The organism is Aliivibrio logei, from assembly GCF_001691055.1.
In the GTDB taxonomy this organism is placed as follows: Bacteria; Pseudomonadota; Gammaproteobacteria; order Enterobacterales; family Vibrionaceae; genus Aliivibrio; species Aliivibrio salmonicida.
Genome location: NZ_MAJU01000012.1, coordinates 115,343 through 173,013, shown reverse-complemented (window position 1 = coordinate 173,013; position 57,671 = coordinate 115,343). Strand labels below are relative to the sequence as shown.

At 39.2% G+C, this 57,671-nt stretch carries 52 protein-coding genes and 1 pseudogene (2 of these 53 running past the window's edge); 19 read left to right on the top strand and 34 right to left on the bottom strand.

The window, feature by feature from the left end; genetic code table 11:
• From lpxA to rpsB, 13 genes are all read right to left on the bottom strand, one after another.
• On the bottom strand, positions 1-727 hold the 5' portion of the coding sequence (gene lpxA, locus A6E04_RS12820; RefSeq protein WP_012550903.1) for an acyl-ACP--UDP-N-acetylglucosamine O-acyltransferase. Its footprint begins 62 nt before the window's first position; the window shows 727 of its 789 coding nt (coding positions 1-727); it begins with the start codon at positions 725-727; its stop codon lies beyond the left edge, outside the window.
• A 2-nt stretch (positions 728-729) separates the two neighbouring features.
• Entirely contained in the window at positions 730-1,182 is a 453-nt protein-coding gene (fabZ, locus tag A6E04_RS12815) for a 3-hydroxyacyl-ACP dehydratase FabZ (RefSeq protein ID WP_026025362.1), read from the bottom strand.
• 127 nt (positions 1,183-1,309) lie between these two features.
• Positions 1,310-2,329, bottom strand: coding sequence for a UDP-3-O-(3-hydroxymyristoyl)glucosamine N-acyltransferase (gene lpxD, locus A6E04_RS12810; protein ID WP_065611587.1), 1,020 nt, complete (start codon positions 2,327-2,329; stop codon positions 1,310-1,312).
• Positions 2,330-2,337: 8 nt separating this feature from the next.
• The gene (locus A6E04_RS12805) at positions 2,338-2,853 is read right to left on the bottom strand and encodes an OmpH family outer membrane protein (protein ID WP_017021225.1); all 516 of its coding nucleotides are present in this window, start codon (positions 2,851-2,853) and stop codon (positions 2,338-2,340) included.
• A gap of 75 nt (positions 2,854-2,928) precedes the next feature.
• The gene (bamA, locus tag A6E04_RS12800; RefSeq protein WP_065611586.1) at positions 2,929-5,349 is read right to left on the bottom strand and encodes an outer membrane protein assembly factor BamA; all 2,421 of its coding nucleotides are present in this window, start codon (positions 5,347-5,349) and stop codon (positions 2,929-2,931) included.
• Between the two features lie 28 nt (positions 5,350-5,377).
• Positions 5,378-6,736: a sigma E protease regulator RseP gene (gene rseP, locus A6E04_RS12795; RefSeq protein ID WP_012550908.1), complete on the bottom strand. Its 1,359-nt coding sequence runs from the start codon at positions 6,734-6,736 to the stop codon at positions 5,378-5,380.
• Between the two features lie 2 nt (positions 6,737-6,738).
• Positions 6,739-7,941 (bottom strand): 1-deoxy-D-xylulose-5-phosphate reductoisomerase, encoded by a 1,203-nt coding sequence (ispC, locus tag A6E04_RS12790; RefSeq protein WP_012550909.1) that lies wholly within the window; start codon positions 7,939-7,941, stop codon positions 6,739-6,741.
• A 108-nt stretch (positions 7,942-8,049) separates the two neighbouring features.
• Positions 8,050-8,889 (bottom strand): phosphatidate cytidylyltransferase, encoded by an 840-nt coding sequence (locus tag A6E04_RS12785; protein WP_017021229.1) that lies wholly within the window; start codon positions 8,887-8,889, stop codon positions 8,050-8,052.
• Positions 8,890-8,892: 3 nt separating this feature from the next.
• Positions 8,893-9,654, bottom strand: a complete 762-nt coding sequence (locus tag A6E04_RS12780) for an undecaprenyl pyrophosphate synthase (RefSeq protein ID WP_026025364.1) — start codon at positions 9,652-9,654, stop codon at positions 8,893-8,895.
• Positions 9,655-9,789: 135 nt separating this feature from the next.
• Positions 9,790-10,347, bottom strand: a complete 558-nt coding sequence (gene frr, locus A6E04_RS12775) for a ribosome recycling factor (RefSeq protein WP_012550912.1) — start codon at positions 10,345-10,347, stop codon at positions 9,790-9,792.
• 34 nt (positions 10,348-10,381) lie between these two features.
• On the bottom strand, positions 10,382-11,113 hold the full coding sequence (gene pyrH / locus A6E04_RS12770) for a UMP kinase (RefSeq protein WP_012550913.1): 732 nt from the start codon (positions 11,111-11,113) through the stop codon (positions 10,382-10,384).
• A 170-nt stretch (positions 11,114-11,283) separates the two neighbouring features.
• On the bottom strand, positions 11,284-12,132 hold the full coding sequence (gene tsf / locus A6E04_RS12765; RefSeq protein WP_017021230.1) for a translation elongation factor Ts: 849 nt from the start codon (positions 12,130-12,132) through the stop codon (positions 11,284-11,286).
• A gap of 132 nt (positions 12,133-12,264) precedes the next feature.
• Entirely contained in the window at positions 12,265-12,996 is a 732-nt protein-coding gene (rpsB, locus tag A6E04_RS12760; RefSeq protein WP_012550915.1) for a 30S ribosomal protein S2, read from the bottom strand.
• A gap of 365 nt (positions 12,997-13,361) precedes the next feature.
• Here rpsB and map point away from each other — a divergent pair, with 365 nt between their 5' ends.
• The 3 genes from map (at position 13,362) to A6E04_RS12745 (ending at position 17,539) form a co-directional block, all read left to right on the top strand.
• Positions 13,362-14,189 carry a type I methionyl aminopeptidase gene (gene map / locus A6E04_RS12755; protein WP_065611585.1) on the top strand — a complete coding sequence of 276 codons (828 nt, stop codon included), beginning with the start codon at positions 13,362-13,364 and terminating at the stop codon, positions 14,187-14,189.
• Positions 14,190-14,413: 224 nt separating this feature from the next.
• Entirely contained in the window at positions 14,414-17,035 is a 2,622-nt protein-coding gene (gene glnD / locus A6E04_RS12750; RefSeq protein WP_026025365.1) for a bifunctional uridylyltransferase/uridylyl-removing protein GlnD, read from the top strand.
• 123 nt (positions 17,036-17,158) lie between these two features.
• Positions 17,159-17,539, top strand: coding sequence for a DUF3461 family protein (locus tag A6E04_RS12745; RefSeq protein WP_012550918.1), 381 nt, complete (start codon positions 17,159-17,161; stop codon positions 17,537-17,539).
• Between the two features lie 73 nt (positions 17,540-17,612).
• On the opposite strand, the gene secF is transcribed toward A6E04_RS12745, so the two are convergent.
• From secF to queA, 5 genes are all read right to left on the bottom strand, one after another.
• The gene (gene secF / locus A6E04_RS12740; protein WP_012550919.1) at positions 17,613-18,563 is read right to left on the bottom strand and encodes a protein translocase subunit SecF; all 951 of its coding nucleotides are present in this window, start codon (positions 18,561-18,563) and stop codon (positions 17,613-17,615) included.
• Positions 18,564-18,576: 13 nt separating this feature from the next.
• Positions 18,577-20,433: a protein translocase subunit SecD gene (gene secD, locus A6E04_RS12735; protein ID WP_083199013.1), complete on the bottom strand. Its 1,857-nt coding sequence runs from the start codon at positions 20,431-20,433 to the stop codon at positions 18,577-18,579.
• A 53-nt stretch (positions 20,434-20,486) separates the two neighbouring features.
• Positions 20,487-20,819, bottom strand: a complete 333-nt coding sequence (gene yajC / locus A6E04_RS12730; protein WP_012550921.1) for a preprotein translocase subunit YajC — start codon at positions 20,817-20,819, stop codon at positions 20,487-20,489.
• A gap of 93 nt (positions 20,820-20,912) precedes the next feature.
• Positions 20,913-22,040 (bottom strand): tRNA guanosine(34) transglycosylase Tgt, encoded by a 1,128-nt coding sequence (gene tgt / locus A6E04_RS12725; protein WP_026025367.1) that lies wholly within the window; start codon positions 22,038-22,040, stop codon positions 20,913-20,915.
• A 192-nt stretch (positions 22,041-22,232) separates the two neighbouring features.
• Entirely contained in the window at positions 22,233-23,285 is a 1,053-nt protein-coding gene (queA, locus tag A6E04_RS12720; RefSeq protein WP_065611583.1) for a tRNA preQ1(34) S-adenosylmethionine ribosyltransferase-isomerase QueA, read from the bottom strand.
• Positions 23,286-23,527: 242 nt separating this feature from the next.
• Here queA and A6E04_RS12715 point away from each other — a divergent pair, with 242 nt between their 5' ends.
• Complete coding sequence (locus A6E04_RS12715) at positions 23,528-23,971, top strand: CBS domain-containing protein (protein ID WP_017021236.1); 444 nt, start codon at positions 23,528-23,530, stop codon at positions 23,969-23,971.
• A 96-nt stretch (positions 23,972-24,067) separates the two neighbouring features.
• On the opposite strand, the gene aceA is transcribed toward A6E04_RS12715, so the two are convergent.
• The 3 genes from aceA to A6E04_RS12700 all read right to left on the bottom strand — a co-directional run bounded on the left by aceA (position 24,068) and on the right by A6E04_RS12700 (position 28,500).
• On the bottom strand, positions 24,068-25,396 hold the full coding sequence (gene aceA, locus A6E04_RS12710; RefSeq protein WP_012550925.1) for an isocitrate lyase: 1,329 nt from the start codon (positions 25,394-25,396) through the stop codon (positions 24,068-24,070).
• 14 nt (positions 25,397-25,410) lie between these two features.
• Positions 25,411-27,015, bottom strand: coding sequence for a malate synthase A (gene aceB / locus A6E04_RS12705; RefSeq protein ID WP_065611582.1), 1,605 nt, complete (start codon positions 27,013-27,015; stop codon positions 25,411-25,413).
• A 585-nt stretch (positions 27,016-27,600) separates the two neighbouring features.
• Positions 27,601-28,500 (bottom strand): hydrogen peroxide-inducible genes activator, encoded by a 900-nt coding sequence (locus tag A6E04_RS12700; RefSeq protein ID WP_065611581.1) that lies wholly within the window; start codon positions 28,498-28,500, stop codon positions 27,601-27,603.
• Positions 28,501-28,648: 148 nt separating this feature from the next.
• On the opposite strand from A6E04_RS12700, the gene A6E04_RS12695 reads away from it, so the two are divergent.
• Positions 28,649-29,257 carry a peroxiredoxin C gene (locus A6E04_RS12695; RefSeq protein ID WP_012550928.1) on the top strand — a complete coding sequence of 203 codons (609 nt, stop codon included), beginning with the start codon at positions 28,649-28,651 and terminating at the stop codon, positions 29,255-29,257.
• A gap of 266 nt (positions 29,258-29,523) precedes the next feature.
• Entirely contained in the window at positions 29,524-30,267 is a 744-nt protein-coding gene (locus A6E04_RS12690; RefSeq protein WP_065611580.1) for a copper homeostasis protein CutC, read from the top strand.
• A 66-nt stretch (positions 30,268-30,333) separates the two neighbouring features.
• Here A6E04_RS12690 and A6E04_RS12685 read toward each other — a convergent pair whose 3' ends face one another.
• Both A6E04_RS12685 and A6E04_RS12680 read right to left on the bottom strand, forming a co-directional pair.
• Positions 30,334-30,699: a NirD/YgiW/YdeI family stress tolerance protein gene (locus A6E04_RS12685; RefSeq protein ID WP_012550930.1), complete on the bottom strand. Its 366-nt coding sequence runs from the start codon at positions 30,697-30,699 to the stop codon at positions 30,334-30,336.
• A 44-nt stretch (positions 30,700-30,743) separates the two neighbouring features.
• Positions 30,744-31,385 carry an AcfA family outer membrane beta-barrel protein gene (locus A6E04_RS12680; protein WP_017021240.1) on the bottom strand — a complete coding sequence of 214 codons (642 nt, stop codon included), beginning with the start codon at positions 31,383-31,385 and terminating at the stop codon, positions 30,744-30,746.
• Positions 31,386-31,673: 288 nt separating this feature from the next.
• Here A6E04_RS12680 and A6E04_RS12675 point away from each other — a divergent pair, with 288 nt between their 5' ends.
• The 6 genes from A6E04_RS12675 to A6E04_RS12650 all read left to right on the top strand — a co-directional run bounded on the left by A6E04_RS12675 (position 31,674) and on the right by A6E04_RS12650 (position 37,960).
• The gene (locus A6E04_RS12675; RefSeq protein ID WP_065611579.1) at positions 31,674-32,600 is read left to right on the top strand and encodes a LysR family transcriptional regulator; all 927 of its coding nucleotides are present in this window, start codon (positions 31,674-31,676) and stop codon (positions 32,598-32,600) included.
• A gap of 187 nt (positions 32,601-32,787) precedes the next feature.
• A complete protein-coding gene (locus tag A6E04_RS12670) occupies positions 32,788-33,738 on the top strand; it encodes a YadA-like family protein (RefSeq protein WP_244886274.1) in 951 nt (316 codons plus the stop codon).
• A 197-nt stretch (positions 33,739-33,935) separates the two neighbouring features.
• Entirely contained in the window at positions 33,936-34,859 is a 924-nt protein-coding gene (locus A6E04_RS12665; RefSeq protein WP_065611577.1) for a LysR family transcriptional regulator, read from the top strand.
• A 187-nt stretch (positions 34,860-35,046) separates the two neighbouring features.
• Positions 35,047-36,429 carry a hypothetical protein gene (locus A6E04_RS21490; protein WP_244886273.1) on the top strand — a complete coding sequence of 461 codons (1,383 nt, stop codon included), beginning with the start codon at positions 35,047-35,049 and terminating at the stop codon, positions 36,427-36,429.
• An 81-nt stretch (positions 36,430-36,510) separates the two neighbouring features.
• Positions 36,511-37,146: a hypothetical protein gene (locus tag A6E04_RS12655; RefSeq protein ID WP_065611575.1), complete on the top strand. Its 636-nt coding sequence runs from the start codon at positions 36,511-36,513 to the stop codon at positions 37,144-37,146.
• A 319-nt stretch (positions 37,147-37,465) separates the two neighbouring features.
• On the top strand, positions 37,466-37,960 hold the full coding sequence (locus A6E04_RS12650; protein ID WP_017021246.1) for a hypothetical protein: 495 nt from the start codon (positions 37,466-37,468) through the stop codon (positions 37,958-37,960).
• An 88-nt stretch (positions 37,961-38,048) separates the two neighbouring features.
• On the opposite strand, the gene A6E04_RS12645 is transcribed toward A6E04_RS12650, so the two are convergent.
• The 8 genes from A6E04_RS12645 to phoB all read right to left on the bottom strand — a co-directional run bounded on the left by A6E04_RS12645 (position 38,049) and on the right by phoB (position 47,193).
• Positions 38,049-38,609 (bottom strand): VC2662 family protein, encoded by a 561-nt coding sequence (locus tag A6E04_RS12645; RefSeq protein WP_026025368.1) that lies wholly within the window; start codon positions 38,607-38,609, stop codon positions 38,049-38,051.
• Between the two features lie 167 nt (positions 38,610-38,776).
• Complete coding sequence (gene phoU / locus A6E04_RS12640; protein ID WP_017021247.1) at positions 38,777-39,475, bottom strand: phosphate signaling complex protein PhoU; 699 nt, start codon at positions 39,473-39,475, stop codon at positions 38,777-38,779.
• Positions 39,476-39,510: 35 nt separating this feature from the next.
• On the bottom strand, positions 39,511-40,329 hold the full coding sequence (gene pstB, locus A6E04_RS12635; RefSeq protein ID WP_012550936.1) for a phosphate ABC transporter ATP-binding protein PstB: 819 nt from the start codon (positions 40,327-40,329) through the stop codon (positions 39,511-39,513).
• 4 nt (positions 40,330-40,333) lie between these two features.
• Complete coding sequence (gene pstA / locus A6E04_RS12630) at positions 40,334-41,863, bottom strand: phosphate ABC transporter permease PstA (protein ID WP_017021248.1); 1,530 nt, start codon at positions 41,861-41,863, stop codon at positions 40,334-40,336.
• 10 nt (positions 41,864-41,873) lie between these two features.
• Entirely contained in the window at positions 41,874-44,081 is a 2,208-nt protein-coding gene (locus tag A6E04_RS12625; protein ID WP_065611574.1) for an ABC transporter permease subunit, read from the bottom strand.
• Between the two features lie 94 nt (positions 44,082-44,175).
• The gene (locus tag A6E04_RS12620) at positions 44,176-45,165 is read right to left on the bottom strand and encodes a PstS family phosphate ABC transporter substrate-binding protein (RefSeq protein WP_017021250.1); all 990 of its coding nucleotides are present in this window, start codon (positions 45,163-45,165) and stop codon (positions 44,176-44,178) included.
• 6 nt (positions 45,166-45,171) lie between these two features.
• Positions 45,172-46,470: a phosphate regulon sensor histidine kinase PhoR gene (gene phoR, locus A6E04_RS12615; protein WP_012550940.1), complete on the bottom strand. Its 1,299-nt coding sequence runs from the start codon at positions 46,468-46,470 to the stop codon at positions 45,172-45,174.
• A gap of 30 nt (positions 46,471-46,500) precedes the next feature.
• A complete protein-coding gene (phoB, locus tag A6E04_RS12610) occupies positions 46,501-47,193 on the bottom strand; it encodes a phosphate regulon transcriptional regulator PhoB (RefSeq protein WP_012550941.1) in 693 nt (230 codons plus the stop codon).
• Positions 47,194-47,406: 213 nt separating this feature from the next.
• Here phoB and rdgC point away from each other — a divergent pair, with 213 nt between their 5' ends.
• Positions 47,407-48,318 (top strand): recombination-associated protein RdgC, encoded by a 912-nt coding sequence (gene rdgC / locus A6E04_RS12605; protein WP_026025370.1) that lies wholly within the window; start codon positions 47,407-47,409, stop codon positions 48,316-48,318.
• A 72-nt stretch (positions 48,319-48,390) separates the two neighbouring features.
• Here rdgC and A6E04_RS12600 read toward each other — a convergent pair whose 3' ends face one another.
• Entirely contained in the window at positions 48,391-49,938 is a 1,548-nt protein-coding gene (locus tag A6E04_RS12600) for a sodium:solute symporter family transporter (protein ID WP_017021251.1), read from the bottom strand.
• A gap of 327 nt (positions 49,939-50,265) precedes the next feature.
• Between A6E04_RS12600 and A6E04_RS12595 the strand changes: the two genes are divergently transcribed.
• The 5 genes from A6E04_RS12595 (at position 50,266) to A6E04_RS12575 (ending at position 55,624) form a co-directional block, all read left to right on the top strand.
• A complete protein-coding gene (locus A6E04_RS12595) occupies positions 50,266-51,561 on the top strand; it encodes an MFS transporter (protein ID WP_065611573.1) in 1,296 nt (431 codons plus the stop codon).
• Positions 51,562-51,632: 71 nt separating this feature from the next.
• Entirely contained in the window at positions 51,633-52,649 is a 1,017-nt protein-coding gene (locus A6E04_RS12590) for a nuclear transport factor 2-like protein (RefSeq protein WP_065611572.1), read from the top strand.
• Between the two features lie 167 nt (positions 52,650-52,816).
• Positions 52,817-53,827 carry a LacI family DNA-binding transcriptional regulator gene (locus A6E04_RS12585; RefSeq protein ID WP_065611571.1) on the top strand — a complete coding sequence of 337 codons (1,011 nt, stop codon included), beginning with the start codon at positions 52,817-52,819 and terminating at the stop codon, positions 53,825-53,827.
• 150 nt (positions 53,828-53,977) lie between these two features.
• Positions 53,978-55,366, top strand: coding sequence for a prephenate-dependent tRNA uridine(34) hydroxylase TrhP (gene trhP, locus A6E04_RS12580; RefSeq protein ID WP_065611570.1), 1,389 nt, complete (start codon positions 53,978-53,980; stop codon positions 55,364-55,366).
• Positions 55,367-55,369: 3 nt separating this feature from the next.
• Positions 55,370-55,624 (top strand): YfhL family 4Fe-4S dicluster ferredoxin, encoded by a 255-nt coding sequence (locus A6E04_RS12575; protein ID WP_012550947.1) that lies wholly within the window; start codon positions 55,370-55,372, stop codon positions 55,622-55,624.
• Positions 55,625-55,709: 85 nt separating this feature from the next.
• Here A6E04_RS12575 and A6E04_RS12570 read toward each other — a convergent pair whose 3' ends face one another.
• Positions 55,710-56,771: a DUF3541 domain-containing protein gene (locus A6E04_RS12570; protein WP_065611606.1), complete on the bottom strand. Its 1,062-nt coding sequence runs from the start codon at positions 56,769-56,771 to the stop codon at positions 55,710-55,712.
• Positions 56,772-56,911: 140 nt separating this feature from the next.
• Here A6E04_RS12570 and A6E04_RS12565 point away from each other — a divergent pair.
• Positions 56,912-57,313 (top strand): annotated as a pseudogene (locus tag A6E04_RS12565) (carbohydrate porin); the annotation flags it as partial.
• A 69-nt stretch (positions 57,314-57,382) separates the two neighbouring features.
• Here A6E04_RS12565 and dnaJ read toward each other — a convergent pair.
• Positions 57,383-57,671, bottom strand: the 3' portion of a protein-coding gene (gene dnaJ / locus A6E04_RS12560) for a molecular chaperone DnaJ (RefSeq protein WP_012550949.1). 854 nt of this gene lie beyond the right edge of the window; only the last 289 of its 1,143 coding nucleotides appear in the window; its start codon lies beyond the right edge, outside the window; it ends in the stop codon at positions 57,383-57,385.

The following is a 57,671-nucleotide window of genomic DNA, read 5'->3' as shown; positions in this document are numbered from 1 at the left end:
ATGCTTCAATTTCTGTCTTTATCTCTTCTTTTGCTTCTTCTAACGTATTACCGTTACGGTAAAGCGCTTTATAAGCACGGCGAATAGCATGAATTTCAGGCTTTTCAAAACCACGGCGCTTTAGCCCTTCGATATTAATACCAAAAGGTTTACAGTGATTTCCTTGTGCCATAACAAAAGGAGGAACGTCTTGAACAACAACCGATGCACCGCCAATAAAGCTATGAGCTCCAACCGTACAGAACTGATGCACTGGAGATAATGCAGAAACAATCGCATAATCTTCAATAGTGACATGGCCAGCTAACGTTGCATTGTTACCCATGATGATGTTACTGCCAACAATACAATCGTGCGCGATATGTACATTCACACAAAGTAAATTGTCATTACCTACGGTTGTTACACCGCGATCTTGAACCGTACCGCGATGGATCTGAACACTTTCACGGATAAAGTTACGATCACCAACAACGACTTTTGTTGCTTCACCGCCATATTTTTTATCTTGGCTTTCTTCACCAATAATCGCGAATGAAAAAATACGGTTATCTTTGCCGATTATCGTGTCACCTTTGATGACAACATGCGACATTACTTCTGTACCTTCTCCAATAGTTACATTACCTGAAATATAACTAAATGGGCCAACAGATACATTAGCTTCAATAGTCACGTCACCTTCAATAACTGCGGATGGGTGAATTTGAGCCGTTTCATGAATCATAATTAAAACTCTCGTCTCGCACATTTAAGTTCAGCAGAACATACGACAGCGCCATCAACTTTTGCGACACCATTAAATAGAGCAATACCACGACGATCTTTAATGAATTCAACTTCAAGAACAAGCTGATCACCTGGCACTACTGGCTTACGGAATTTTGCTTTATCAATACTAGCAAAATAATACAATTCATTTTCAGCAGGAGCACCAAACGATTTAAACGCTAACAAACCCGTTGCTTGAGCCATAGCTTCAAGAATAAGAACACCGGGAAATATAGGCATTTGAGGGAAGTGACCCGTAAACTGAGGCTCATTAACTGACACGTTTTTAATCGCATGCAAGTACTTTTCTTCTTCAAAGTCGATTACGCGGTCAATTAATAAAAATGGGTAACGGTGAGGCAATAGTGCCTGAATCTCTGTAATCGTTAGTGTTTTATTTTCACGAGTCAAAATAGTATTCCTGTAAAACAATATCATATCTGAGTAATAGTGTAGCTCAAATAGAGTAATAATAGATAGACAAAGGCCTGCAAAATGCAGACCAATACTTATTAATTAGAATGTTGAAAAACTGAGCTTAATCAACCAGTTTTTTTTCTACCGCTTTCAAACGCTTATTCATATCATCAATTTTATGAACTCGTGTCGCGGTTTTACGCCATTCTTTATTCGGCTGAAGTGGAATACCAGATGAGTACATTCCCTTCTCAGAGATGCCTCTCATTACCATTCCCATGCCAGTAATCGTTACGCCATCTGTGATTTCAATGTGACCGTTAATAACCGAACCGCCACCGATGATGCAATGTTTACCAATTTTCGTGCTGCCGGCAACAATAGTACCACCAGCCATCGCTGAACCAGATCCGATTTGTACGTTATGAGCGATTTGAATGTGATTATCAATAATTACATTATTTTCAATAATCGTATTATCAATCGCACCACGGTCAATTGCTGCATTTGCACCAATTTCCACATTATCACCAATAATAACAGTGCCTAATTGTGGGATCTTAACCCAAGTGCCACGATCGTTTGCATAACCAAAACCATCAGAACCAATAACAGTGCCAGCTTGTACTAAACAGGATTTTCCGATTTCAACTCGATGATAGATTGAAACATTAGCCCAAAGCTTGGTATTTTCACCTATCTTTGCTTCTTGTCCAATAAAACAACCAGAACCAATAATCGCTCCATCTGCAATCACCGCTTTTGACTCAATGACCGCATTGTGACCAATAGCGACCCCTTTACCAATAATTGCATCAGCTGCAATATAAGCTGAAGGGGCGATATCCGTAGCTGGCGCAGGCGTTGTATCCAATGCCTGTGCAGCTAGAGCAAAGCCTAAATATGGGTCTCGCATTATTAATGCATTCGATTGGCAAAATTCAACATCTGCTTCTTTTACTATTACTGCAGATGCTTGGCACTCAGCTAACTGCTTACGATATTTTGCATTCGAAAGAAACGTAATGTCTCCTTCTCTTGCTTTATTCATCGAAGCAATCGAATGTACAATAACATCACCGTTACCATGAACGGTTGCACCTAATTTTTCTGCCAATTTAGCAAGCGTAATACGAGTCATATTCAACCTTATTTAATTGCTTTGATTACTTTTTCTGATAGGTTGTCTTCAGGTTGTGCCCAAAGTAGAGTTGCTGCATCAACAACCATATCGTAGCCTTCTTTGTTTGCTACTTTTTCAACTGTTTGTTGAACTTGCATGATTAGTTTCTGACGCTCTTCGCCTTGACGACGACGATTATCTTCATCTAATGCTTGAGCCTTCAGTTTATAATCTGATTGCAAAGACGCAATTTCACGCTCAAGTTTTGTTTTACCTGAATTACCAAGTAGCTCACCATCACGTTTAATCGTTTCTACTTTATCTTTGATTTTTGACTCTAAGCCACGAAGCTCATCGATACGATCTTTAAATTCGGCACGAAGCTTTTCTGAAATAGCTTCACGTTGTGGCATTTGCTGAACAATTTGAGCCATGTTTACATAACCAATTTTCGTTGCTGCTTCTGCTGCATTAGCGAAAAAAGAACCACTTAACAAAACGGTGCCTAAAGCGGCTGCTTTTACCAACTTATTCAAAATCATACCCTTATTTAATTATTGTAGTATCTACTATAGATAACATTTACATTAACACTTTTCTATTAGAGCATTCAATGCTTAGAAAGTTCGCCCGATGGTAAAACTGAAGAATTCTTCATCATCACCTTCATAAATCTTCACTGGTTTCGCAACTGAGAATACTAACGGCCCCATTGGTGACATCCATTGTAGTGCTGCACCATAAGATGAACGGAAATTCGTTGGGTCAGAGTAATCATAATAATACTGAGCGCCGTCCATACCCGGTTTTGGATCTTTATAATCAAATTCCGTATCCCACACACTTGCCATATCAAAGAAAACACTGGTACGTATTTGACCTTGAGCTTCTTCACTTGCAAATGGGGTTGGTACAATTAGCTCAATACTTGCTAATGCGGTTGCATTACCACCAACAGAATCATCTGTTGCTTTATAATTAGGGTTATTCCCTACTGAGTTTTCATTATAAACCGCTTTTGGTCCTGCTGAGTTTGAGCCAAAACCACGCAACGTTGTAAAACCACCTGCGTAAAAGTTCTCATAGAATGGATACAGGTTATCGTTACCGTCGGTCTGTCCATAACCATTACCATAGCCAACTTTACCACGCATTAATAAAGCGAACTCGTGCTTCTTAGTTAATGGGAAATATTGACGAGCTTCATATTGTGCTTTAAAGAACTGAGAATCTGAGTTTGGTGTTGTTATTTTATAAGAAGCACGTTGGTAGTTACCTGCTGTAGGGAAATACCCTTTGTTCAAGTTATTACGCGTCCACGATAACGTTACATCAAAATCACTAACAATCAGTGTTTGATCGGCTTCATCATAAGCTTCACCAACCGAATTCAAGTATTGTTCAATCTGCATATACATTTCAAGATTAGAGATCTTGTTATGCGTATAACCAACACCAATTTCAAAGTAGTTTAATTCATCAAATGGGAAACCCCACGTTAAATTACCACCGTAACTTTGGTTGGTATAATCGACGATACCAGCATCAGAAGCTTCAAATTCATTATAGAAAATCTTACCACCAAGACTGACACCATCTAGGTTCCAGTAAGGGTCACGATAATCTAAACTGATGTTCTTTTGATAATCGTTCATCATGGCATTGATACCAACACGGTTACCAGAACCAATGAAGTTATCTTGCTGCAGACCAACTTGGAAGCTTACGCCTGATTCAGTACCATAACCAACACCAAAGTTAACACTTCCTGAGTTCGCTTCTTTAACTGAATAAATTAAATCAACTTGATCATCAGAGCCAGGAACACGTACGGTTTGAACATCGACAGTTTCAAAGAAACCTAGACGGTTCAAACGTGCTTTACCCGTTTCAATAGATTTAGAGTTTAACCAACTGCTTTCCATCTGGCGCATTTCACGTCGTAATACTTCATCTTTTGTTGATGTGTTACCAACAAATTTAATATCACGCACATATATGCGATTACCAGCTTCAACATTTATAGCCAAAGATACGGTCTGATTCTCATCATCAAATTCAGGTATAGTTCGAACTTTAGGGTATGCATAACCCGCTTCACCCAGAATACGCTTTACACTTTCTTCTAAGCGCGTAACTGCTGAGCCGTTATAAACATCACCATCCTCAAAAGTAACCAGTTTTTCAAACTCTTCTTTTTTACCAATAAGGTCGCCTTGGAACTTAACGCCATTGACAGTATAAGCTTCACCTTCTTTTACGGTTAAAGCGATATACACACCTTTTTTATCAGGAGAGATTGAGACTTGTGTTGAGTCTACTTGGAATTTTAAGTAACCACGATCAAGGTAATATGAACGTAACGCTTCAATATCACCCGCTAAAACCTGCTTCTGATACTTTTCATCCGCTAAAAAGTTCCACCAAGCAACATCAACATTTAGATTAAAACGGCTTAATAGCTGCTCATCAGTAAATACTTTATTTCCAATAAAGTTAATTTGTTGAATTTTAGCGGAAACACCTTCAGTAAACACAAATTTTAAATCAGCACGATTTCGAGGTAATGGAGTAACAATGGCGTGCACTGTTGCATTGTATTTACCAACACTATAGTAGAAGTCTTCTAAGCCTTTCTCTATGTTACTTAATGTTGTTCTATCTAAAGCCTCACCTACTCGAACAGAAGACGCTTCTAAATTTTGTTGTAATTGCTCTTCTTTAATTGCTTTATTTCCAGAAAAGGAAATATTAGCAATCGTCGGACGCTCAGTTACTCGAATGAGTAACGTGCTCCCATCACGAAATACTTTTACATCTTCAAAGTTACCCGAGGCAAATAGAGCTTTAATTACCTGAGATACATCTTGTTGGCTCATACTATCGCCAACACGGACTGGTGTTTTTAAAAGCGCAGCACCTAATGCTACACGCTGCAATCCCTCAAAGCGTATATCATCAATTACAAATGTTTCTGCGCTTTGTGCTGCTACACTGCTAAAAAGCAATGTAGCAATCAACAATTTTTTCATCGCCATAATACGTCTAATTATTCCTTGCTACTGCTTAAAGGCGCATAAAGTCGTTAAATAATGCAACAGCCATTAAAGACATAATAAGTGCTGTTCCTACTTTATAACCGATTTCTTGAACTCTTTCTGGTACGGGTTTACGTGTAATTCCCTCGATAGCAAAAAACAGTAAATGACCGCCATCCAATACCGGAAGAGGTAATAAATTGATAATACCTAAATTTACGCTAATTAAGGCTAAAAATCCTAAAAATGAAACAATACCATAATCCGCGGTGGCCCCTGCTCCTTTTGCTATAGAAATAGGACCACTTAGGTTATTTAAAGCGACATCACCCGTGAATAACTTCTTAGTCATGGTCAATGTTAAATCTATAATATTGCCAGTTTTTATCATTGCTTTTTCTAACGCAACAATTGGACCATATTGTTTTTCATAACGATATCCTTCAGGCCACCCTTTAAACTCAGGTGAAACACCGGCAAAACCGATTAATTTACCTTCCGAATCCTCGCGGCTATCTGGTGTTAACGTCAATGTCGTATCAATGCCATCACGAATAACAACAATTGACATTGGCGCACTAGGATTGCCTTGAATTTCATCCACCATTTGCTGCCATTTGGATAATTCTTTACCGTTCACTGAAGAAAGAATATCCCCAATTAACATTCCAGAACGACTCGCGGCACTATTATCACTAACATTAGCTATCGTTAATGTTACTTCTGGTCGGTAAGGTCTAAAACCCAACGTTAGCATTGGTGAATCTTTTTCAGGATCGAATTTCCATGACGATAGATCCAAACGCTTAGTTACATCAACACCAATATTATCGCTGTCACTATAAGTTACCGTCATTGATTCATCACCAATATGAGAAACAATCGCCATATTAACCGATTCCCAATCCGAGGTTTTGATTCCTGAAATGGCTTTTAGTTCCACTCCTGATTCAATTCCTGCTTGAGAAAATATAGAGTTGTTTTCAACAGAACCAACTACTGGCTTTAATGCAGTCACCCCGATCATGAAAGCTAACCAACAAGCAAAAACGGCAAAAATAAAGTTAGCAATAGGACCCGCAGCAACAATTGCACTTCGTTGCCATAACGGACGATTATTAAATGCGTGTTTTTTTAATTCTTCAGGGACGTCATCGACTCGCTCATCCAGCATCTTCACATATCCACCTAAAGGGATCATTGAAATGCTGTATTCTGTACCGTCTTTGCCTTTTCTACTCCAAATAGATTTACCAAATCCAATAGAGAATTTTTCAACAATAACGCCACAGCGGCGAGCTACCCAGAAATGGCCATACTCATGCACGGCAACCAAAATACCGAGAGCAATGATAAACGATGCTAAATTCCAAAGTAGTTCTGACATAGTTAAACCTTTTTAAGAGCCTCATCGGCATAATTACGCGCCATTCTATCTAGGTCGATCAGGCTTTCCAAGCTATCTAGCTCAAGGTTTTGGAAGTTTGCACATACTTTGTTCAAAACCTGCTCATTAATTCGAGTGATATCCGTAAAACCAATTTCATTGTTTAAAAATGCAGCAACCGACTGTTCATTTGCCGCATTTAATCCCGTTGTCGCATGCTGACCTGAGTAACACGCATCAATAGCTAATTTCAAGCAAGGGTAACGAGAGTAATCTGGCTCTAAAAAGGAAAGCTCTCCAATTTTAGTGAAATCAAGAGGTTCAACACCTGAACTAATACGCTCAGGGTAAGACATTGTACACGCTATTGGTGTTCTCATGTCTGGCAGTCCCATTTGAGCTAATACAGAACCGTCTTTATATTGGACCATAGAATGAATAACAGATTGAGGATGAATAATTACTTTTAGTTGCTCTTTTGTTGTGTTGAATAACCAACGAGCTTCAATGTACTCTAATCCTTTATTCATCATCGTTGCTGAATCAACGGATATTTTAGGCCCCATAGACCAATTAGGATGAGCAATTGCCATTTCTGGTGTCACTGACACTAATTCTGAAATATCAGTATATCGAAATGGGCCACCAGAACCGGTTAATAAAATAGAACTCACGCCATGGGCATCTAAATCACAACGCCCTAATTTTCTTTGAATTGATTCTGGTAAACATTGAAATATAGCATTGTGTTCACTATCAACAGGGAGTAATTCGGCCCCATATTTTTCAACAGCATCAATAAATAATTGACCCGACATCACCAACGCTTCTTTATTCGCTAATAGAATACGTTTACCCGCTTTAACAGCAGACATCGTAGGTAGCAAGCCAGCAGCACCGACAATAGCAGCCATAACAGTATCAACTTCATCAAGTTGAGCAATATGGCATAGACCTTCTTCTCCAGAAAAAACGTCTGTTCTTATCGAGTTTGATTTTAGTTGACGTTGAAGAGCTAAAGCAGAGATTGGATCGGCCATCGCCGCATATTTAGGTTGCCACTCACAACATAGTTCAAACATCTTTTGTACATTTGAACCCGCCCCGAGAGCAACGATTTCAAATTGATGTGAATTTTGTTTTGCGACTGAAAGTGTACTACTACCAATAGAGCCTGTAGCCCCAAGAACGGTTAACTTGCGCATAATGAAGTGACCATGATGAAAGTAAGAAAGAAAAGCGGCAGATCATACTATCTGCCGCATTAAACCTATCATTTTTTATGTCGCTCTACGTAAAGAGCTGAAGAATGACTAAAAGAGATATAAAAATGCGAATACAGGAAAGGCAGCCGTTAAACTATCAATACGGTCTAAAATACCACCGTGCCCAGGAATGATAGTTCCACTATCTTTAATACCAGATGCTCGTTTAAACATACTTTCAACGAGATCACCAAGTACTGAAATAATGATGGTAGCAATAAAAATACCTAACATCGCAGCGGTACTATCAAATTTGATCTCAAAAGCGCTTGCCGCTCCCCAACCAATAATAATTGCTGTGATGATCCCGCCAATTAAACCTTCGATCGTTTTATTTGGACTAACTGCAGGCGACATTTTTCGTTTACCAAATGTTTTTCCAGCAAAATAAGCGCCACTATCGGCTGCCCATACAAGCAGGCAAACTAACAGCACGAGTTTTGCCCCATAATAACTATCAAACGCATAGTTATCAGCACGAAGTAATAAAATACTCCATAAGAATGGGATCATCGTTAGCCAACCAAAAAGATGTTTTAAAAGTAGATTGTTTTGCCACATTTTTTTACTGCTAGGAAAGGTAAGCACTAAGCCTGAAGCGATCAACCACCAAATCGAACCAACTAAGAGCATCATATAATGACTATCCGATGGGATTGCTAACTCAAGCGTTGAAGTAGGGAGAAATACCAATGAAGCCGCTAATGCAGCAATTGAAGGAATAATAGCTATATAACGAGATTTTGACTCAGTAAATTGAGTCCACTCCCAAAAACCAATCAGTGTAATGGCCGTAATCGCGATTAAAAAACCTTGCATTGGCAGCATGAAAATACCGGCAATAACTAGAGGAGCTAAAATAAGGGCTGTAATTATACGCTGTTTCAAACTTTATCGATCCTTTTCGTTCATAAGAGCTTGGATTTGCTCACCGGTACAACCAAATCGTCTTTCTCGACTAACAAACCAAGCAACTGCATTCGCTAAGCTTTGTTCATTAAAATCAGGCCAATATTGGTCAGTGAAGTAAAACTCAGCATAAGCCATCTGCCATAACATAAAGTTACTGATCCGGCATTCGCCACTGGTTCTTATCATCAAATCCACATCAGGCAAATCTGACATCGTCAGTTTCGAAGCGATCAATGCTTCGTTAATATTATCTGCCTGTAAATTACCTTGCTCAACTTGATAAGCAAGACGCTGCACTGCTTGGGTAATATCCCATTTCCCACCATAATTAGCCGCAATATTTAACACTAAACCTGAATTTTCAAGTGTTAATGCTTCTGCTTCTAAAATCTTCTTTTGAAGACGAGAGCTAAATTGAGAGGTATTACCTATAACACGCAACTGAATATTATTTTTATGAAGACGTTTTACTTCACGGGAAAGTACCGTGATAAACAACTCCATGAGAACACTTACTTCTTCTTCTGGACGACGCCAATTCTCACTGCTAAAAGCAAACAGAGTAATGGCATTAATCCCTAACTTACTGGCCGCTGATATGGTTTTTCTTACCGCATCAACCCCAGCCTTATGACCAAATACACGAGGTTTACCCTGAGCTTTTGCCCAGCGCCCATTACCATCCATAATTACCGCAATGTGTTTTGGCAATATATCTAATGATAAGGCTTCTGTGTGAATGTGATTGGTCATATAACTCCCTTAAAAATAAAAGCGCTGATGTCTGCACATAGCGCTTCTTACAGTGTTCATCGCCGTCATCATACCACTAAAAATAGATAAAAATCAGCCTGAACTATGAGTAATAAAAGTAAATTATACTTCCATTAACTCTTTTTCTTTAACAGCAAGTACATCATCAATATTTTTAACAGCAATGTCTGTTAGTTTTTGAATCTCGTCTTGTGTTCTACGATCATCATCTTCCGAGATTTCTTTATCTTTAAGAAGCGCTTTAATATCACCGTTTGCATCACGACGAATATTACGAACGGCAACACGACCATTTTCAGCTTCACCACGTACAATCTTAACAAGACTTTTACGACGTTCTTCAGTTAATGGTGGAAGTGGTACACGAATTACCGTACCCGCAGACATAGGGTTTAAACCCAGATCAGACATCATGATCGCTTTTTCAACAAGACCAGCAAGTTCTTTGTCAAAAACAGTAATCGCAAGAGTACGAGAATCTTCAGCAATGATGTTAGCTACTTGGTTGATTGGTGTTCTTGCACCATAATACTCAACACTAAGACCAGATAGAAGGCTTGGGTGAGCACGACCTGTACGAATTTTTAACAGGTTATTTTTCAGTGCTTCTACGCTTTTTTCCATACGCTCTTGAGCGTCTTTTTTAATTTCGTTAATCACAACTTCACCTTAAATGTTATTTTATTACAGACAATTATTCAGCACTGCTGATTAAAGTACCTTCTGCCTCACCCATTACTACACGACGTAATGCACCAGGTTTGTTCATATTGAACACACGAATTGGCATTTTGTGGTCACGAGCAAGAGTAAACGCTGCTAAGTCCATAACTTTTAATTCTTTTTCAAGAACTGTGTTGTAATCAAGTTTATCATATAATTCTGCATCAGGGTTAGATACTGGGTCAGCAGTGTATACGCCATCAACTTTGGTTGCTTTTAATACAACATCAGCTTCGATTTCAATACCACGTAAACACGCAGCTGAATCTGTCGTAAAGAATGGGTTGCCTGTGCCAGCAGAGAAAATCACTACACGGCCTTGACGAAGTTGAGCAATAGCGTCAGCCCAGTTGTAATCGTCACACACACCTTTTAGAGGAATCGCAGACATAACACGAGCATTAACATAAGCACGATGAAGCGCATCACGCATAGCAAGGCCATTCATTACCGTTGCTAGCATACCCATGTGGTCACCAACAACACGATTCATGCCTGCTTCAGCCAGACCGGCTCCGCGGAAAAGATTACCGCCACCAATAACAACACCAACTTGAACACCAAGTTCAATCAGTTCTTTTACTTCCTGAGCCATACGCTCAAGAGTTGCAGGGTCAATACCAAAACCCTCTTCGCCTTGAAGTGCTTCACCACTAAGTTTTAATAGAATACGCTGATATACTGGTTTCGGGTTCGTCGTCATGGTTCTTACCTTTTCACTAAGAGTTGTCGAAATAACTGTAACCTTTTGATATTAAATAAAAAACAACAAAAAGTTACAACTATCATTTACCTATTGATTAAATCTTTATGTCGCATTCACAAAAAGACCGCAGCAAAGCCACGGTCTCTTTTTTCAACAATACGTAAGGATTAACCTTTTTGTACTGCTGCTACTTCGTCAGCAAAGCTCATTTCAGCCGCTTTCTCGATACCTTCACCAACTTCTAAACGTACGAAGTTAGATACTGATGCGCCTTTTTCTTTAAGAATGTCAGCAACAGTTTTCTTAGGTTCCATGATGAAAGCTTGACCTGTTAGAGAAACTTCGCCTGTGAATTTCTTCATACGGCCGATAACCATTTTCTCTGCGATTTCTTGAGGCTTGCCTTCGTTCATAGCGATTTCTACTTGAACTGCTTTTTCTTTTTCTACAACTTCAGCTGGTACGTCAGATGGGTTAACGTATTCAGGCTTAGAAGCAGCAACGTGCATAGCGATGTGCTTAAGTGTTTCAGCATCGCCTTCACCAGCAATAACAACACCGATTTTCTCGCCATGACGGTAAGAAGCTAGTGCAACGCCTTCAACTAGTTGAACACGACGGATGCTGATGTTTTCGCCAATTTTAGTAACTAGAGCGATACGAGCATCTTCAAATTTAGCTTGAAGAGCAACGATGTCGTTTAGACGTTCTGCTAGAGCAACTTCTGCAACTTCGTTAGCAAATGCTAGGAAACCAGAATCTTTAGCTACGAAATCAGTTTGACAGTTAACTTCAAGAAGAACGGCTACGCCAGCTTCTTCTTTAATGATGATTGTGCCTTCAGCAGCAATGTTGCCTGCTTTTTTAGCCGCTTTTGCTGCGCCAGATTTACGCATATTTTCAATTGCTAATTCGATGTCGCCTTCAGCTTCAACAAGTGCTTTTTTACACTCCATCATGCCAGCAGCAGTACGTTCACGAAGTTCTTTAACTAGAGCAGCAGTTACAGTTGCCATTCTCAATTCCTCAATATAAATAGATTTAAAGTTAAAAATCAGGGGCCAAATTGGGCCCCTGCTAACTATTTTTAGTTTACTACGAAACTAAAAGACTCACTAGGAGCAAATAATAATTCGACGAGTCGAAAATTACTCAGCTTCTACGAAACCGTCTTTTTCAGCTACAGCAGCTGCAACGTCTTGGTTACGACCAGACTTTACAGAATCAGCAGCAGCGTTCAGGTAAAGTTGGATAGCGCGGATTGCGTCATCGTTACCTGGGATAATGTAGTCAACGCCATCTGGGTTTGAGTTAGTATCAACAACAGCAAATACTGGGATACCTAGGTTGTTTGCTTCTTTAACTGCAATGTGCTCGTGATCAGCATCGATAACAAATAACGCGTCTGGAAGACCGTTCATGTTTTTGATACCACCTAGAGATTTCTCTAGTTTTTCCATGCTACGCGTACGCATTAGCGCTTCTTTCTTAGTGATTTGCTCGAAAGTACCATCTTGAGCTTGCACTTCGTATTCTTTTAAACGCTTGATAGATTGGCGAACAGTTTTAAAGTTAGTAAGCATGCCGCCTAACCAACGGTTGTTCACGTAGTACTGGTCACTGTTGATTGCAGCTTCTTTAACAGCTTCAGATGCAGCGCGCTTAGTACCAACAAAAAGAACTTTACCTTTTTTGTTACCGATTTTAGCAAGTTCTGCTAAAGCTTCGTTGAACATTGGTACAGTTTTTTCTAAGTTGATGATATGAACTTTATTACGAGCACCAAAGATGAATGGCTTCATTTTTGGGTTCCAGTAACGAGTTTGGTGACCGAAGTGAACACCAGCTTTAAGCATATCGCGCATTGATACAGTTGCCATTTGAGAATTCCTCTGTTAGTGGGGTTAAGCCTCCACATATCCCGCTAATAATCCGACCCTAACTAATTGATTAAATAATCAAAAAATTGAGCACCCCAGACTGCGTGACGATATGTGTGTGATTTAAGATAAAAGTATGTGGATTTGGTAAGCCATTGCATCAAACAATAGTTAACCAATCCGGCGCGCTTTATATCATAAAAACGTTGTTAAAATCTACTACTTTCAATAAATTCATTCATAACCAGACAAAAATTAGGTATTACTTTTCATCCCACTCATGTTGAAAGATAAACACAGCCTAGGTAAACTAAGAACAATTATCGTTTAAACTAGAACGATTTATTCTAGATAGAGAAAAGCTCATGTCAGTAAATATTAAAAACGCAGAAGAAATTGAAAAAATGCGCGTTGCCGGCCGATTAGCCGCCGAAGTACTTGAAATGATTGAACCCTTTATAAAGGTTGGGGTTACAACAGAAGAACTTGATCAAATTTGCCATAAGCACATTACTGAAGTCCAAGGCGCAATACCGGCACCTTTAAACTATCATGGTTTTCCTAAGTCTATCTGTACTTCAATTAATCACATTGTTTGTCACGGTATTCCAGCGACGAAAGACGAAGTCTATAACGGTTTCGTAAAACCAGCGATTTTAAAAAATGGCGATATTATTAACCTTGATATTACCGTGATCAAAGATGGCTACCATGGCGATACTTCAAAAATGTTCCTAGTTGGCGATGTAAGTCCAATGGACAAGCGTTTATGTTTAATCGCACAAGAAAGCTTGTATATCGCAATGAAAAAAGTAAAACCTGGTATTAAATTAGGTGAAATTGGTACTGCGATTCAAAAATACATTAAGGGCGCAACACCTAAATGTTCAATTGTTCGTGATTATTGCGGCCATGGCATTGGTTCTCAATTCCACGAAGAACCACAAGTGGTTCATTACAAAAACAATGACCGTACTATGCTAAAAGCTGGCATGACGTTTACGATTGAACCAATGATTAATGCTGGTAAATTTGGTTGTCTTCAAGACGATAACGATGGTTGGACGGTGTATACTGGTGACGGTAAAAACACAGCACAATGGGAACACACAATATTAGTAACCGAAACGGGTTGTGAGGTGCTTACTCTTCGTGCGGAAGAAACGATTCCTCGTCATATGAACAACAAATAATCATTAAATAAACAGAAGGCCTCGGTCTTCTGTTTTCATACCAAGCTCATTAATAATGATGTTTTATTTATTATACTTAAGAATTCGTCAGAAATTGTGATAGCGGTTTTTTCTAATTTACATCGACTCTCGTAATAGAAAAACCAACATAATAATTAAGACTCGACATCTAAGTATAAATAAGTCAGTAATTAATGCGATTGTCAATATCAGCAGGGATTGCTATGAATCACATCTCTCCTCTTTTATTTAATAACGAAGACATCTCCCTCATTGAGTTAAAACAACAATTACGTTTTTTCTCAGATTATCAAATTCATAAATTTCATCAACATACTCCAGTGTCAGAATTAGTACTCCAACGAGCTCAATATTTTGATCAATTACTTACTCGTCTCTGGCTATTTTTTGAATTCGATTCCCAGCCAGAAATATCACTCATTGCTGTTGGCGGTTATGGGCGTAATGAACTCCACCCTCTTTCTGATATTGATATTTTAATTTTAACAAACACTCATATTGATGAGACGTTTCAGCGTAAAGTCAGTAATTTCGTCACCTTACTTTGGGATTTAAAACTTGAAGTAGGACACAGCGTTCGTAATTTAGCGGAATGCATTGCCATCGGAAAAGACGATTTAACTGTCGCAACAAATTTACAAGAAGCCCGCTATATTTGTGGGGATGAAGAATACGCACATAAACTTAAATTAAATATTCATTCTGATAGCTTTTGGCCGAGCGAATCTTTTTATCAAGCAAAAATAAATGAACAAAAAAGACGTCACTCTCGCTATCACGATACAACCTACAACCTAGAGCCCGATATCAAATCAAGCCCTGGTGGACTGCGTGATATTCATACTTTAAGTTGGATCGCTCGACGTCATTTTGGAGCCACCTCACTACTAGAAATGAGCCAAGCTGGCTTTCTAACGGATGCTGAGTATAGAGAATTAGTTGAATGCCAAGAGTTCTTATGGCGAATTCGATTTGCGCTTCATATCGAGTTAAAACGCTACGACAATCGCCTCACATTTGGACATCAGCCTCAAGTTGCTGAACATTTAGGATTTCTAGGTGAGGGAAATCGCGGTGTAGAGCGAATGATGAAAGAATTTTATCGAACACTACGCCGTGTCGCTGAACTCAATAGCATGCTGTTGAAGATTTTTGATCAAGCAATTATCAATCAAGGCGAGCAAGAGAAAGCCATTATTATTAATGATGATTTTCAACGTCGTGGTCGTTTAATCGAAGCAAGAAAACCCGCCTTATTTCAAGCAAGACCCGATACCATCTTAGATATGTTTTTACTCATAGCAAATGACTCTACGATTGAAGGGGTTTCACCACCAACAATGCGTCAATTGCGCACTGCTCGCCGTCGACTAAATCGCTTTTTATGTGAAATCCCCGAAGCAAGAAATAAGTTTATGACACTAACTCAACACCCTAACGCGCTTCATAATGCCTTTAGTGTCATGCATCGATTAGGCGTACTTTCTGCTTACTTGCCGCAATGGAGCCAGATTGTAGGTCAAATGCAGTTTGACCTTTTTCATGCTTATACCGTTGACGAACACAGCATTCGATTATTAAAACACATCAATAAATTTTCAGATCCTGAAAATAGAGAAAAGCACCCTATTTGTTGTGAGGTTTACCCTAAGATCAATAAAAAAGAGTTATTACTTATTGCTGCAATTTTCCATGATATAGCGAAAGGCCGCGGTGGTGATCACTCTAAATTAGGAGCCGTTGATGCTTATGATTTTTGTATTGAACATGGTTTATCAAAGCCAGAAGCCAATCTTGTCTCTTGGTTAGTAAAAAGCCACTTACTCATGTCAGTAACGGCACAACGAAGAGATATTTATGATCCTGATGTCATTACTGAGTTCGCACAACAAGTTCGTGATGAAGAACGACTCGATTATTTAGTCTGCTTAACCGTTGCTGACATTTGTGCAACAAACCCTGACTTATGGAATGGCTGGAAACGATCTCTCATTGCCGATTTATACAATGCCACCCAACGAGCACTACGTCGTGGTTTAGAGAACCCACCCGACCTTCGAGATCGTATACGTCATAATCAACACCTTGCCTCAGCACAATTACGAAGTGATGGATTTAATCAGGGCGAGATAGATCGCCTATGGCGTCGCTTTAAAGCCGATTATTTTTTAAGACATACTCAACAACAAATTGCTTGGCATACTAGTAATCTTTTGCAGCATAACGACATAGAAAAATCACTCATTCTGATTAGTAAAAATGCGACAAGAGGCGGGACTGAAATTTTCGTGTACAGTAAAGATCAAGCTCACCTTTTTGCTACCGTCGCCGCTGAGCTCGATCGACGAAGTATTACGATTTATGATGCTCAAATCATGTCGAGTAAAGATGGGTACGCGCTTGATACTTTTATTGTACTTGACCAAAATGATGACCCGATTGATGAAGAGCGACAACAGCTATTAATTGATCAACTTTATGCCGTAGAGCTCGAAACTCAAGATACGCATATAAGAACTCGCCGTCCACCACGTCAATTGCAACATTTTACCGTAAAAACTCGCATGGAGTTCCTTCCAACAAAAACAGGGAAACGAACGTTAATGGAGTTTGTCGCCTTAGATACTCCGGGGTTACTCGCCACTGTCGGGGCCACTTTTGCACGCTTAGGAGTCAACCTCCATGCAGCAAAAATAACGACCATTGGCGAAAGAGCAGAAGATTTATTTATTCTCACCTCTGAAACGGGTGGACGACTTGACGATGAAAAACAAGCGGAACTAAAAATAGCGCTAATCAAAAATGTAGATGAATTGATTAATTAATATTTTTCTGTGGGATACCTTCAACTAAACGGATCTATCCCACAAGTTTACTGAACACTGTTTGTCATCTCTTCTATCTTAGATAAAGATTGAAGCGACAACATAATAATAATGGAGTAAACCATGTATCCACATTTAGTTAGTCTTGGAATTTCAGAACCTGAAAAAATTGAACGCTATTCTTTGCGCCAAGAAGCGCACAAGGACGTCTTAAAGATTTATTTTTCAAAGCAAAAAGGGGAATTATTCGCAAAAAGCGTAAAGTTTAAATACCCTCGCCAAGTGAAAAATGTCTTAGTCGATGGCGGTAGTCACCGTTATAAAGAAACGACTGAAATTAATCGTAATCTTATCCTCATTATTGATGAGTTAAATAAAATTACACGTCCAGAAAAAACAACACCGGCGGATGTGAAGAAAAAAATCCTTAATGATCTTCGTCATTTAGAAAAAGTCGTTGCGAGTAAGATTGAAGAAATAGAAAGAGATCTCGATAAACTGTAAAACTCATTTATACAAATAAAAAAATGGACCAATTACGGTCCATTTTTTATGATCAGAATATTAAAATTACCGATTAAGGCATTTCTTCAAATTCTTCCTCACCTTCTTTATCGATAGGTGTTGGCATTAGATGTTCACGTGTAATACCTAATTTAAGAGCCAATGCAGAAGCTACGTAGATAGAAGAATACGTACCAACCGTAATACCTAATAGCAATGCCAGAGCAAAACCATGGATCATTGCTCCGCCTTGAACAAACAATGCGATAACCACAAACAAAGTCGTTGCTGATGTAATCAACGTACGGCTTAAAGTTTGAGTAATGGAGTCATTCATTATCTCTTCAGGAGCACCTTTACGCATTTTTAAGAAGTTTTCACGGATCCGATCAAATACAACAATGGTATCATTCAAGGAATACCCCACTACCGTTAGTAATGCTGCGATAATCGTTAAATCGACTTCAATTTGTAAGAACGAAAAAATACCTAATGTGATAATTATATCGTGGGCCAATGCTAATACCGCACCCGCAGCTAAACGCCACTGGAAACGAATCGACACATAAGCCAAGATGCATAACAAAGACACAAGGATAGCTAAACCACCCGACTCTGCTAATTCTCCGCCTACATTTGGGCCTACAAACTCAATACGACGCATCTCAACTTGATCGCCCGTACCTTCTTTAATCGCACTAATGATTTGATTACCTAATTGCTCTCCTTTCATGCCTTCTCGAGGTTGAAGACGAACAATTACATCACGTGCTGTACCAAAGTTTTGTACCGTCGCATCACCAAAGCCTTTTGCTTGTAGTGCGCCACGAATATCTTCTAATTGAGCTGGTTGCTCAAAGCCGACTTCAATTAACGTTCCGCCCGTAAAATCTAGTCCCCAATTCAACCACTTTGTTGATAACGTAGCAATTGACGCTACAATCATCAACATAGAGAAGAAAAAGGCAGGCTTGGACCAACGCATAAAGTCGATCGTTTTCTCTGCTTTCATTATTTGAAACATGACAAATATTCCCTTAGATCGACAGTTTGTCTACGCGCTTACCGCCGTAAACTAAGTTAATAATACAACGAGTACCGACGATAGCTGTAAACATTGAAGTCAAAATACCAATTGATAGCGTTACTGCAAAACCTTTGATCGCACCAGTACCTACAGCAAATAAGATAATCGCTGTAATTAATGTCGTGATGTTTGCATCAGCAATGGTACTGAATGCGTTTGCATAACCTTGATGAATCGCTTGCTGCGGATTACGCCCATCTCTTAACTCTTCACGAATACGTTCAAAGATAAGTACGTTTGCATCCACGGCCATACCAACGGTTAATACAATGCCGGCAATACCAGGAAGCGTCATTGTCGCTCCAGGGATCATCGACATAACACCAATGATAAGTACCAAGTTAGCGGCAAGCGCTAAGTTAGCAACCAAACCAAAGCCACGATAATAAATTAGAGTAAATAGCATTACGGCTACCATACCCCAGATACACGCTTGAACACCCATATCAATATTCTGTTGACCCATTGATGGACCAATCGTGCGCTCTTCAACAATCGAAATTGGCGCAATTAGTGCACCAGCACGAAGGAGAAGTGCTAAGTTATGAGCTTCTGCTTGAGAATCAATACCCGTAATACGGAAACTGCGACCAAGAGCTGATTGAATCGTTGCTTGGTTAATCACTTCTTCTGTCTTAGCAAGAATAACGCGACCTTCAGGCGTACGACGACCGCTGTCTTTATACTCTGTAAACACGGTTGCCATTAGCTTACCGATATTTTTACGAGAGAACGCCGTCATCTTACTGCCACCTTCACTGTCTAGTGAGATGTTAACTTGAGGACGACCATATTCATCAGCACTTGAACTTGCATCTGTAATGCTCGCTCCACCAAGAATAATACGTTTCTTAAGAACAACAGGACGACCATTTCGATCTTCTTTTATTTCGCTTCCCGCCGGTGCTCGGCCATTAGCTGCAGCCGACAAATCCGCTTTGTCATCCACTTCACGGAATTCAAGTGTCGCCGTTGCACCTAAAATTTCTTTTGCACGAGCAGTGTCTTGAACACCCGGTAACTCAACAACAATTCGGCTTGCACCTTGACGTTGAACTAATGGTTCAGCAACACCAAGTTCATTCACACGATTACGGATAATCGTGATGTTTTGCTCAACCGCATAATTACGGATCTCTTGTAAACGCTGATCAGTAAAGCTTGCTATTAATTTAAATTGGCCATTTGATTCAGAATCAACAAACGTCATATCACGATGCGCATCGGATAATACTTTTTTGGCTTCTTCTAGTTGATCCGCGTCACGAAGAACAACTTCAACACTTTCTTTACCTGAACTGCGAATAGCACGATAACGGATCTTAGCTTCGCGTAAATCGGTTCGGAAAGATTCTTCTTGCTGACCAACAAGTTTGCTCATTGCGGCATCCATATCCACTTCCATTAAGAAGTGAACACCACCACGTAAGTCTAAGCCTAGCTTCATTGGTGCAGCACCAATGGACGTTAACCAATTAGGCGTTAGTGCAGCAAGATTTAACGCCACTACGTAATCTTTACCTAATGACTGGCTAATAATATCTCTGGCACTGATCTGAGAGTCAGTGTCTTTGAAGCGAACAAGAACACTGCCATTTTCGAATGCAATAGACTTATAAGCGATGTTATTGTTTTTTAAATTTTCAGCAACGACATCCAGCGTAGAGGTTTGAACCTCAGCACCACGACTACCCGTGATTTGAACGGCTGGATCTTCACCATAAAGGTTTGGAAGCGCATACAGAGCGGCGATAAGTAGTACAGAAACTACCATCAAATACTTCCATAAAGGGAAACGGTTTAACACAGCGATGTCCTTAACGAAAAATACCCTCTAACCGAAGTTAGAGGGTACAGTTTTTATAGTGATTTCAGAGTGCCCTTTGGCAGAACCGCTGAAACAAAATCTTTCTTAATGGTTACTTCATTATTTGCGTTAAGCTCAATAACAATGTAATCATTTTCGTCAGATGCTTTCGTAATTTTACCTACTAGGCCACCTGCGGTAAGGACTTCATCACCTTTGCCCATAGAAGACATTAGGTTTTTGTGTTCTTTTTGACGTTTCGCTTGTGGGCGATAAATCATAAAGTAGAAGATAACAGCAAACATACCAAGCATGATAAACATTTGCATGCCACCGCCTTGCGCTCCTGCTTCACCAGCTGCATGAGCTTGAGAGAAAAAATTCATTTAATAACGTCCTCGTATCTAGTTTCTAATTTCCGGTTTCTAAAATGTGACCATACACATATCCCTATGGATATATGGGTGATTACTCTGCTTTTAAAGGTCTTTTAATGGTGGAACTTCACGGTCACGGCGTGCATAGAACTCTTCTACAAACTGCTCGAAACGATCTTCTTCCAAGGCCTTACGGATGCTCGCCATAATACGTTGGTAATAACGTAAGTTATGAATCGTATTTAAACGTGCACCTAAAATTTCATTACAGCGATCTAAATGATGTAAATAAGATTTACTGTAGTTCTGACAAGTATAACAATCACATTCAGGATCCAGTGGTGTTGTATCTACTTTATGTTTCGCATTACGAATCTTAACGATACCGCCAGTCACAAATAAGTGACCATTACGAGCATTACGCGTTGGCATAACACAGTCAAACATATCAATACCGCGACGGACGCCTTCAACCAAATCTTCTGGTTTACCAACACCCATTAGGTATCGTGGCTTATCTTCAGGTAGTTGTGGGCACGTATGCTCTAAAATGCGGTGCATGTCTTCTTTTGGCTCGCCTACTGCTAGACCACCAACAGCATAACCATCAAAACCAATTTTCGTTAGTGCTTCAACAGAAACATCACGTAAATCTTCGTATACACCACCTTGAACGATACCAAATAATGCATTCGGGTTTTCTTGGCGATCAAACTCATTACGGCTGCGATCAGCCCAACGAATTGAACGTTCCATTGAAATACGAGCTTCATCGTGCGTTGCTGGGTATGGCGTACATTCATCAAAAATCATGACAACGTCAGAACCAAGATCATATTGGATTTGCATTGATTTCTCTGCATCCATGAAGATCTTATCACCGTTTACAGGGCTACGGAAATGCACGCCCTCTTCAGTGATTTTACGTGTTTTACCAAGGCTAAATACTTGAAAACCACCTGAATCGGTTAAAATAGGACCTTTCCAATTCATGAAATCATGCAAGTCACCATGCAATTTCATGATTTCTTGACCAGGACGCAACCATAAATGGAATGTGTTACCTAGTAAGATTTCTGCACCTGTGTCTTTTACTTCTTCAGGAGTCATACCTTTAACAGTACCGTAAGTACCAACAGGCATAAACGCAGGAGTTTCAACCGTACCACGGTCGAATTGCAGTTGGCCACGACGTGCGCGGCCTTGTTTTTTGATCAGTTCGTATTTCACGAAACCTCCAATAAGCCAGAGAAACAATCTGACGACTTGTTTATTTTGCATTTATTAAGACATTTAATAAATGCACCTCTAGCTACTCTTTTCACTGAAAGGAGTAGTCTAGCTGAAAACGTCCTGTTTTCCTTATTTCACTGGCTCCGTGAGTGAAGTTTGAATTAAGAATGAGCACTAACTCACTTTTTACTACGACGTCTTCTTCGTAATAAACATCGCATCACCGTAACTAAAGAAACGATATTGATGATTTACGGCTTGATCGTACGCTTTCATTGTATTGTCATATCCTGCAAAAGCACTGACCAACATGATTAATGTAGATTCTGGCAGGTGAAAGTTTGTCACCAATGCGTCAACGACTTGAAATTCATACCCTGGATAGATAAATATTTCAGTATCATCAAAAAATGGCGCTAACTCCGTCCCTTGCTTTAAGGCGTGTTGTGCAGCACTTTCTAAAGAACGAACCGATGTCGTCCCAACAGAAATAACGCGACCTCCACGAGCCTTCGTGGCTTTAATTGCATCAACGACTTCTTGAGATACTTCGGCATATTCAGAATGCATATGGTGGTCTAAAATATTATCAACCCGTACTGGTTGAAAGGTTCCAGCGCCAACATGAAGGGTGACGTAAGCAAATTCTCCCCCTTTTGCTTTCATCTTTTCTAAAATGTCTGTATCAAAGTGTAAACCAGCCGTTGGAGCAGCGACCGCTCCCGGTTTTTCATTGTAAACCGTTTGATAACGTTCTTTATCCGCATCTTCATCAGGACGATCAATATAAGGGGGTAATGGCATATGGCCAATTTCATCCAAAATATCCAATACTTTCTTTTCTGAAGTAAAACGAATTTCAAATAATGTATCGTGACGTGCAACCATCTCTGCTTCGTATTCTTGGTTCTCACCTAACCACAGTTGATTTCCTGGTTTTGGTGATTTTGAACAACGAACATGAGCCAACACAGAATGATCATCAAGAACGCGCTCAACTAACACTTCCAGTTTACCGCCAGAGGCTTTAACACCAAACATACGAGCAGGAATAACGCGAGTATTATTAAATACAACAAGATCACCATGCTGTACTAAATCAAGCACATCAGTAAACTGACCATCATGCAATTCACCACTATTACCGTTTAAATGTAATAGGCGACTTGCGGTACGCTCTGGTTGAGGATAACGCGCAATAAGTTCATCAGGTAATTCAAAATGGAAATCGGATACTTGCATGGTTTACTTCTTCATCAAAAATGGCAGACAGAGTAGTATATTCACGCGAAGAGCAATAGCAAGAGGTGAAGGTATATACCTCTCATTTTTTCCTAAAATATGCACTTTAGAGAAGGAAGTTGACCTTAAACAGAGAAAGTTTAATCACAATATAAAACTCTTCAAATCCTAGGCTAGCTCTCACTTTTTTATTTCTCCTGCTTCTATATTTACTATAGGCACGTAAATAACAGGAGCACGCTATGTTTACCGTTAACGATATGATGACAACACATCCTCATACCCTGCTTCGTTCAAATTCATTAGAAGATGCTAAAACACTAATGGATGAACATTGTATTAGGCACATACCGATTATAGAAACAGATCACTCATTGATTGGATTAGTCACACAACGAGACTTATTGGCAGCTCAAGAGTCTTGCCTAGAAAAACCAACATTTGAAGAAATATCAACGTTAGATATCCCATTAAACTCAATCATGCATAAAAATGTCATGAGTATTTCTCCTCATGGGGGATTAAAAGCAGCCGCAGTATTCATGCAAAAACACAAAGTAGGTTGCCTGCCAGTGGTTGAACATGGCAAATTGGTGGGCATAATCACAGATTCTGATTTTGTTACGATTGCGATTAATTTATTGGAATTACAAGAAGAAGTGGATCCGATGGAAATTGATGAATAAAAAAGATAAGGGAGACTCCATTCTCCCTCAAACGTGGTAATACGCTTATCTCTTATTATGTATACCGCAAAAAATGTTATGGGGTTCTATCTAGGTTTAGGCATTCGTTTTAAACTGCTCTTCTTCCGTTGAGCCCGTTAATGCGGTCACTGATGAATTACCGCCTTGAATCGTGTTTGTCATCTTATCAAAGTACCCTGTACCTACTTCTTGCTGATGCGCGACAAACGTATAGCCCTTAGACGCAGATTCAAATTCTTTACGCTGAACCATTTCAACATAATGACGCATGCCTTCACCCTGAGCATAAGAATGCGCTAATTCAAACATGTTAAACCACATGCTATGAATGCCAGCTAGTGTAATAAATTGGTATTTGTACCCCATATCAGCCAGTTCTTGTTGGAACTTCGCAATCGTTTCTGAATCGAGATTTTTCTCCCAGTTAAACGATGGCGAACAGTTATACGCTAATAATTGGTCTGGATATTCTGCATGAATCGCTTCAGCAAATTTACGCGCTTCTTCTAAGCATGGCGTTGCGGTTTCACACCACACTAAATCAGCATAAGGAGAATAAGCAAGACCACGAGAAATTGCCTGGTCAATCCCTGCCGTTACTTTATAGAACCCTTCAGCAGTACGTTCACCTTCAATAAACTCTTGATCATAAGCATCGCAATCTGAGGTTAACAAATCCGCAGCATTGGCATCGGTTCTTGCGATAACTAACGTTGTTGTACCTGCAACATCAGCCGCCAATCGAGCCGCCACTAATTTTTGAACCGCCTCTTGAGTCGGAACCAATACTTTGCCCCCCATATGACCACATTTTTTCACCGATGCTAACTGATCTTCAAAGTGAACGCCTGCCGCACCAGATTCAATCATATTACGCATCAATTCATAGCCATTTAGAATGCCTCCAAAACCCGCTTCTGCATCGGCAACAATGGGAAGGAAATAATCAATGCCTTCTTCTGGTGTTGTGCCTGTTGACCACTGAATTTGATCCGCTCGACGAAAAGAATTATTAATACGCTTAACTACCGAAGGTACTGAATCTACTGGATACAACGATTGATCAGGGTACATCGTTGATGCCGTATTATTATCTGCTGCCACCTGCCAACCAGAAAGATAAATCGCTTCAATCCCAGCTTTCGCTTGTTGGACCGCTTGTCCACCAGTTAACGCACCGAGGCAATTCACATACCCTTTTTTAGACGACCCATTAACGAGATCCCACAGCTTATCCGCTCCTTTTTGAGCAATCGTATTCTCTGGTGCAAAAGATCCACGAAGGTTAATTACTTCTTCCGCTGTGTATGGACGAGTTACCCCATTCCAACGAGGATTTTCAGCCCAATCTTTTTTTAACGCATCAATTTGCTGTTGGCGAGTTTGCGGTTTAAATGTAGTCATAATAGTTCCCTCTTTTATAAATAGTCATAGCCAGTGAGTGTTAAAAAGTCCGTTAGTTGATCGCTGGTGGTTAATTGCTCCATCAGTTTTGCTGCTTGAGTAAATTGTCCTGAATCAAAACGTTCAGTTCCCAACTCCTCTTCTATTATTTTCATTTCTTCTAATAACATGGTTCTAAACAGATCCGCGGTCACTGTGTCACCGTTATCTAGTGTCTTTCCATGTTGTATCCATTGCCAAATAGACGTTCGTGATATTTCTGCCGTTGCGGCATCTTCCATTAATCCATAAATAGGGACGCATCCATTACCCGTTATCCACGCTTCAATGTATTGAACTGCGACTCGAATATTATGACGCATTCCCTCTTCTGTTCTTTCGCCTTCACACGGTGCTAATAGTTCTTCTGCCGTAATTGGCGTATCAGTATCTCGGCTAATGTCTAATTGGTTAGAGCGTTCACCCAATACCTTGTCAAATTCAGCTCTTGCGGTATCAGCCAGTCCCGGATGAGCAACCCAACTTCCGTCGTGTCCATTATTTGCTTCTAATGATTTATCCGTTTGAATTTTATTTAAAACCCAATCATTTTTTACCGGATCTTTTGATGGAATAAAGGCGGCCATTCCTCCCATCGCAAATGCGGCTCTTCGGTGACAGGTTCTGATCAGTAATCGTGAATAAGCATTTAAAAACGGTTTTTCCATTGTCACCGCTTGGCGATCGGGCAATACACGGTCGGGATGATTTTTAAGTGTTTTAATGTAGCTAAAAATGTAATCCCATCGACCACAGTTCAATCCAACAATATGCTCTTTAAGGCTATATAAGATTTCATCCATCTCAAACACAGCAGGCAATGTTTCAATCAATACTGTTGCTTTTATTGTGCCTTGTTTTAATCCGAATTCTCGCTCCGCAAAACTAAACACATCACTCCACCACGCAGCTTCTTGGTAAGCTTGTAATTTAGGCAAATAAAAGTAAGGACCACTGCCTTTCTTTAATGACGTTTGATAGTTGTGATAAAAATAGAGAGCAAAATCAAATAAAGCACCGGGAATAGGTACACCATTAAACAGCACATGTTTTTCAGGAAGATGTAGACCACGAACGCGACAAATCAATACCGCAGGATCTTGTTTTAGTTGGTACACCTTCCCCGTTTCTGGGTTGGTGTACTGAATTGTGCCGTTCATTGCATCTCTCAGGTTTATCTGTCCATCCAGCACGGCCTCCCAAGAAGGAGCTAATGAATCTTCAAAATCGGCCATGAATACTTTTACATTCGCATTCAATGCATTGATCACCATTTTTCTATCTGTCGGCCCAGTAATTTCAACTCTTCGGTCTTGAAGGTCAGTGGGTATCCCTTGAATCGTCCATTCAGATTCTCGAATAGAGCGCGTTTCTTGTAAAAAATCGGGCAATTGGCCTGCATCAATTTGTCTCTGACGATCCTGACGAGTATTAAGTAATTCTGGAATGCGGTGAGCAAACTTATCGACAACATGAGTAAGGAAACGTATTGCGCCAGACGTTAATATTTCTTCTCTTTGTAAGCTATCAGGAGCAATTATTGAGAGTGATTGTTCAGTGGTTGTCATGGTATCTGTCATAGCTTACGCCTCCGGCAAAATTACATTTGTAACTAAAAAACTACCTTTTAGTTTTTATGTCTCATCCTATTAAACTGTTTTTCCGCGAACTCCTATTACATTCCTTAAAGATAGATTCAATTACAACCCCTACCAAAGGCTAATAAACACTTAAAAAATCAGCAATATGTCGCTAAACCTCAGTAAGTTGAGTTATGAGTAAATGCTCTATAGAGGCAATTGTCAAAAATTAATTTTAACAATCAATCAACATTGAAAGACATTAAAGATCCAGTAAAAACGTAATAAAATTACACAAATTAAACCTGTAAAATTGAACATGTAAAATTCACACTTTTAATTACACAAATAAAACAGAGGGATAGACATAAAAAAACAAAAGAGCGACTCTTATTTAAGGGTAGGTAAAAAGAATCTGACGATATACAACAAGAAAGGGAAAGATAGACAGGTCGGATCTGTTTACGGTTAAATATACAGAAATGAGAATTCGATCACTAAAACCTCACAGTATTCAAAAGTAGAAAGGCGCTTATTTAAATGAATAAATAAACGCCTCTTGATATCAAAGTTTTGAATTAAAGATTATAAAATACCTTTAACAACCTCTGCTAGTTGATGGAAGGTTTGTAAGCGAGAAGAGCTTGGACGCCATACTAATCCAATGTCTCTAGAGGCTTCTTGACCGGGTGGTTCAACAACAACCAAGTTTTGATTATCAAGTAATCCGTGTTTGATCGCCATTTGAGGAATAAAGGTTGTCCCTAATCCATTCGCCACCATTTGCACTAACGTATGCAGACTCGTTGCAGTAAAAGGGTTGATTTTTTCTTTGCTGGTTAATTTACATGCCGAAACCGCATGCTCTGTTAAACAATGCTCTTTCTCTAATAAGAAAACAAACTCATCAGGTAATTCATCATAACGAATAGGTGTAGAAATAGAATTCACTTGATCTTTACTGATCACCATTTTGAATGGATCAGAACCAACCACCAAACTTTCCATGCCTGAAATATCAACCGGTAACGCTAAGATAAGAACGTCTAATTGTCCCTGTTTTAATGCGGCCAATAAATTTGTTGTTGTATCTTCTCTTAATAGCAAAGTCAGTTGTGGATAGCTCTTATTCACTTCTTGTACTAAATCACACAATAAGAAAGGCGCAATCGTCGGAATACAACCAACACGAAGCTGTCCTTGCATTGCATCACCCTGACATAGAGAGCCAAGTTCGATTAAATCTTGTCCTTTAGCTAAAAGTTCGCGGCCTTGATCCACAACCTTTTCACCAATTGGAGTAAATATTAATGTTTTTTTATCACGCTCATATAATGGGCAACCAATCAACTCTTCAAGGTTCTGTATCCCTTTACTTAATGTTGATTGACTCACAAAACATTTTTCTGCCGCCTCACCAAAATGGCGAGTTTCATGCAGAGTAATAAAGTAGTGTAACTGTTTTAATGAAGGCCACTTAGTCATCGCTTTTCTCGATTACATCAATCTATTTAATTCGCTTTTTTCAATCATACCTTTTGTACTATAGTTTGTCCTGTTGAAACAATTTATTGTATTGAAAAACAAAGCCAAACACGAAGTTTGGAAAATCTAACTTTTAGGAGATTCAAAAATGGTACTAGTAGGTCGTCAAGCACCAGACTTTACTGCTGCAGCTGTTCTAGGTAACGGCGAGATCGTTGATAGCTTCAACTTCAAAGAATTCACTAAAGGTAAGAAAGCGGTAGTATTTTTCTACCCACTAGACTTCACTTTCGTTTGTCCTTCAGAGCTAATCGCTTTTGACAACCGTCTAGCTGATTTCCAAGCTAAAGGCGCGGAAGTAATTGGTATCTCAATTGATTCACAATTCTCTCACAACGCATGGCGTAACACGGCTATCGAAGATGGCGGTATTGGTCAAGTTAAGTACCCACTAGTTGCTGACGTTAAGCACGAAATCTGTAAAGCATACGACGTTGAGCATCCAGAAGCTGGTGTTGCTTTCCGTGGTTCTTTCCTAATCGATGCTGATGGCCTTGTTCGTCATCAAGTAGTTAACGATCTTCCACTAGGTCGTAACATCGACGAAATGCTACGTATGGTAGACGCGCTAAACTTCCACGAGAAGAATGGTGAAGTTTGTCCAGCACAATGGGAAGAAGGCAAAGCAGGTATGGACGCATCTCCAAAAGGCGTTGCAGCATTCCTATCTGAACACGCTGACGACCTAAGCAAGTAATTGCTAAAATAGAGTATTTTAAATAAAGTACTCGAATGCACCTACGCTCAACGGTGCATGTGGCTAGAATATTAAAAGCGTATAAACGCAGTAGCCTAAAATCAGAAAGTTTGCCTAATACTAAAAGCCCTGAAGTTATCTTCAGGGCTTTTTCTTTATTTGAACAAATCTCTTAATCTGCTCATCAATTTTGACGTATTCTTCACACATCTAAAGTCGACTTTCCCTTACACTAAAAAATTCTCTATTATTTTGACTAAACTCTCATGCCTATCCAAATTGAAGTCTGTATCGACAACTTAGAATCTCTGCATAATGCGATAAATGGTGGTGCCGATAGAATTGAGCTTTGCTCTTCCCTTGCTCTGGGTGGTTTAACACCAAGCTTTGGTTTTATGAAAAAAGCAGCAGCGATCTCTTCTGTTCCGGTTTATGCCATGATCCGTCCTCGTCAAGGCGATTTTCTCTATGATAATGACGATATCTCCGCCATGATTGAAGACATTCATGCTGCTAAACTAGCTGGTTTACAGGGCGTTGTATTTGGGGTGCTAAAAGCAAACGGTGATATCGACATGCCGTTGTCCACTCGATTGATGAAAATAGCGAATGATAATGACTTAGGTGTGACTTTCCACCGTGCTGTAGATCAATGTTCCAATTATAAAAAAGCGATTGAGAACATTGCTGAGTTAGGTTGCGAGAGAATACTCACGTCAGGATTAGCGGCGAATGCTTATGATGGTATGACAGTATTAAATGATATGGTAAAAATGGCTAATGGCCGCTTTAAAATACTTGCAGGAGCTGGTGTCACCGCAGAAAATGCCAAAGAGATCATTGAAAAAACAGGCGTTACTGAAGTTCATTTATCAGGTAAATCAACACGCCCAAGTAAAATGAAGTTGATGCTAGACGGCGTAAAAATGGGGGCCGGTGATTTAGATGATTTTATTGTCCCTATTACTGACTCTAAAAAAATCGATGCGGTAAGACAAAACATCAAATAAATACATTATAAAATAAAAAGGCCAGAGAATTATCTCTGGCCTTTTTCATCGAAAACAATCAGCTCATTATTTTGCTAGTTGAACCGTATTTACATCAACGGCTGTATGTTTCCATTCTTTATCAACTTCACCTTGAATCACTAATTTTGTTTCAGGCGTTGCTTCAATGCCATTCCAATCACGATGATCAATCTCAACAATCATCTCACCTGTTGCATCTTTAAATTGATACTCTTCGTCACCTAATGAAGCAACAATATAGCCAATTAACGTCACTGGTGTATCGTCTTTTGCTTCTTTAGCAACTTGAACCGTATTTACTGTAACCGTACTTGGCCCAGTGAAACCACCTTTAACCACTTGAGTGTTTTGAGCGGCAAACGCACTTGATGATGCCAATACTAATGCACTTACTAATATAATTTTTTTCATTTTATTTATTTCCAATTTGATTAATGAATTTCTATGACTACATATTAGAAGTAGTAAGCTGAACTCAACATGAATGAAGATGAATTCGCAATATTATCTACTTGGTAGCTTGCTGATGCGCCCAATGCTAGGTTTGGGATCACCATGTATTCAATGCCAACACTAGCGATACCACCAAGAACCGTGTCTTTTTGTGATTCACCACCTGAACGATTTTTTGTACTTTCAATATCATCATTCGTAATTAATTCAAACTCATCTTGTGATGAAGAATTATATTTGTATTGAGTATAAGTTAAACCTAACCCCGTTTTTAATTGCAATTTATCGTTAAAATTATAGAAATACACAGGTTTTACGGTTAATTGAGTAGCATCTAAATCGGCATCCCACTCACGCTCTTGAGAAAATCCGGCTTGCTCACTTGGATTAATCATTTTACTTTGAGAGTCATCACTTTCAAATTTCTTATAACCCAGTTCAAGACCAAAATCATTAATTCGATAGCCAATAAATCCACCAAAAGTATCACTTGAATCATCAGGTGATAAAGAAACAGAATCCGCAGAATAAGTAGTCGAATAATTATGATCAATTGACGTAACACCGTATTCTAAACCAACGTACGTTGCTGCAATTGTAGTTGTCGACGTCGCCGCCATCAGTAAAAATACATACTTTTTCATTATAAATTCAATCCTATCGTTATGGGGTTAAGCTTGGTCTTAATTCTCAATATGAATACTATAAAGAAGAGATCGTGAAGAAAGTGTGAAGATTCTCTCTATTCAATTTGTATCAATTCATTAAGAATTATTAGACTCGCTCTATAGGTTTTTAAATAGCTGTAATAATTTACAGTATCTAAAAAATACATACTTTTTCATCATAAATTCAATACAATAAGAAGAGTTAACGAAGGATGCGTGAAGAGTTATTTAATAACTCAATTTATTGATAGGAAATAAGTAGATATGGCAAAAGATCTCTTTGCAACGTTAGATTTAAACTTACTAAGAACTTTTTTAATTCTCTCTCAAGAATTGAATATGCGAAAAGCTTCTGAGCGTTTATTTGTGTCTCAACCCGCAATCAGCCAAGCATTACAAAAGCTGCGTAATCATTTTGATGACGAGCTCTTTGTGAAAGTTCATCATGGCCTAAAAGCTACGCCATTTTCTGAAGAGTTAGCGGAAAGTATTCACCCGTATCTTGATGGATTATCATCGGTCTTAAATACCTCAAAAAACTTTCAGCCAAGCGAGTTACAACAGACATTAAAAATAGCACTGGCTCCTCAAGTATTGACCTGCCTATCTGGTGCTTTATTTCACGAAATAAGAGAAAACGCGCCTAATGTCGACTTACAATTATTTAATTGGTCAGCATCAACCTTCAGCGATCTAACCAAAGGAAAGCTAGATATAGCGATTAATTATGAGTATGACCACGTTCCAAAAGAGCTCATTTCAAGTAACTTAATGACTATTAAAGGCTGTGTGATTGTTAGAACCGATCACCCAATAAAAAAACAAATAGCAACCCCTTATGACTTTGAAGGATATGAACTTGCCTCTTTAATTATTCCAGGTTGGAACGATAATAAAAGTCTCGCAGGTAAAGTCTTAGAAAATTTAAATATCAAACATAAAATTGGTTTTCGCTCAGAGTTACCAATGGCATTAATTGATGTTGTTCAACATACTAATATGTATTTTCCTTCAACGTCGTTGTTTCCTACTCACCAGTACTTAGGCTTAAGGCGCATTGATCTTGCTCTTGGTGACGTGCCTCTGAATTATCCTATCTATAGCTATTACCATCAAAGGCACAAGAAAAACCCTCTGCACTCATGGCTAAATCAACTCATTACTGATTTATTATCTGATGCTCACCACTAAATGCTTATAAATAAAGGGCAAAACAAACCAAATAATAAGCAGTACTTATTATAGATATAATAACTGGTGATTAGAAAGTAATCACCATTCTCAATATTATTCATTCCATCAAACGGAAACAGATTTATCGGTAAGCAAGGACGCTCATTACTAAATCTAATTTATGATTAATATTGAGAGTTATAAAATGAAAAAAACTATTTTAGCACTATCCCTAACTGCCATCTTTTCTTCTTCTGTTATGGCAGAAACCATTCAGAACCCAGCGGAACTTCCAGGAATTGACAACTCTATTCCATCTGTACCAGAACGACCAAGTCCTGATTTTGGAAGCACTCCCGACTGGGGACTAGGTCCAACTCAACCACCGATGGTAACAGAACCTGAATGGCAAGTTCCTTCTAATCCAGTTGAGCGACCTCAACCTGACTCACCAGTGGAACGTCCGCAACCAACAGATCCTGATTTTGGTCAAGCGATTCCAACTCAACCACCAGTCGATAATACACCAAACCGTCCAACACCTGATTATGGAGATACTCCTCATTGGGGAATCGGACCAGATAAGCCAGTTGATCGTCCGGAGCCTGTAGACCCAGATTTTGGTCAATCCGTACCAGAGCAACCACCGGTTGATAATACTCCAGATAGACCAAATCCAGGAGTACCGACACAACCTCCAGTTGATAATTCACCAGAGCGACCACAACCACAAGAACCAACACAGCCACCAGTAGATGACAATTCACCTGAACGTCCAACTCCAGATTACGGCGATACACCTGATTGGGGAATTCCACACACAACTGACGGTGAACGCATTACCACACTAGAAAATGACTTTAAAACGATGGCAGAAGAAAACAACCGTCGCTTCAATGAGCAAGATGAAAAAATCGATGGTGTTCGTGCAGGCTTACATGCGGTCGCCAATGCGCGTCCATTTGTAACTAGTGGTGAGTTTGCAATCGGTGCTGGTGTCGGTTTCTCTGGCTCTAAAGAGGCATTAGCGCTAGGTGGTGCTTATGGTATCAATGAGCAATTAAGTGTTTCTGGTACTTTCCATTATGAATCATCAGGTAGCTACTCATCATCGGATGTTGCTGGCGGCGTTGGTGTTCAATACAGCTTTAAATAAATAACTCTCGCCCCACCAAGGATTGGTAGGGCACTTTATTCTATCTATAATTTGACCTTATTTTTAACTACACAATATTCTGTCTTTGACATGTTATCTTATGATAGCCCTTGCCTCTGTCTCTCATCCAGAGGCTTTTTTTCTTTACCCATATCGATTTCTTTGTTCAAATAATAAAAAATCAAAGGATTGATCGTATGGCTAAAGACTTATTCTCCAACTTAGATTTAAACCTCTTAAGAACTTTCATCGTTCTACATCAAGAAAGAAATATGCGTAAAGCCTCTGAACGCTTATTTGTATCTCAACCAGCAATCAGTAAAGCATTACAACGCCTACGAGATCATTTAAATGATGAATTATTCGTAAAAACCCATCATGGCCTTCGTGCTACTGAATATGCAAATCAATTGGCTGAAAGCATATCACCAATACTTGATGACCTTTCTTCTACGTTAAACGAAAGTAATGAGTTTAACCCTCAAGAACTTGAAGGAGTTATCAAACTAGCACTATCTCCTTTTCTTTTAAGCACAATAGCCAATAAATTATTTCAAGCGATCAGATCTGAAGCGCCTAATGTTCAAGTACAGCTATTAAACTGGTCTAAATCAACAATGACCGACATCATCAATGATGAAGTTCAATTAGGCCTTAATTATGAAATAGGCCATGCGCCAAAAGAGTTAATTCAAAAACCAATTGCTCAAGATCGCTTTACTGGCTATGTCCGAAAAGATCACCCCTATAAAGGCAGTAGTATTGAAGTAAAAGATGGCGTTCATTTTGAATTAGCAACCGTCATTGCTGTTGATTGGAATTCCCATCAATCTTTAGCTGAAAAAATACTAAAGATTAAAGGCTTAGAAGCAAATATTGGTTTTAGATCAGAATTACCATCAGCCGTTATTGATGTCGTTAATAACTCAGACATGATGTTTCCAGCTTCTAAATTCTTAGATATCGAGCATAATAATCAGCTACGAAGCCTTAAAATACTATTTGATAATCAATATATTAACCCAAAAGTTTGTGTTTATTATCACCACAAAAATAGAAATAACGCGACCATGTTATGGCTAAAAAAAATCCTTCAATCATTACTCATTGATAACCTGTAGTTATTACGACTATTCTTATCTCTCATTAATAACTCAGCGTTAAAGCCTCTATTCTTTTAAGGGATTAGAGGCTTTTTTGTGCATTTCATATACTTCTCTCATCGGCTAGGAACGCCACAAACAAGCACTGATGCTTTCCATAATTATGGCGATTACGCCAACCATTACATTAAGAGAGAACACCAATATGAAACTTAAATTAATTGCATCATTAGTTGCTGCATCATTCCTAGCAGGCTGTTCATCTTCTGGTTCTTCTGATTCAGGTTCTACAGCTCCTCAAGATGGTATAGCTTCAGTTCAATATTTTGAAGGTGAAAATGCTCAAGCAGCATTAGTAACGGGTGATGAAGGAACTTACCAAACAGCTATAATTAAAGGCAAAGAAACAGACACTCTTATTCGTATTAATGGTCAGATATTTACAACAGATGGCGATAGCGTAAAAGACGTAAATAGCGTCACTGTTGGTCATATTCAGAAGGAAGGCGATTCAATTATCTTTCATGGTAACCATGGCGCAGAAGTAAATTTAAATGTTGTAAATGGCAGATTAATTGTAACCGATGTTCAGCACCCAATAGATCCTAACTACGGAATTATACCTACACCAGATCACCCAATTGAAATAGATCCTGAAGCCGATAATGGCCGCAGTGTGGATAAAATTGCAGATAATGCTTGGGTTGTAACTACTCATGGAGAAATTGACGGCTACATAACTATTGAGAATGGTACAGTCTACCTTCGTGATAGCGATAGAAATGAAATCACAAATTGGAAACCAATTGACCCAGGTTTTGGCGCGCTCCCAACACCTGAAAATCCAATCGAACGTCCTTCCCCTCAGAACCCAATACAACTAGATCCTGAAGCTGATAATGGTCGCAGTGTGGATAAAATTGCAGGTAATGCATGGGCAATAACCACTCATGGTGAGGTTGATGGATATATTACCATTGAAAACGGTACAGTCTACCTTCGAGATAGTGACAGAAATGAAGTTAAAAACTGGAAACCAATTGACCCAAGCTTTGGAGTTATCCCTACTCCAGAAAGCCCAATTGAACGCCCTTCACCTCAAAATCCAATAGAGCTGGGTCCTGAAGCGGATAATGGACGAAGCGTTGATAAAATTGCAGACAATGCGTGGGTGATAACTACCCATGATGAGATTGATGGCTATATCACGATTGAAAATGGCACCGTTTACCTTCGTGATAGCGATAGAAATGAGATCACAAATTGGAAACCAATTGATCCTAATTTTGGAACCAAACCAACACCTGAAAAACCAATAGAAATTGATATTGAAGCTGATAACGGACGTAGTGTAGATAAAATTGCAGATAATGCGTGGGCAATAACAACTCACGGTGAAGTTGATGGTTACATCACTATTGAAAGTAGCACTATCTACCTGCGTGACAGTGATCGAAATGAGATTAAAAGCTGGAAACCGCAGTTACCAAAAGATTTAAACGACATTAAACAAAAAGCTAAATCTCTATCACAAGAACAGCGTCAACAAATTAAACAAGCAATCAAGGATAGAACTGCACGTTCGTAAATACATTAACGTTCAATAGATAAAGCAAGGAGTCGCTATTTTGGTGACTCCTTTTTTATTTTTACTACTGAGTACTTAATTATGCGCCTTTCGCTTTTATTGTTATCTCTAATTACTTCTTTATCTGTTTCTGCGAAATACCACGAGCCAGATTTAAGCGTTCAACTGTCTCAAAATAATGATAAATGGGTAGGAAGCGTTACTGCAAACCTTCAAGCTACAGAAGAAATTAGCTTCACAGCAGATATTGATTCAACTGGGTATTTAGAAATTGGTTCCGGCTATGGTGTCATGCTTGGCCAATTTTATACCGAAGCATTTGTAAGTTACGGACGAGCAGATTTTATTGATATTTATAATGTTGGATTGTTTACCGGAACAGCATTAACTCAAGACATTATGATTTTTGCTAACACCTCTCATGAGTGGCGCGAATCTATTTTTTCTGATTGGTTAGACACAGATAGAGAATGGAAAAATACACTTGGGGCTAGCTACACAATTAATCAATGGAGTAACTTTAGTTATTCGTTTACTCATGACCGAGAATTAACGGGATCAAAAAGCCATTACAACAGCCAAGATATCACTCTTACCTTAAAGCCAAAATGGGTAGAGCCTTATGTTAAATACACCTTTGGTGAATCTAGAGTGAGCCCAAGTGATAGAACAAGAACCGAAAACAGTTATGAAATCGGATTTAACTTGCGCTTTTAATCTTTGGAGGAATTATGACTTTTTTAATTATGCTTTCGCTTCCTCTAATCGTTTTGTTTATATCCATAAAATCAATGATACAAGATAAGTAATTACCCTTTGGTAACTCTCTCCCCTGCATAAGTAAGTTGGTGCAGGGGCTTTTTATTTTTTATGATTTACTCCCCCTCCTTCTTCATTAATAAGTTTTGGTTATGAGCAAGATAAACACTCGTGATTAGTGATGCATACAATTATTTCTTATTATAGCTCTATCAAAACAATTAAAGATAAAACAAAGCACGGATGCTTTTTAAAAAATTATGAGAGAGTATCCAAGATGAAAAAAACACACCGAGTCCTTGCTATCGCAACTTTATTCAGTGCAAATACATTTGCTAATAACATCCATATATCACCAGAAATTAAGATTGGTCCTTATGGTGGTTTTGGTATTCAAGCAGGTGTGACTGATGCACTTGGTTTCGATGCTGCCTATGTAAGTTATGGTCGCACGGTTTATAGCAGTTCAATGTATGACGAAGCCATAGATTCATATCGTTTTGGTGTTCAACAGATGTTTGGTTCAGCAAAAATACACGGTGTGCAATTTGAAGTCGGAGTTGCTAACTATGATGGTAAAAAAACCAAAAGTGGAGATACAACAAAAGAAAGTACATTAGGTTCAAGCCTTGGCGCGGCTTATGTTTTCCAAGCAACTGAGCAAGTAGGCTTAAGAGCTGGTATTGATCTTAACTATTTCCCAATGAGTGATACTTATATTCCTTATGATTTATCGACTAACTTTAATATTGGTATGACATTTACTTTTTAATACCAACCACATATTAATTAAACAGATACAAAAATGGCGCTGCTTTGTAATAAAGCAGCGCCATTTTTATTTAATTTTTTAAATCAACTTACATCGCAAAGTTTACGAATGGAAAGCAAGGTAGGAAACCGTTTTCCGCACAGTTGATAAGACCGATCTGAACACCTTTAATGTCAGATGTCATATTAAATAAACCAACTTGAACATGTGAATCATTTGAAAGGTTTGCAACACCAACATCAACCATTGTGTAACCTTCTGAGTAGTTTACTGCAGAAAGGTTAGCACCAGTCACATCGTTCGTAATGTTAACAAAACCTAGGTTAGCACCAACATCTTCGCCTTTATGCCAATTGAATAAGCCAAAAGATGCCCCAGTCATGTTGCCATTAACTTTGTTTGCACCAATAAACAGAGGGAAGTTTACACCAGTTAAATTATCACTTTCAGACATACCTAATGCGAAATCGACACCAGTTACATCACCCGTTTTGCCATGTAAAGCGGCAAGGCGAACACCTTTAACTTCACTTGCTGCAGGGGCATTAAAGCCATTTAATGATGAGAACATCACAGGCGTACTATCAGCCATTACTGCTGATGACATTAACGATAATGCAGCACACGTACCAACTAAAACTTTATTCATAATATTTCCCTTCATTATTTTAGGATTACTAAGATCTATTTATTCGATTTATATGTATCATGCATCGCATAAAGTTTATGCAATAGTTCATAATATACTCTGTTCGAATGATAAATAAAGGTTCTCATTCAAAATATCTATTGGATTATTATATTTAAGTCAATCACTTAATTTATAACATCATCAATATTTTGATTGCCGATATGACGAACATCTTTACCTTTTACAAAGTAAATAATGTATTCACAAATATTCTGACAACGATCGCCAACTCGTTCAATTGCTCTTGCAGCCCACATCACTTTCATGACACTTGGAATCGAACTTGGGTCTTCCATCATATATTTAATTAATTGACGTATTACGGCTTCATATTCTTCATCAATTTTATCATCAAACTTGTACGCTTCTGTTGCGGCTTTTACATCCATACGAGCATATGCATCAAGTACCGAGTGCATCATTTTGACTGATTGTCGACCAAGAGCTTCGAGTGATACTAATAATGAATGCTGTTTATTCGTAAAATTTTCTAATGAGACTTTGGCTATTTGAGAGGCCACATCGCCAATACGCTCAAGATCAGTGATGGTTTTAATAATTGCCATGACCAAACGCAAGTCACTCGCGGTAGGTTGGCGCTTAGCTATAATTCTAGTACAAGCTTCATCAATCGCCACTTCCATGGCATTCACTTTGTGATCTTCATGCATTACCCGCTTTGCCAGCTCGGCATCGTGATTATGCAACGCTTCAAGTGCGTAGATAAGCTGTTGCTCTACCATTCCCCCCATGGTTAATACATGGGTTCTAATGGCTTCAAGCTCGGTGTTAAATTGGCCTGAAATATGTCGACCAAGTTGCATGGAATGTCCTTATTAAGGTAAGTAAATCGAAACGTTTAGCCGTAACGACCTGTAATGTAATCTTCAGTTTGTTTGTGTTTTGGAGAGGTGAAAATTGTATTCGCATTACCATATTCAACCAATTTACCTTGGTTAATAAAAGCGGTGTGATCACTAACTCTAGCCGCTTGTTGCATGTTATGCGTTACAATAACTACCGTATATTTACTTTTCAATTCGTAAATAAGCTCTTCAATCGTCAAAGTTGAAATAGGATCCAATGCTGACGTTGGTTCATCTAATAACAAAACTTCAGGTTCAATAGCAATCGCTCTGGCAATAACTAAACGCTGTTGTTGACCACCGGATAATCCAAATGCATTCTCATGCAAACGATGTTTTACTTCGTCCCATAATGCAGCAGCTTTTAAGGCTTCTTCTACCGCTTCATCTAATACTCGCGCTTCTTTAATCCCTTGTAAACGTAAACCATAAACTACGTTCTCATAAATAGACTTAGGAAACGGATTTGGCCGTTGAAACACCATTCCAACACGACGACGTAACGATGGGATGTCAGTATTTGGTTGATAAATATCATCACCAAACAATTTAATTGAGCCACTAATCTTACAATTATCGACTAAATCATTCATTCGATTAATGCAGCGTAACAGAGTTGATTTACCACAACCTGATGGACCAATAAATGCCGTTACTTGGCCTTTTGGTATACGCATATCAATATTTGAAAGCGCCGATGCTTTGTCGTAAGACAAACTCAGATTATTGATCTCTATCGCTGTACTTTCATCAGCTAAATCATTGACATCCATTGATGATAAAAAAGACAGATCTGGTGATAATGAATACATATAACTACAACTCCAACGTTCTGTATTTTTCTCGTAAATTATTACGAATCGCGATAGCGGTTAAGTTCAAACCAATAATCACAGTCACTAATAAAAAGGCCGTGGCATACACAATTGGTCGAGCAGCTTCTACATTTGGGCTTTGAAAACCAACGTCATAAATATGATAGCCAAGGTGCATGAATTTTCGGTCTAAATGCAAATAAGGCGCAACGCTATCAATCGGCAATGATGGTGCAAGCTTTACCACCCCGACCAACATTAATGGGGCAACCTCTCCTGCTGCTCTTGCTACTGCTAGAATTAATCCCGTCATTATCGCAGGACTGGCCATCGGTAACACAATTTTCCATAAGGTTTCAAATTGAGTTGCCCCAAGCGCTAACGAACCATGACGAACTGAATTAGGGATACGACTTAAGCCCTCTTCTGTAGCAACAATAACAACGGGCAAGGTGAGAATCGCCAACGTAAGAGCTGACCATAATAGACCAGGAGTACCAAACGTTGGTGTAGGTAATTGGTTTGAATAAAATAATTGGTCAATCGTTCCACCAACAACATAAACAAAAAATCCCAACCCAAAAACACCATAAACAATAGAAGGAACACCGGCTAAATTGATAACGGCAATCCGAACTAATCGAGTTAATATATTTGGCTTTGCATACTCATGTAAATAAATAGCGGCGATCACCCCTAATGGCATCACGATAATTGACATCAATAGCACCAGCAAAATGGTACCAAAAATGGCAGGAAATACACCGCCTTCAGAATTCGCTTCACGTGGAGGCTCAGATAAAAAGTCATATAATGTATTTACCCAATGAGAAAGCTGTTCACTTAAGGTCATTGCGTTTGGGTACCAAATATTAACGACATTATCGCTGCTTAATAAATAAGATTTATTTTGGCTGTCTTTTAACACTAAATAACTTTGAGTTAGCTGATTTGAAATCGACGTTAGCTCTTCCGTTAACGTTTTCTCTTTTTGTGTAAATTCATTATTCGACAAATTTAACGCAGGAAGATCGTCCAATAATTTATATAACTTGTGTTGTTCTTGCTCTAATAAATCTATTTTTGCTTTTTCACTTTTCACCCAAGATTCGACTTGTTGGCGAGTCAGTTCTAAACCACTTGAGGCCTTAATTATTGTCCCAAAAAACTTACCGTGCTGAACTCTATCGACCACTACTAAGTCTTTTGGTTTGCTCACCGATGCTATTTGGTCTCTGTCTAAGCTAATAAAGTCAAAGCCATTGACGTCTCTGTTGCCGACTTTAATCACTAAACGTTCTTTTTTCTCCGTATTATTGCTGTGGATTTTTTGCACGTCATAAAGTTGCCCAATAACAACATTACCTTCTACCGTTTTCCATTCTTGCAAAGACGTAGGCCAAAAATAAGATAACCCTTTCCAACCGATAAGCAATAAGATCCCAAGCACGGTGATCATACTGATGCTTACTGAGCCAGCCGTTAACCATATCCAAGGTGATCCTGATTTAATCCAATGCTTTATTTTCATTTAAATCAGCCTACAAACTACGGTACTTTTCGCGTAACCCTTGGCGAACCCACTCCGCCAACGAGTTCACAAAGAAAGTGAAAACAAATAATAAAAAGGCCGCTAAAAAGAGCATTCTAAAGTGTGTACTTCCCATTTCAGATTCAGGCATTTCAATCGCAATATTCGCAGCCAATGTTCTCATGCCCTCTAGAATGTTTCCGTCCATGATTGGTGTGTTACCTGTCGCCATTAATACGATCATCGTTTCACCTACGGCACGCCCTAATCCCATCATCACGGCAGAAAATATACCCGGGCTTGCGGTTAATAACACCACTTTAGTTAACGTTTGCCATTGAGTAGCACCCAGTGCTAATGACCCTTCGGATAAATGCTTAGGAACAGAGAAGATCGCGTCTTCTGCAATGGTATAAATAGTAGGAATAATAGCCGCTCCCATGGCTAAACCAACGACCAATGCATTACGTTGATCGTAACCTAGCCCTTTATCACCAAGGTAATTTCTTAAATCCCCGGCAAAAAACCACCCTTCAATAACATAACCATAGTTAAATGTAAGATAACCGACACCAATCAGAGCAGGGATCAATAAAATGGCATGCTGACCACGAGGCAGCCTTCTCATTATATGAGCAGGTAAAATATGCCAGATAAAGGCAATAATCACCATGCTTAAGGGAAAAAGTATAAATAGGCTAAATACGGCGGTTAAGTTATTTTCGATGATAGGTGCTAGCCAAATTCCCGCGAGCAAACCAATAATAACCGTTGGTAAAGCCTCCATAATTTCAATGGTAGGTTTAACATAACGACGTACATTCGCTGACATAAAATACGCAGTATAAATTGCGCTACCAATTGCAATAGGACCCGCAAATATCAACGCATAAAATGCGGCTTTTAACGTACCAAAAGCCAGTGGCATTAAACTGAATTTAGATTCAAAATCATCATTAGCTGCGGTTGATTGCCAAGTATACGTTGGCTCAGGATATCCTTCGTACCACATTTTCCCAAACAATGATTGTACGCTCACTTCAGGATGAGGGTTGGTCACACTAAAGCATTCCCATCCCTTGTCCGTTAAAACAATTAATTTCTCGGCGTTCGGTGGTTGAGTAACAGCGAGTACTTTATTATTAAACAGATGTTGGCTGAATAATGTTTTTTCTGTCGTCGTATGAATAATGGATAACTGACCTTCAGTATCAATCACGCTCACCCCTTTTCGGTAAACTTCAGGGGCTAATTGAGCTATTGGGGCATCAAACGAGAACGAACGAATAGACGTTAATGAGCGTTTTTCATTATTAATCGTATCAAACCATTGAGACACGCTACCATCGGAAAACTGGATTAATACCGAGTTTGCCCCTGCTAACAATGTTAATTTTTGCGCGACGCCATTAAGAGTAATCCTCTCTCGCAATTCTGCGTTATGATTTTTTAATGTCCATACTTGGAGTTCATGCTCAAACAATAAATAAATGAAATCGTTATTTGGTGTAATGACCATAGAAAGCAATCCTTTGGTACTGCCCATCGCTTTAAATTCAATCGCTTGTGCTTTCCAAATAGTTTCCCCTGTCATTTTATTTACAGAACCATCTAGCTCCACACCCAAAAATCGTTCATCTTGAGTTTTGGCTAAAATAACACCTTCAATGGGGGTTAAACTTAACGCTAATTGTGTCAGTGGTTGTTTTTTATCATCCACTTGAATTGATGGAAAAGGCGTAAACTTCTCAACAAAGGGGATAAGTTGTCGCTTACCATTTTTATAGTTGGTCTGAAAACCTATCTGAGAAAATGTCACTTTCCCTTTATCGTCACCAAAAGCAAACCAATCTTGGCTTTCGATAGTGGCCGTAAATGTGGTTGGATGTTCAACAATTTGTTGTTCGCTAACAAATTCGTTATTGGTTAAATCAATAAATTGCACCTTACCACTGTCATCAATACGATAAACCATTTTACCTTGTTCATCAGAGCCAATCGCTAACGTCGCATTCGAGTATTGAGCAGCATATTGATGAGACGGTTCAACAGAGACCGGCGTAAAAATGGGGGCAATAACAGCAAGTAAATAAAAACAGATAAGCATAAGTGCCGCAATGATCCCTACGCCACTGGATTTCACCCAAACACGTATAATCAGATCAACAATACGACGTTGTTTATCTCTAGTGATCTGATTAGGTTTGGCGTATGCCATGATGGGTTAACCTCTATTTTCTTATTGATATTAACAAATATGGGTGACAACTGAATGACAATAAACGCTCATCATTCCTGATTCTTTAATTTACTTAATGTAAGTCCAACTTCGATAATTCTTGCAAAACAAACCGTTCAGAAAGCGCAATATATCCGTCTTGTTCTACTCTTAGTTGCCCTTCTTCTGAAAGCATATAACGAATAAATTCAGCATCAAGTTTCGGTAATTTAGCCGTAGGCGGCTTATTTATGTATAAATATAAAAATCGAGCTAACGGATATTGACCATTAATAATATTATCGGTCGTAGGATTAATATAATCGGTTCCATCTCGACTGATTGGTATCAATTTAACGCCAGACATTTTATATCCCACCCCAGAATAACCAATGCCATTCAGTGAGGCTGAAACCCCTTGAACCACAGACGCAGAACCGGGTTGTTCGTTAACATTAACCTTGAAATCGCCATCACATAAGGCGTTATTTTTAAAATAACCGTAAGTGCCTGATACTGAGTTTCGACCAAACAATTGAATTCTATGTTTTGCCCAACTTGTTGTTAATCCAAGATCTTGCCAACGATTAATCGGTTTTACGGCTCCGCAACGTAACGTAGCTGAAAAAATGGCGTCGAGTTGGGTAAAATTAAGTCCTTGAATTGGGTTATCTTGGTGAACAAAAATTCCGAGAGCATCAATAGCGACTCGGATTTCAGTGGGAGGATAACCAAATTGTCTTTCAAAAGCCGCTTTTTCACTTTGCCGCATTTTTCTGCTCATAGGACCAAATTGTGCGGTGCTTTCGATTAAGGCTGGCGGTGCAGTAGATGAGCCAGATGCTTGAATTTGAATATTAACGCGAGGGTAAATACGTTGAAAATCTTCTGCCCATAATGTCATCATGTTCGCTAAAGTATCAGATCCTATCGACGATAAATTCCCCGAGACACCTGATACTCTCTCGTAATGAGCCAATTTCCCATCATAAGCCATACCATTATTAATAACGCATAGCCAAAGCAGTGCCACAGGGGTGAATACCTGATACCACTTACGCTTCGTGCTATAAAATCCGTTCATTATTCTCTACTTTAGAATGAGTTTTTTCGGTAATACAAACGAGAAAGTGCTCCCTTTACCCAGCTTGCTTTGTATTTCTAATTGCGAATCATGATGGCTAAGCGCATGTTTTACAATAGCTAATCCTAAACCACTGCCACCAGTTTCTCTTGAGCGTGCTTTATCTACTCGATAAAAACGCTCTGTTAAACGATGAATATGTTGTGCTTCAATCCCTTGTCCGCTGTCTGTAACTTTAAGTTTCGCTCCCGCAGAAGAAAGACGCCAATCAATGACGATATTTGCACCATCGGTTGTATGCTTAACCGCGTTGTATACCAAATTAGAAATCGCGCTTCGTAATTGATCTTCATCGCCTTGAACTTTAAGCAAGCGATCAATATTAAACGTAATGTTATGGTTTCTATCACCACTTAACGCCTGTGCTTCTTTCTCTAAAATATCAAGCATTGCCGGTACATCAACTTCATCTTCTAGCATCGATGTTGCGGCGGCTTCAATTTTAGAAAGCGTTAATAATTGCTCAACCAACCCTTCCATCCGAGTTAATTGTTCAGTCATGACTCCATGCGCTCTATTCCACATAGGGCCAACAAGCATGTCTGGATCTTCTGACATTTCTAAATAACCACGAAGCACCGTCATTGGTGTACGTAGCTCATGCGATACATTGGCAAAGAAATTACGGCGCATGCCTTCGAGTTGCTTGATTTGAGTAACATCACGTACCACCATCAAGTACTCACCTTCGCTGTAAGGTGCGATACGTATTTCTAACGTTTTATCTGAATTAATTGGCGATGGCATATCCAATGGAATATCAAATTGCTGCGCTAATAAATACTGAACAAAATCAGGGGGTCTAATTAAATTCGTTATCGGATGACCTGAATCTTCAGGCCAACGAAAACCCAATAGCGATTGCGCTAAAGAATTACACCACACAATGTTACCTTCATGACGAAATACCACCACGGCATCAGGCAATGCTTCTGCCCCTTGTCGAAATCGTCGAATTAAAACAGATAACTCTTTACGGCGTTTTTTATGACGCTTTTGTAAACGATAAGTTTCATCAAAAATAGGCTCCCAACTGCCAGAAGCAGAGGGTGGGGTCGCTTTTCGTCCTTCATGTAACCAACGAGACATTTTAATTTGATTGTGCAAATGCCAAATCAATAAAATAAACGACGCGAGAAACAACAATGGCCATAAGGCATCAAATAAGTACCCTACAATAATCCAAGGGACATAGAAAAAAGCCAATTCTCCAACTAGCTTTTTCCATGACAGACGCTCAACCATTTAGCCTACCTTTACCTTAATTATTGACGGTTATGCGCATTGCACAGAAAAACGGTAGCCAGCACCACGAACCGTTTGAACCAAACGATCATGCCCTTCTGCTTCTAGCGCTTTACGAAGACGACGAATATGAACATCAACAGTGCGATCTTCAACATAAACGTTAGTGCCCCATACATTATTCAATAACTGTTCACGGCTATATACACGTTCTTGATGCGTCATAAAGAAATGCAGCATTTTAAATTCTGTTGGTCCCATGTCTAACGGCTTATCATTTGCCGTCACTCGATGAGAAACCGGATCAAGTTTTAATCCTTGAACATCAATTAATTCTTCAACAGAAGTCGGTGAAACACGACGAATTACCGCTTTTAAACGCGCCATTAATTCTTTTGGTGAGAATGGTTTTGTTATGTAGTCATCCGCCCCCACTTCAAGGCCACGCACTTTATCTTCTTCTTCACCCCGAGCGGTTAACATCACAACAGGGATCTTTTTCGTAAATTCATCACGCTTAAGATGTTTGATTAAATTAATGCCAGAGCCACCAGGTAACATCCAATCCAACAAAATTAAATCTGGGTAGGGTTCGCAGAGTAAAGCAAGCGCAGTATCATAATCTTCCGCTTCAATTGGTTCGTATCCTTTCTGCTCTAATACAAAGCACAGCATCTCACGAATTGGCGCTTCATCTTCTACGACAAGTATCCTTCTAGACATTATCTTTACCTAATTTAACCAACAAAATTTATAACGCTATTATTAAAGGTAATTATGACACTTTTGTGACTATTGAAAAGAAAAGTTCATAATTTCATCATTGAATTTCAACCTTGTGGCCATTTCCTTAAAATCCCGAAAACTCTACAAGCATAATGCGTCAAAATCTCCTATCATAAGCGGACTTAAAAAAGACAGGAATTCAGCAGCATGATGTGGTTTAAAAATTGTTTAATTTATCGTTTTACTAAAGAGATTGATATCAATCCTGAGCAACTTGAAAAACAACTGAACGATTTCCGTTTCACACCTTGTGGCAGCCAAGATATGCAAAAATTTGGCTGGGTAACTGCAATGGGACGTCATGGCGATATGCTGACTCACGTAGCAAGCAACAACATTCTTATCTGTGTTAAGAAAGAAGAAAAAATGCTTCCGGCTTCTGTAATCAAAGAATCAATGAACGCAAAAATTGATGCGATGGAACTTGAACAAGGTCGTCCTCTTAAGAAAAAAGAGAAAGACTCAATCAAAGATGACATCGTGATTGATTTACTGCCTCGTGCATTCAGCAAGCACCAACAAACGTATGCGTTAATTCTTCCTGAATCTGGTTTTATTATTGTTGATGCTGGCAGCTACAAAAAAGCAGAAGATTTATTAGCATTACTGCGTAAATCTATTGGCAGCTTACCTGTTGTTCCCCTAACGGCCACTCAACCGATTGAGAATGCATTAACCGAATGGGTTAAAACAGGCGTCACTCCTCAAGGTTTTGAGATGGGTGAAGAAGCAGAATTAAAAGCGATTTTAGAAGACGGCGGCGTGATCCGTTGTAAACAACAAGAATTAGTGTGTGATGAAATTCACGCTCATATTGATGCTAACAAAGTTGTGACTAAATTAGCGCTAACATGGCAAGACCGTTTAGAGTTTATCCTTGCGGATGATTTATCGCTAAAACGCCTTAAATTCAGCGATGATGTAAAAGATCAAAACGAAGATATTGGTTTTGAAGATAAAGCCGCTCGTTTTGATGCTGATTTCTCTCTAATGAGTTCAGAGCTTGACGCTCTACTGCCTGACCTTTTCAAAGCACTTGGTGGCATTGAAGAGAAAGAGTAACTTTAGAATAAAAAAGGGTGGTTTGACATCATAATCAAGCCACCTTTTTCTCCTCGATACTCATGCCTATCATCATTCATGAGAAAGGGCAGAATAAATCCAATCAGGAATAACCGCACAAGCAGCAATAGTAAATACAGCAAAAACTAATAAGCCATAATGACTTCGCAACGGTTTCGAAAATAACTGCTTTTGACCATCAATAAACACCTTCTGTTCAGCACTAATACTTCCCCAATAACGACTGACGAACACGCCTAAAACAAGAAAAACACACGTTCCAATCGGCGCATACCAAGGCCATGATATTTCCATCGACATTGTACCTAAAACAGAAAGAATACTCCCTAAGCTACCTACGATAACCCCCTTCTCGTTTGCCTTTTTAAAAAACAATCCAAGAACAAATGAACCGAGCCGGATACCAACAAAAATCGATGTGAAACCAGCAATGGCTTTTAACACCGATTCATTAGATACCGCAAATAATGCAGGGATAACAACAGAGATGGCCGCCAATAAGCTCATTCTTCGTGCAATTAATTCATAGTGAACCGACGATTCATTAGGTTTAAAAAAACGCTTATACAGATCAAACGTAGCGACCGTTGCCATCGAATTATAGGTCGAATCTAATGTCGACATCGCAGCCGCAGCCAACGCAGAAATAATAAGGCCGACAACAATAGGGTTTGTATGATTAAACACAAAATCCAAAATAACTTCATTGCTGTTTGTGAAATGTTGGTCTTGATAAAACACACTTAACAAAGCGCCAATAATGGCAAAGAATAAATACACAAAAAAAGCACCATACCCACAAAGTAACATGGATTTTTGAGCTGTCTTTTCACATTTTGTTGCCAACGTACGCTGAATAATCAGTTGATTCGTTCCATACACGCTTAAATGTAGAAAGCTCACGGCAATCACGCCTGCCCATAATGTTGTGTCTACCCCAAAATTAAACTCAAGATTAATAATATTAAGATGTTCGCGAGACACTACGCTCGGCGTATTAATTTCTATCAATAGAAATACAAAAATACAAAGACTGCCCACAAGTAAAACGGCAGACTGCAATACATCAGTCCAAATAACCGTAGAGATGCCACCGAAATACGTATACACCGCCGTAAATACACTCATCGCGATGATTGCTTCCGAAATATTAATCGGCAAAACTTGCACCAAAATCAACGCGACCGCATAAAGAACAATCCCTGATGAGATACATTGAACTAAAATGAACACCATTGAATTGATGGTTCGAGCATACACACCAAAACGAAGCTCTAAATATTCATAGATCGACGTTAATCCAAGTTTATAAAACACAGGAACAAAAAAAATCACCGTAAAAAAGATAACAATGGGATAGTTAAGATGAATACTCATCACTTCCATTCCAGAGCTATAAACCCACCCGGGCATGCCCACAAATGTCATTGTACTAATGTAAGTTGCCAGTATCGAAACACCCGCGGTAAACCAGCCAAACTGCTTCCCCCCAGTGGAGAAGTCCCCTGCTTTACTATGGCGTTTATTCACAAAATAACTGATGAACATGGTCGAAAACACATAGATCGCCACCACCACAAAACTTGAATACGTAACCATTTATAATTATTCCTGTCTTCCTGAGAAAATGATCAGCACCAATATTACTTAAAATTCATCCAGTTTAATCAAACTACAATAACAAACGTGATAAAAATCACTAACAAGTGCTGAAAAAGCACACAGCGACGATAAGACATAGCCATAATGAGATCATGATCTCTAAAAAAGGAAAAATGGGTACGCACCCATTTCAAACTCGACTTGGATCACGATCTTTGATCTCTAAAAAAACTATGATTCACCCTAAAAGTAAATCATCAAAACGCACCGTTCTATCAGTGCTGAAATAAAACTAACTAATGGATTAAATAAGGTTTGATAAAGATGACTACCAAAAAACACATGAGTGAAGTCCCAATAGCCCAAAGAATAGCAGCCTATTTAGCCATTCTTGTTGGCTATTTTTTCTACTGCTATAACTTTGTAATTATTGATTATGTTCGCCCTTATATCGTAGAGGCCTACGATGGTATTAGCCTTGCTGACACCGCACAATTCTATACTTGGCAATCAGTTGGGGCTCTTATTGGTGCGTTGAGTTGTGCTTGGGTTGCTTCCAACTTTGGTAAAAAATCGACATTAATCGTGATCACCGCTCTCAATGGTGGCGCAACAATTCTCAATATGATGTTTACCGATTACACCATGTGGGCACTAATGCGATTCATCATCGGTATTTCACTTGGTGGCTACTTCACTGTTGCGGTGAGTTTAATGATTGGCCTTTTCACACCAACGGTACGAGGAAAATTAACCGCATTCGCTTCTTCAATGTTCTCTGTCGCTCTAATGGTCATGGGCGCTTACGCGGCCTTCATTACCAGTATTGATGCTCCTTGGCAGAGCCTAATGTGGGTTGGTGGTATTCCTCCGTTAGTCGCTGCTACCATTATGATTTTTATTCTACCAAACGATAAAAAGATCATTGCTTATGGTGAAGAAAGCGAAAACGACGCAGCAAATAATGACACTCCAGTGAAAAAAGGGACCTGGGGCGAGATGCTAAGTAAGCCTTATCGCACAATAACCATTACTTGTTTATTACTGGCAGGCCTGAACTTTTATGGATATCAATTTTTTAGTGGCTTTGTAACAACTTACTTACGCGACGTTCGCCAATTTGACGGTGCAACCATTGGTATGATTTTCTCAATATCTGCATTTGGTTCATTATTTGGTGCTTGGATATGGGGAGCCGTCGCTGATAAATATGGCCGTAAAGTAAATGCTTTCGGCTTCATTCTTGCCGGAATTATGGTGTCAATTTTCTTTATTGCGCCAAGTGACGTCATGATTGGTAGTTTAAATATGCTCGCTCTATTAGGGCTTATATACAACTTTGGACTTTCTGCATCTGCCGTATGGGGAGGATATTTTTCTGAACTTTTTCCCGCTCATCTGCGCAGCTACGGTGCTGCACTCTTTCATGGAGGTCGTATTATCGGGATGTGGGCTCCAATGGTTCTTGTTTTCATTCAAGAGCGTTCAAGCCTTGAAACTGCAATGTGGGGGTCTCCAATCATCTGGATCCTAGCGGGTCTGCTGTGGTTATCACTACCTGAAACGTTGAAAGATGGCATTTTTGATAGAAATAAAAAGCGAAAAACAGCACAAGCCTAATTCAAAATAAGTTACTCACAATCAAAATAGGCGAGCTTCATTAAGCTCGCCAATATTAAGAGAGAAATAAAATGTCTAAATATCAAGAAGCAAAACGAATCGTTCGTGCATATTTTGATGCGATAGAAAACGCAACTCACGAAAATGTATCCGACATACTAAAAGAACACACTTCTGACGATTATTTATGGCGCAGTGTTTATCCATTTCGTGAACAAAAAGGGGCACAAGCTGCTGCAGATACTTTTTGGTCGCCGATACTAAAATCAATGACACGCATGCAACGTCGTCAAGATATCTTCATCGGTGGTAATAACGAAATTAATCCAGATGAAATTTGGGTAATGAGTATGGGCCACTTTATGGGTCTATTCGATGCTGAATTTTTAGGTATGCGCCCTACCGGAAAAATAATGAACGTTCGTTATGCTGAATTTAACTGCGTTCAAAATGGAAAAATAACGAAAACAGGTCTTTTCTTAGATCTTTTAGGCATGATGGACCAAGCTGGTTGCTATCCATTACCCCCTTCAACCGGTAAGCATTTTGTTTATCCTGGACCACGCAACCATGATGGTCTGTTGTTTAAAGATGCTGCACCAGAAGAAGGAATTGCAACGCTGGCATTGGTGAATAAAATGGTCGATGACCTTTCAGCCCTTAATGACAGTGGTGCAATGGGATGCCCTCCTGAAGTCTTAGCAAAAAGCTGGTCTAAAGATATGATTTGGTATGGTCCTTGTGGTATCGGTGCCTCTTACACCATCCCTCGCTACCAACAACAACATCAATTACCATTCCGTAATAACTTAAAAGATAAAAAATTCAATGGTCACGTCTGTCGCTTTGCTGAGGGGAATTTTTCGTGTTTCTTCGGATGGCCAAATCTATCAAATACGCCAACAGGTGGTTTCTTGGGTATGACTGGCGGTGAAGTGCGTGCTGATATGCAAGTCGTCGATGTGTATTACCGAGATAACGATAAACTGTCTGAAAACTGGGTATTAATCGATCTCCCTTATTGGCTAAAACAACAAGGCTTAGATGTTTTTGAACGAACTCAAACAATCATGAATCCTGAGCTGTAATATACCCAAAATAACGAATAATCTTTTAGATTATCGTAACCTTATCCGGTGTGTGCCTTGTCATAAATGAGGCACTTTCCCATCACCGTTTAGACGCTGAGTTTATGAATACCATTTTATTCTATGGTAGACTCTAAGCAACTTAATTGACTGATAATCAATAAAATATGACTCTTCCAAAATCAATGATAACGTCTAAAGATGTAGCAAAACTTGCCGGAGTTTCTCAATCTACGGTTTCTCGTGTTTTTATTCCTGGTAGCTCCGCATCAGAAAAAACAAAGCAAAAGGTATTTGAAGCAGCAAAAGCCCTAAACTACCGACCGAATGCATTTGCCCGCAGTTTAACGACCAATGAATCGAAACTTATTGGTTTAGTTTTTCCTGATGCCGACTATCCAATCCACATGAAAACACTGCAATTAATCTCTAATGAATTACAGAAAAAAGGATTTTCAGCCGTATTGATCCCATGGCAAATAGATGAAGATAAACAACATTCAATTCCTAATATCTTTCAGTACCGAGTTGATGGTGTCATTGCCGCTTCAGCAACGCTCAACAAATCGTTATACGAAGAATGTGAAGAATTCAATATTCCTATTATTCAATACGCCCGAGTAGTCGAAGGAACAAAAAGCAGTTATGTCATTAGTGATAACTACACCGCAGGTCAAATAGCCGCTCAACATTTCCATAAAAGTAATGTGAAATCGGCATTATATTTAACTGGTGAAGTACCTACATTTACTAACGATGAACGTAAATTTGGTTTTTGCACGACTTTCGAAGAATTAACTGGGAATAAAGCTCAAGTAGTCGAAGCAACTTATGATTATTCTGATTCAATCGATACTATTCGACAATTATTTTCCCAACCTCATCGACCTGAAGCTATCTTTTGCGCGACGGATAATTTAGCGATGGCAGTCATGGATGTGGCTCGTTTAGAGTGCGGCTTACGCATACCAAAAGATCTTCAAGTAATTGGATTCGATAATATTCCTCAAACCGAGTGGCTAAATTATCAACTCACGACCTTTAAACAAGATTTTCAACGTTTAGCACGTGAATCCGTTAAGATCATTGTAGATCAGATAGAAAACAAAAATACAAACCTAGTAAGATTAGTGATACCTGTCGCTTTTGTTGAACGAAAAACGACAATACAAAGTTAATTGAATCACATCAAAAAGAGATAAGGCCTTTATAAACACGAAAGATCATATCTCTAGCACTTCCCTTCCTTTCCATGTAAAATCCGGCCTCCTTCATATCCATGAGATATGACCTGACCTGAGATCAGAATACAACATTGGGAAGCAATCATGTTTAAACCAGAACTACTTTCGCCAGCTGGCAGCCTTAAAAATATGCGTTACGCGTTTGCTTACGGTGCTGATGCTGTCTATGCAGGCCAACCACGTTACAGCCTTCGTGTTCGTAACAACGAATTCAACCATGAAAACCTAGAGATCGGTATTAACGAAGCGCATGCGCAAGGTAAAAAACTGTATGTGGTATGTAATATCCAACCACATAACTCAAAGTTAAAAACCTTTATTCGTGATTTAACCCCTATCGTAGCAATGGGCCCTGATGCCTTAATCATGTCTGATCCTGGTTTAATCATGATGGTTCGTGAAGCTTTCCCTGAGGTTGTTATTCACCTATCAGTTCAAGCTAACGCAGTTAACTGGGCAACCGTGAAGTTCTGGTCAACTCAAGGTGTTGAGCGTGTGATCTTATCTCGTGAATTATCACTAGAAGAAATTGAAGAGATCCGTGAAAACTGTCCTGATACCGAATTAGAAATTTTTGTACACGGTGCATTATGCATGGCGTACTCTGGTCGATGCTTACTTTCTGGCTACATGAACAAGCGCGATCCAAACCAAGGCACATGTACAAATGCATGTCGTTGGGAATACAAAGCTGAAGAAGCAAAAGAAGACGAAAACGGTCAAATCGTTGAAGCTAATCCTACCGGTGTTGAGATTCAAGACGTGGAAGTTCAAGAAGAACGTCCTGACAATACATTAGGTTTAGGCAAACCAACTGACGAAGTGGTTCTTCTTTCTGAAGCACACCGCCCTGAAGAGAAAATGGCTGCATTTGAAGATGAGCATGGTACTTACATCATGAACTCTAAAGATCTTCGTGCTATCCAACACGTAGAGCGTCTAACCAAGATGGGCGTTCACTCGCTTAAAATCGAAGGTCGTACTAAGTCTTTCTATTACTGTGCGCGTACTGCTCAAGTATATCGCAAGGCGATTGATGATGCGGTTGCTGGTAAGCCATTTGATGAAAGCCTAATGGGGACACTAGAGAGCCTAGCTCACCGTGGTTACACAGAAGGTTTCTTACGTCGTCATACACATGATACATACCAAAACTACGATTACGGTTACTCTATCTCTGATTCTCAACAATTCGTTGGTGAATTTACGGGTAAACGTCGTGGTGATTTAGCGGAAGTTGATGTTAAAAACAAATTCCTAGTGGGCGACTCTGTTGAGATCATGACGCCACAAGGTAACTTAACCTTCACGCTAAAAGTGATGGAAAACCGTAAGAGTGAAGCCGTTGATTCAGCGAAAGGAAATGGCCACTTTGTGTTCATCCCTGTTCCTGCAAACGTAGATTTAGAATACGGTCTATTAATGCGTAACTTACACACGGGTGAAGACACTCGTAACCCACACGGTAAGTAAGTAATGGCGTTATTGATCAATAAAAAATGCATTAACTGTGATATGTGTGAGCCTGAGTGTCCAAACGAAGCGATCACCATGGGCGACAAGATCTACGAAATCAATCCCGATCTTTGTACTGAATGTAAGGGACACTACGAAGTCCCTACGTGTCAGTCAGTTTGCCCGATTAACAATTGCGTTATTTCTGATCCAAACAACATAGAAACGGATGATCAGCTATTAGAAAAATTTGTGAAACTTCAAGGTCTCGCCTAGTTTTTACTGCTCTTCTTGTTTCACTAAAAATGCCCAATGACCGTTAAATGTCATTGGGCATTTTTGTATCTTAACGGTGTGTTTCTTATTTCTTGATAAGTCCATACGGCTTACCAATAAATATGTTCGGTTCATTTTGAATAGTGGGAGCGGCATGTGGTGTCTGCCAATCGAGTAACATTATCGCCAATACATTCCGATGTTCACCATCCGTCAAATCTGTACCTTCAGTCGTTGATGGCACCATGTTTTTTTGGCGATTAATATCATCTTGAATGTGTTTTTGTGTTTTATAAACAACAGGATCATTCTCTAATCCGGCCAATAAAAACGTAATTCCAACCTCTGAAATAATATCTTCTTTCGAACGTTCTAAAATTATATCGATGTTATTTCTAAGATAATCGTATATCCATTGATGATCCGATTCTTTTAAAGGAAGTTGATAGTACTTTGAATCCGCCAACAGTATATGAGTTAAACCGTAAATTTTATTGCCAAATTGCTGTTGAGATAATCCGGCGTCTTTATCATCTGGATACGCTAATTTAAATGCCTCAATAAATTCATCAACCACATCTTGCTCGCCTAACTGGCGCAACCAATACACTTGATTAGCAAGTTGCGCTGCCCACGCCTTTATCATTGCTTCGTTCGTTGCGTACTTCTTAAAGTCATAATGACGAATGATTTCTCGCAGCTCTTTATCATTACGATGTTTTAAGCCATATTCATCCGCTCTTGCCATCGATCCTAAAAGATCAATACCAAGATATAGATACTCAGGCATCGTTTTCGTTGCTTGATAACGAAGGATACTGCGACTATCGCTCTCATCAATATAACTATTTAACCGCTTATTAGCGTAGGCTTCTATTTGTTTTTTTGTATGCACCTCAGTTGAAAACTGATTCAAACGACTGGCCACTCTCGCCATATCTGACCATATAGCGGATGAGTATTTCGGATCCATCGTTTGACGATACATACGCAATCCATAATGACCCGCTTTAAATGCTGGCAACGTATAGAGTTGGCTTTCATAAGTATGGCGAATAGAGGCGGCATCTTGCTCAAAACTGGGCGTTGTTCTCCCACCTTCCATAATTTCAGCTTGAGAAAGTGGCACAATAAAAAATGAAACCATGAATAGCAACGTTTTCAATCTACACGCAAACATATTATCTCCGCCAATTATTTTTCATGTCTTATAATTTCATAGGCATTATAAGTGCACCTATTTACATAATAATAACTTCAATTTAATGAACCGTCATGAGAAAGTCAGATGGACGTGATTTATTGACGAGAATAGAAGGCGGACAAGGTGTAAACTTCTCTGCCAGTTATTTTGCAACACCAATAATAATGCCTTTCTTACGAGGTGGTATATCTGAAGGTGATGTCGCCTTATATGATAAATCACTTACCGCAGGGGTTGGTTATTTTGGTTTACTGAATGACAAGAATACACTCGGTTTTGCGTTAAATTGGAGTGAGGTGAGCGAAGATTTGTCAGGTGAGTTTGGCGTTAAACAAACAGACCAAATTACATCAGAAATTTATTACAATATCGCAGTAAATGAATTTATTCAGATAACCCCTGATCTTCAATATATTAAAGATCCGGCATTTTCAAATGAAAGCAGTACATGGGTCATAGGCTTAAGAGCCAGAGTTATTATTTAATTTATACGTATAAAAAAGACAAAAAAAATAGCCATCACGCGTGATGGCTATTTTTATTTAACGATTCACTTATTTAGTTAAATCATCAAAGAAGTTCTTAACACCAGATAAGAAACCTTCTGATTTAGGATTGTGCTTCTTCGCATCTTTCCCATCAAATGATTCTTGGAATTCTTTAAGTAGCTCTCTTTGGCGTTTCGTTAATTTAACTGGAGTTTCAACAATTAACTTAACGATTAAGTCACCCGCACTATGAGTACGAACACCTTTAACCCCTTTACCGCGCATACGGAACATACGGCCCGTTTGTGTTTCTAGTGGTACTTTTAGGCTTACACGCCCATCAAGTGTAGGGACT

Excerpts from the sequence above, each read along its gene's own strand:
- A6E04_RS12585 (WP_065611571.1), top strand. The coding sequence starts at position 52,817 with ATGACTCTTCCAAAATCAATGATAACGTCTAAAGATGTAGCAAAACTT.
- phoR (WP_012550940.1), bottom strand. The coding sequence starts at position 46,470 with ATGGTTGAGCGTCTGTCATGGAAAAAGCTAGTTGGAGAATTGGCTTTT.
- secF (WP_012550919.1), bottom strand. The coding sequence starts at position 18,563 with ATGTTTCAAATAATGAAAGCAGAGAAAACGATCGACTTTATGCGTTGG.
- A6E04_RS12670 (WP_244886274.1), top strand. The coding sequence starts at position 32,788 with ATGAAAAAAACTATTTTAGCACTATCCCTAACTGCCATCTTTTCTTCT.
- lpxD (WP_065611587.1), bottom strand. The coding sequence starts at position 2,329 with ATGACTCGTATTACGCTTGCTAAATTGGCAGAAAAATTAGGTGCAACC.
- tsf (WP_017021230.1), bottom strand. The coding sequence starts at position 12,132 with ATGGCAACTGTAACTGCTGCTCTAGTTAAAGAACTTCGTGAACGTACT.
- A6E04_RS12745 (WP_012550918.1), top strand. The coding sequence starts at position 17,159 with ATGTATCCACATTTAGTTAGTCTTGGAATTTCAGAACCTGAAAAAATT.
- A6E04_RS12625 (WP_065611574.1), bottom strand. The coding sequence starts at position 44,081 with ATGGCATACGCCAAACCTAATCAGATCACTAGAGATAAACAACGTCGT.
- aceB (WP_065611582.1), bottom strand. The coding sequence starts at position 27,015 with ATGACAGATACCATGACAACCACTGAACAATCACTCTCAATAATTGCT.
- A6E04_RS12575 (WP_012550947.1), top strand. The coding sequence starts at position 55,370 with ATGGCGTTATTGATCAATAAAAAATGCATTAACTGTGATATGTGTGAG.
- A6E04_RS12680 (WP_017021240.1), bottom strand. The coding sequence starts at position 31,385 with ATGAAAAAGTATGTATTTTTACTGATGGCGGCGACGTCGACAACTACA.
- A6E04_RS12645 (WP_026025368.1), bottom strand. The coding sequence starts at position 38,609 with ATGAATAAAGTTTTAGTTGGTACGTGTGCTGCATTATCGTTAATGTCA.
- rpsB (WP_012550915.1), bottom strand. The coding sequence starts at position 12,996 with ATGGCAACTGTATCAATGCGCGATATGCTTAAAGCTGGTGTTCACTTC.
- pyrH (WP_012550913.1), bottom strand. The coding sequence starts at position 11,113 with ATGACGACGAACCCGAAACCAGTATATCAGCGTATTCTATTAAAACTT.
- A6E04_RS12665 (WP_065611577.1), top strand. The coding sequence starts at position 33,936 with ATGGCTAAAGACTTATTCTCCAACTTAGATTTAAACCTCTTAAGAACT.
- A6E04_RS21490 (WP_244886273.1), top strand. The coding sequence starts at position 35,047 with ATGAAACTTAAATTAATTGCATCATTAGTTGCTGCATCATTCCTAGCA.
- A6E04_RS12805 (WP_017021225.1), bottom strand. The coding sequence starts at position 2,853 with ATGATTTTGAATAAGTTGGTAAAAGCAGCCGCTTTAGGCACCGTTTTG.
- rdgC (WP_026025370.1), top strand. The coding sequence starts at position 47,407 with ATGTGGTTTAAAAATTGTTTAATTTATCGTTTTACTAAAGAGATTGAT.
- pstA (WP_017021248.1), bottom strand. The coding sequence starts at position 41,863 with ATGAAAATAAAGCATTGGATTAAATCAGGATCACCTTGGATATGGTTA.
- bamA (WP_065611586.1), bottom strand. The coding sequence starts at position 5,349 with ATGGCGATGAAAAAATTGTTGATTGCTACATTGCTTTTTAGCAGTGTA.
- phoB (WP_012550941.1), bottom strand. The coding sequence starts at position 47,193 with ATGTCTAGAAGGATACTTGTCGTAGAAGATGAAGCGCCAATTCGTGAG.
- glnD (WP_026025365.1), top strand. The coding sequence starts at position 14,414 with ATGAATCACATCTCTCCTCTTTTATTTAATAACGAAGACATCTCCCTC.
- A6E04_RS12595 (WP_065611573.1), top strand. The coding sequence starts at position 50,266 with ATGACTACCAAAAAACACATGAGTGAAGTCCCAATAGCCCAAAGAATA.
- phoU (WP_017021247.1), bottom strand. The coding sequence starts at position 39,475 with ATGCAACTTGGTCGACATATTTCAGGCCAATTTAACACCGAGCTTGAA.
- A6E04_RS12650 (WP_017021246.1), top strand. The coding sequence starts at position 37,466 with ATGAAAAAAACACACCGAGTCCTTGCTATCGCAACTTTATTCAGTGCA.
- A6E04_RS12715 (WP_017021236.1), top strand. The coding sequence starts at position 23,528 with ATGTTTACCGTTAACGATATGATGACAACACATCCTCATACCCTGCTT.
- aceA (WP_012550925.1), bottom strand. The coding sequence starts at position 25,396 with ATGACTACATTTAAACCGCAAACTCGCCAACAGCAAATTGATGCGTTA.
- A6E04_RS12690 (WP_065611580.1), top strand. The coding sequence starts at position 29,524 with ATGCCTATCCAAATTGAAGTCTGTATCGACAACTTAGAATCTCTGCAT.
- rseP (WP_012550908.1), bottom strand. The coding sequence starts at position 6,736 with ATGTCAGAACTACTTTGGAATTTAGCATCGTTTATCATTGCTCTCGGT.
- trhP (WP_065611570.1), top strand. The coding sequence starts at position 53,978 with ATGTTTAAACCAGAACTACTTTCGCCAGCTGGCAGCCTTAAAAATATG.
- map (WP_065611585.1), top strand. The coding sequence starts at position 13,362 with ATGTCAGTAAATATTAAAAACGCAGAAGAAATTGAAAAAATGCGCGTT.
- queA (WP_065611583.1), bottom strand. The coding sequence starts at position 23,285 with ATGCAAGTATCCGATTTCCATTTTGAATTACCTGATGAACTTATTGCG.
- ispC (WP_012550909.1), bottom strand. The coding sequence starts at position 7,941 with ATGCGCAAGTTAACCGTTCTTGGGGCTACAGGCTCTATTGGTAGTAGT.
- A6E04_RS12695 (WP_012550928.1), top strand. The coding sequence starts at position 28,649 with ATGGTACTAGTAGGTCGTCAAGCACCAGACTTTACTGCTGCAGCTGTT.
- A6E04_RS12700 (WP_065611581.1), bottom strand. The coding sequence starts at position 28,500 with ATGACTAAGTGGCCTTCATTAAAACAGTTACACTACTTTATTACTCTG.
- A6E04_RS12570 (WP_065611606.1), bottom strand. The coding sequence starts at position 56,771 with ATGGTTTCATTTTTTATTGTGCCACTTTCTCAAGCTGAAATTATGGAA.
- A6E04_RS12590 (WP_065611572.1), top strand. The coding sequence starts at position 51,633 with ATGTCTAAATATCAAGAAGCAAAACGAATCGTTCGTGCATATTTTGAT.
- A6E04_RS12600 (WP_017021251.1), bottom strand. The coding sequence starts at position 49,938 with ATGGTTACGTATTCAAGTTTTGTGGTGGTGGCGATCTATGTGTTTTCG.
- pstB (WP_012550936.1), bottom strand. The coding sequence starts at position 40,329 with ATGTATTCATTATCACCAGATCTGTCTTTTTTATCATCAATGGATGTC.
- A6E04_RS12675 (WP_065611579.1), top strand. The coding sequence starts at position 31,674 with ATGGCAAAAGATCTCTTTGCAACGTTAGATTTAAACTTACTAAGAACT.
- A6E04_RS12685 (WP_012550930.1), bottom strand. The coding sequence starts at position 30,699 with ATGAAAAAAATTATATTAGTAAGTGCATTAGTATTGGCATCATCAAGT.
- yajC (WP_012550921.1), bottom strand. The coding sequence starts at position 20,819 with ATGAATTTTTTCTCTCAAGCTCATGCAGCTGGTGAAGCAGGAGCGCAA.
- A6E04_RS12655 (WP_065611575.1), top strand. The coding sequence starts at position 36,511 with ATGCGCCTTTCGCTTTTATTGTTATCTCTAATTACTTCTTTATCTGTT.
- A6E04_RS12620 (WP_017021250.1), bottom strand. The coding sequence starts at position 45,165 with ATGAACGGATTTTATAGCACGAAGCGTAAGTGGTATCAGGTATTCACC.